The organism is Paenibacillus sp. FSL P4-0081 (assembly GCF_000758565.1).
GTDB classification, from domain to species: domain Bacteria; phylum Bacillota; class Bacilli; order Paenibacillales; family Paenibacillaceae; genus Paenibacillus_AQ; species Paenibacillus_AQ phytohabitans.
The window spans coordinates 6,110,504-6,168,174 of record NZ_CP009280.1; the positions used below are offsets into that span (position 1 = coordinate 6,110,504).

38 protein-coding genes (2 of these 38 running past the window's edge) are annotated in these 57,671 nt (G+C 42.8%); 12 read left to right on the forward strand and 26 right to left on the reverse strand.

Translation table 11 applies throughout. The annotated features are described in order from the left end of the window. The 16 genes from P40081_RS25995 to P40081_RS26070 form a co-directional block, all read right to left on the reverse strand. Positions 1-1,206, reverse strand: the 5' portion of a protein-coding gene (locus tag P40081_RS25995) for a GH32 C-terminal domain-containing protein (RefSeq protein ID WP_042139102.1). The gene continues 1,071 nt to the left of window position 1, outside the view; 1,206 of the gene's 2,277 nt are visible here — the first part of the coding sequence; its start codon is at positions 1,204-1,206; its stop codon lies beyond the left edge, outside the window. Continuing rightward, positions 1,203-3,671: a PfkB family carbohydrate kinase gene (locus P40081_RS26000; RefSeq protein ID WP_042139103.1), complete on the reverse strand. Its 2,469-nt coding sequence runs from the start codon at positions 3,669-3,671 to the stop codon at positions 1,203-1,205. Before P40081_RS26000 ends, P40081_RS25995 begins: the two co-directional genes overlap by 4 nt. Positions 3,672-3,699: 28 nt before the next feature. Further along, positions 3,700-5,328 (reverse strand): ABC transporter substrate-binding protein, encoded by a 1,629-nt coding sequence (locus P40081_RS26005; protein WP_042139104.1) that lies wholly within the window; start codon positions 5,326-5,328, stop codon positions 3,700-3,702. A 106-nt stretch (positions 5,329-5,434) separates the two neighbouring features. Next, positions 5,435-6,331 (reverse strand): carbohydrate ABC transporter permease, encoded by an 897-nt coding sequence (locus P40081_RS26010; protein WP_042139105.1) that lies wholly within the window; start codon positions 6,329-6,331, stop codon positions 5,435-5,437. A 13-nt stretch (positions 6,332-6,344) separates the two neighbouring features. Beyond that, positions 6,345-7,298, reverse strand: coding sequence for an ABC transporter permease (locus P40081_RS26015; protein ID WP_371916269.1), 954 nt, complete (start codon positions 7,296-7,298; stop codon positions 6,345-6,347). A gap of 229 nt (positions 7,299-7,527) precedes the next feature. Next, positions 7,528-8,496 (reverse strand): LacI family DNA-binding transcriptional regulator, encoded by a 969-nt coding sequence (locus tag P40081_RS26020; protein WP_042139107.1) that lies wholly within the window; start codon positions 8,494-8,496, stop codon positions 7,528-7,530. A 231-nt stretch (positions 8,497-8,727) separates the two neighbouring features. After that, positions 8,728-13,254, reverse strand: a complete 4,527-nt coding sequence (locus tag P40081_RS26025; protein ID WP_081970542.1) for a GH32 C-terminal domain-containing protein — start codon at positions 13,252-13,254, stop codon at positions 8,728-8,730. 274 nt (positions 13,255-13,528) lie between these two features. After that, positions 13,529-14,533: a LacI family DNA-binding transcriptional regulator gene (locus P40081_RS26030; RefSeq protein WP_042141479.1), complete on the reverse strand. Its 1,005-nt coding sequence runs from the start codon at positions 14,531-14,533 to the stop codon at positions 13,529-13,531. Between the two features lie 299 nt (positions 14,534-14,832). After that, positions 14,833-17,088 carry a GH32 C-terminal domain-containing protein gene (locus tag P40081_RS26035; RefSeq protein ID WP_042139109.1) on the reverse strand — a complete coding sequence of 752 codons (2,256 nt, stop codon included), beginning with the start codon at positions 17,086-17,088 and terminating at the stop codon, positions 14,833-14,835. A 39-nt stretch (positions 17,089-17,127) separates the two neighbouring features. After that, positions 17,128-18,360: an MFS transporter gene (locus P40081_RS26040; protein WP_042139110.1), complete on the reverse strand. Its 1,233-nt coding sequence runs from the start codon at positions 18,358-18,360 to the stop codon at positions 17,128-17,130. Then, positions 18,357-20,141, reverse strand: a complete 1,785-nt coding sequence (locus tag P40081_RS26045) for a non-ribosomal peptide synthetase (protein WP_042139111.1) — start codon at positions 20,139-20,141, stop codon at positions 18,357-18,359. The genes P40081_RS26040 and P40081_RS26045 overlap by 4 nt, the downstream gene beginning before the upstream one ends. Before the next feature lie 28 nt (positions 20,142-20,169). Further along, complete coding sequence (locus P40081_RS26050) at positions 20,170-21,417, reverse strand: ATP-grasp domain-containing protein (RefSeq protein WP_042139112.1); 1,248 nt, start codon at positions 21,415-21,417, stop codon at positions 20,170-20,172. Beyond that, positions 21,414-21,662 carry an acyl carrier protein gene (locus tag P40081_RS26055; RefSeq protein ID WP_042139113.1) on the reverse strand — a complete coding sequence of 83 codons (249 nt, stop codon included), beginning with the start codon at positions 21,660-21,662 and terminating at the stop codon, positions 21,414-21,416. Before P40081_RS26055 ends, P40081_RS26050 begins: the two co-directional genes overlap by 4 nt. A 14-nt stretch (positions 21,663-21,676) precedes the next feature. Continuing rightward, complete coding sequence (gene lysA, locus P40081_RS26060) at positions 21,677-22,942, reverse strand: diaminopimelate decarboxylase (protein WP_042139114.1); 1,266 nt, start codon at positions 22,940-22,942, stop codon at positions 21,677-21,679. Beyond that, positions 22,932-24,041 carry a hypothetical protein gene (locus P40081_RS26065; RefSeq protein ID WP_042139115.1) on the reverse strand — a complete coding sequence of 370 codons (1,110 nt, stop codon included), beginning with the start codon at positions 24,039-24,041 and terminating at the stop codon, positions 22,932-22,934. The genes lysA and P40081_RS26065 overlap by 11 nt, the downstream gene beginning before the upstream one ends. 23 nt (positions 24,042-24,064) lie before the next feature. Further along, the gene (locus P40081_RS26070) at positions 24,065-25,648 is read right to left on the reverse strand and encodes a hypothetical protein (protein WP_042139116.1); all 1,584 of its coding nucleotides are present in this window, start codon (positions 25,646-25,648) and stop codon (positions 24,065-24,067) included. A 463-nt stretch (positions 25,649-26,111) separates the two neighbouring features. On the opposite strand from P40081_RS26070, the gene P40081_RS37825 reads away from it, so the two are divergent. Further along, a complete protein-coding gene (locus tag P40081_RS37825; RefSeq protein ID WP_231575437.1) occupies positions 26,112-26,282 on the forward strand; it encodes a tyrosine-type recombinase/integrase in 171 nt (56 codons plus the stop codon). Positions 26,283-26,550: 268 nt separating this feature from the next. Here P40081_RS37825 and P40081_RS26075 read toward each other — a convergent pair whose 3' ends face one another. Both P40081_RS26075 and P40081_RS26080 read right to left on the reverse strand, forming a co-directional pair. Continuing rightward, a complete protein-coding gene (locus tag P40081_RS26075; RefSeq protein ID WP_042139118.1) occupies positions 26,551-28,389 on the reverse strand; it encodes a beta-glucoside-specific PTS transporter subunit IIABC in 1,839 nt (612 codons plus the stop codon). A 59-nt stretch (positions 28,390-28,448) separates the two neighbouring features. Further along, positions 28,449-30,041, reverse strand: a complete 1,593-nt coding sequence (locus tag P40081_RS26080; RefSeq protein WP_052422008.1) for a GH35 family beta-galactosidase — start codon at positions 30,039-30,041, stop codon at positions 28,449-28,451. 137 nt (positions 30,042-30,178) lie between these two features. Between P40081_RS26080 and P40081_RS26085 the strand changes: the two genes are divergently transcribed. Together P40081_RS26085 and P40081_RS39115 are read left to right on the forward strand one after the other, a co-directional pair. Beyond that, positions 30,179-31,009 carry a helix-turn-helix transcriptional regulator gene (locus tag P40081_RS26085; RefSeq protein WP_042139120.1) on the forward strand — a complete coding sequence of 277 codons (831 nt, stop codon included), beginning with the start codon at positions 30,179-30,181 and terminating at the stop codon, positions 31,007-31,009. Further along, positions 31,010-31,441: a hypothetical protein gene (locus P40081_RS39115; RefSeq protein ID WP_197074274.1), complete on the forward strand. Its 432-nt coding sequence runs from the start codon at positions 31,010-31,012 to the stop codon at positions 31,439-31,441. Positions 31,442-32,259: 818 nt separating this feature from the next. Here P40081_RS39115 and P40081_RS26095 read toward each other — a convergent pair. Together P40081_RS26095 and P40081_RS26100 are read right to left on the reverse strand one after the other, a co-directional pair. Beyond that, positions 32,260-33,153, reverse strand: a complete 894-nt coding sequence (locus tag P40081_RS26095) for an ROK family protein (RefSeq protein WP_042139122.1) — start codon at positions 33,151-33,153, stop codon at positions 32,260-32,262. Then, positions 33,134-34,684, reverse strand: a complete 1,551-nt coding sequence (locus tag P40081_RS26100; RefSeq protein ID WP_231575198.1) for a glycoside hydrolase family 32 protein — start codon at positions 34,682-34,684, stop codon at positions 33,134-33,136. Before P40081_RS26100 ends, P40081_RS26095 begins: the two co-directional genes overlap by 20 nt. Positions 34,685-35,317: 633 nt before the next feature. On the opposite strand from P40081_RS26100, the gene P40081_RS26105 reads away from it, so the two are divergent. From P40081_RS26105 to P40081_RS39930, 6 genes are all read left to right on the forward strand, one after another. Continuing rightward, the gene (locus P40081_RS26105; RefSeq protein ID WP_042139124.1) at positions 35,318-36,355 is read left to right on the forward strand and encodes a LacI family DNA-binding transcriptional regulator; all 1,038 of its coding nucleotides are present in this window, start codon (positions 35,318-35,320) and stop codon (positions 36,353-36,355) included. 555 nt (positions 36,356-36,910) lie between these two features. Then, entirely contained in the window at positions 36,911-37,702 is a 792-nt protein-coding gene (locus P40081_RS26110) for a ParA family protein (protein ID WP_042139126.1), read from the forward strand. After that, entirely contained in the window at positions 37,692-38,732 is a 1,041-nt protein-coding gene (locus P40081_RS26115) for a ParB N-terminal domain-containing protein (RefSeq protein WP_042139127.1), read from the forward strand. The genes P40081_RS26110 and P40081_RS26115 overlap by 11 nt, the downstream gene beginning before the upstream one ends. Further along, positions 38,732-39,160 (forward strand): DUF6075 family protein, encoded by a 429-nt coding sequence (locus P40081_RS26120; protein WP_042139129.1) that lies wholly within the window; start codon positions 38,732-38,734, stop codon positions 39,158-39,160. The genes P40081_RS26115 and P40081_RS26120 overlap by 1 nt, the downstream gene beginning before the upstream one ends. A gap of 763 nt (positions 39,161-39,923) precedes the next feature. After that, positions 39,924-40,298: a TnpV protein gene (locus tag P40081_RS39120; RefSeq protein ID WP_052422009.1), complete on the forward strand. Its 375-nt coding sequence runs from the start codon at positions 39,924-39,926 to the stop codon at positions 40,296-40,298. A 3,032-nt stretch (positions 40,299-43,330) separates the two neighbouring features. After that, on the forward strand, positions 43,331-45,805 hold the full coding sequence (locus tag P40081_RS39930; RefSeq protein ID WP_331281732.1) for a helicase-related protein: 2,475 nt from the start codon (positions 43,331-43,333) through the stop codon (positions 45,803-45,805). Between the two features lie 349 nt (positions 45,806-46,154). Here P40081_RS39930 and P40081_RS26130 read toward each other — a convergent pair whose 3' ends face one another. The 4 genes from P40081_RS26130 to P40081_RS26145 all read right to left on the reverse strand — a co-directional run bounded on the left by P40081_RS26130 (position 46,155) and on the right by P40081_RS26145 (position 52,611). Further along, entirely contained in the window at positions 46,155-47,114 is a 960-nt protein-coding gene (locus P40081_RS26130; RefSeq protein ID WP_042139133.1) for a restriction endonuclease, read from the reverse strand. A gap of 88 nt (positions 47,115-47,202) precedes the next feature. Then, positions 47,203-50,787: a DEAD/DEAH box helicase gene (locus P40081_RS26135; RefSeq protein WP_042139134.1), complete on the reverse strand. Its 3,585-nt coding sequence runs from the start codon at positions 50,785-50,787 to the stop codon at positions 47,203-47,205. A 3-nt stretch (positions 50,788-50,790) separates the two neighbouring features. Continuing rightward, the gene (locus P40081_RS26140; protein WP_042139136.1) at positions 50,791-51,678 is read right to left on the reverse strand and encodes a hypothetical protein; all 888 of its coding nucleotides are present in this window, start codon (positions 51,676-51,678) and stop codon (positions 50,791-50,793) included. 276 nt (positions 51,679-51,954) lie between these two features. Next, a complete protein-coding gene (locus tag P40081_RS26145; protein WP_052422012.1) occupies positions 51,955-52,611 on the reverse strand; it encodes a hypothetical protein in 657 nt (218 codons plus the stop codon). A 181-nt stretch (positions 52,612-52,792) separates the two neighbouring features. Between P40081_RS26145 and P40081_RS26150 the strand changes: the two genes are divergently transcribed. Beyond that, a complete protein-coding gene (locus P40081_RS26150) occupies positions 52,793-53,791 on the forward strand; it encodes a toprim domain-containing protein (protein WP_052422013.1) in 999 nt (332 codons plus the stop codon). Between the two features lie 173 nt (positions 53,792-53,964). Here P40081_RS26150 and P40081_RS36670 read toward each other — a convergent pair whose 3' ends face one another. Then, positions 53,965-54,723: an STM2766 family helicase-associated protein gene (locus tag P40081_RS36670; protein WP_156118692.1), complete on the reverse strand. Its 759-nt coding sequence runs from the start codon at positions 54,721-54,723 to the stop codon at positions 53,965-53,967. After that, complete coding sequence (locus tag P40081_RS26160; protein ID WP_042139137.1) at positions 54,662-56,677, reverse strand: STM2767 family DEAD/DEAH box helicase; 2,016 nt, start codon at positions 56,675-56,677, stop codon at positions 54,662-54,664. The genes P40081_RS36670 and P40081_RS26160 overlap by 62 nt, the downstream gene beginning before the upstream one ends. A gap of 223 nt (positions 56,678-56,900) precedes the next feature. Here P40081_RS26160 and P40081_RS26165 point away from each other — a divergent pair, with 223 nt between their 5' ends. After that, on the forward strand, positions 56,901-57,593 hold the full coding sequence (locus P40081_RS26165) for a hypothetical protein (protein WP_156118693.1): 693 nt from the start codon (positions 56,901-56,903) through the stop codon (positions 57,591-57,593). After that, a protein-coding gene (mobP3, locus tag P40081_RS26170) for a MobP3 family relaxase (protein ID WP_042139139.1) crosses the window boundary here: on the forward strand, positions 57,574-57,671 show its beginning. The gene runs 1,138 nt beyond the window's last position; only the first 98 of its 1,236 coding nucleotides appear in the window; its start codon is at positions 57,574-57,576; its stop codon lies beyond the right edge, outside the window. Before P40081_RS26165 ends, mobP3 begins: the two co-directional genes overlap by 20 nt.

The following is a 57,671-nucleotide window of genomic DNA, read 5'->3' on the forward strand; positions in this document are numbered from 1 at the left end:
CGGATGTTTAATCCACGTTATCAGCTCCGGGTCTCCATCCTGCGGGTAAGTGCTACGGGCAAGCGCCACACTCTGATTCGGCGAAGCACTGTCATTACCTGCTGTAAAGAACAAGGCAGGAAGTCCGTCCGCGTCATAGGCCGCGCTTCCCGACCAGATTCCGTCCGGTGCAAGCTGATCCTTCTCTGGTGACAGGGCCACGGGAAGATCACGCCAATGTACCAGATCTTCACTTACCCAATGTCCCCAATGGATATGGTGAAAGTACGGTCCTTGCGGGTTGTGCTGATAGAACAAATGATACTGCCCTTCAAAATATATTGGCGCATGAGGCTCGTTCATCCAATGTGCCGGCGGGCTGACATGATACTGCGGTCTGTGCCGGTCCGTCAGCAGAGGTGTACGATCCAGCTTGATGTCTTCATAGTTCAACTGCGGCCGGACGCCTCCATGTGCGGAATCCAACACTTCCTGATAAGAAGCGGCAGCCTCCTCATTGCTCAAGGCCCGGTTATAAATCTTCAACTCATCCATGATCCCGCCGAACATATGAAGGTTGAACACTTCGATAAGCTTACTGCTGTGATTGTTCTTGCCAATAAGCAGATCCGTGTCCGCTGCGGCTATACGGGAACCGCGGGGCACAGCAGACGAAGCGATTACTCTACCGTTGAGAAACAGCTTCATTTCCCCATCGTCGCCATTGAATACAGCATTTAGATAAGACCACTCATTCTTCGGCAATTCACAGCCGTCCGGAGACCAGATCTCTGCCCACTCTCCTCCCTCAAGTCCGATTTGGAAGGACCAGGAGCCGTGACGGAACATGCCAAGCAGGAAGCCCTGTTTAGTATCCATATTGTGCTGGTTCACGATAGCTGCGAGCTTGCTTTCATATCCCCATTCATACGTCCGCGGGGCAACCCAAACCCCAATGCTGAGAGCTGATAGAAATTCCGGCTCTCCGTTATGCTCTTCCCCGTGGACAGGATGGGCGATATATGTTGAGTAACCATCGAAGAAGAGGCCATTTCCCAACACTCCCTGTCTCCACGGCGGAGTACAAGGGTCGGTAAACTCCGCATTGTTAAATACGTAGTGTACATCATGCAGAGTTCCGGTTACGCTCTCCAGAGCACTTGCTCCGGTTCCCTCATCAAAGGCCCAATACCTCATTAGTCCCCGGTTGCCAGCTTGGCTGCTCATGCCTCATTCCTCCCTGAAGTCTGCCGTGTTCTAACACTCGGAATTTGAATGGACTTCAGCGTATGGATTTGAAGCGAATTCAGGACAACCTGTCCTGCTCCTGTGCTTACCTGAATATTCTCAATTGGAGCGTCCGGGAAAATCTGATCGGTCAGCACCACCAGGCCATTATCCGCATAAACTTCAACTGCATTACGATCCAGCCAGATGTGCAGATTAAGCTTCCCATTCGTAGCGGCCAAGCTGGCACCGTGACGGCTTGCGAATGCCGGGTGGAAATCAGTCTGACCGCTTTTGGAACGGTCGGTGAACAGCCATTCCTTAGCAGGATCATATCCGATTATAATTCCGCTCTGTCCGCCAGATTGCAGATGGATAGATACCTCATTCCCGGATTGGATATTAATCTCTACTTCAATCTCTATCAGTTCACTCTTCATCTGCTGTATAAAAGGAGTCTCCGACGTAACCGTGACATTGTTCCAGCTCATTGATTCATTACGCAGCTGTTCTATTTCCCGGACAGGCATTTGGCACAGCACGATACTTCCATCCTTACTGGTCAAGGACAAGGTGCGGGGCAAAGTCATTGCCCCTCTCCAGGAGCCGGTAGGTGTCTCGTTAGCATATTTCCAGTTACTCATCCATCCGATGATTACGCGGCGTCCATCCTGCTCCGGAATATCGGACCAGGTAACTCCCGCATAATTATCTCTTCCATAGTCCAACCACAGTATATGATCTGCAGGATTGTCATTGATGAACGTCTTTCCATCGAACTCTCCAATAAAATATTGCGTACGCGATCCTTCTGGACAATTGGGATTATCTCCGATGCTGATGATCAGCACCCATTTCGAACGCCCGGTATCATCCACCGGTAATTGAAACAAGTCAGGGCATTCCCAGACACCGTCATGTGACCCTTCTTCTCTGCCGAATTCACCAGTCAGCGACCATTCACGTAAATTCTCGGATGCGTAGAACAGGGCATGATCTCCAGCGACAATCACCATAATCCACCGCTTACTTTGCGGATGCCAGAACACCTTAGGGTCCCGGAAGTCCACTATCCCCTCCTCGGAAAGCACTGGATTACCCGCGTATTTCTCCCAGGTTACTCCTTTATCACTGCTGTAAGCCAGGCTCTGCCGCTGGCGCGGCTGCCCCGTCTCCGGATGGGTATCTGCATGGGTAAAGATGGCAACGAGTCCGTGCGAATCTTCGAATAAACCGCTGCTATTATTCCAATCCACTACACAGCAGCCAGAAAATATGGCCCCATGCTCATCCGGGAATAGAGCCACAGGTGCGTGTACCCAGTGAACCAGGTCTTCACTAATAGCATGCCCCCAGTGCATGGGTCCCCATTTACTACTGTAAGGATGATATTGATAGAATAGATGATAGCTTCCCTCAAAGTAGACTAATCCGTTTGGATCATTCGCCCAATTGGAAGGAGGTGAGAAATGAAAGCCCGGTCTGAAGCGATCGGCATTACTCTCTTTACTGGACTCTATCATCTGGTTAATTTCTTCTGTCGTAGGCATAGACCCAAGAGCCCCTTTCCGTGTTGTAACTAACGCTCCGCCGGCATTAGCAAAAGTCAGCATGCTGGTGATTTGTTGGCTGGTCAGATCCTGCAGAGAACTTCCGCTCTCCAGAAGTCTGTATAACAAACAGCCTAGAAAAGCATCGCCTGCTCCAGTCGTATCGATAGCCTTTACCTTAAAGCCCGGCACATAACCATCCAGACTAGCCAACCGGTAATAGCAGCCCTTTTCCGCTAAAGTGACGACGAGGAGTCCGATGTCATATTGCTGCTGGAGCTCTTGTGCGCCTTTTTCAAGATCGCTGTTGCCTGTTACAAAAGCAAGCTCTTCTTCCGAGATTTTCAGGATATCGGCATAATTCATACCCCAAAGAATATTCTGTCTGGCTTCCTCCTTACTCTCCCATAATGCAAACCGGATATTCGGATCGAATGAGAGCAGCACCCCAGCTTCCTTGGCCTTGCGGACTGCCGTTCGGGTTGCCGTACGGGCAGGTTCATGGGTCATGGACAACGAACCAAAATGTAGCGCCTGACAGGCTTTGATCCTTTCTAATGGGATATCCTCCGAGCGCAGAAAGGTGTCTGCTCCCGGTTTCCGGAAGAAACTGAAGGATCTGTCACCTTGGTCATCCAGATGTACAAAAGCCAGCGTTGTACTTGCTTCATTCGTAACTGAAACGCCGGCTACATCAACACCATTGTCAAGCAGCGTGCTATACAGTAATGAACCGAATTGATCTTCCCCAACTTTGCTGATCAGTGCAGACTTGGCGCCCAGGCGGGACAATGCAGCAGCTACGTTAGCCGGAGCGCCTCCTGGGTTGCATTCAAACTGTTCTTTTCCCCCAGTTGAACGGCCTGCTGGCGTAAAATCTATCAATACTTCGCCTATAGCGATAACATCAAGCACAGTTTCTCCCCACCTAACTTCTATATATTTATTTTTTTAGATTTGCATTATAACGATCTAATCCCTTTTGATAGATCTCCATAAGTTCATTCAGGCCCATCTTGTCCAGCGTCTTAAGATAGTTGTCCCAAGCCTCATCCGCACCGCCGTCCACAATGAATCTTCCTCTTTGGGTATTTACATACTTAATCAGTTCAGGCTCAATTTTATTGATTTTATCCAATTCCTCTGGCTCAAAGAAGATACTCGGATAGTTTTCCTTTTCCATATAAGGATTGTAGTATTGCTCCAAATCCTTAGCACGCTGCTGAGCACGAGGCTCCATATCTACAATTTTTCCGAATTCATCAAATGTAATGACACCAGGTGCGCCCGATCCAGGAGCAACTTGTTGACGGAATTCACCTGCAGAGGTTCCTTCAGGAAGTGGCAAGTTCACCAATTTCCCGGTTTCATCCTTCTTGTAGACGACATCCAGTGGGCCCCAGTGAATTTGAGCAGTCATGTAGGGCTCAAATTGCTGATCTACCCAACGCATAGTGATTTCCGGATTGCTGTTCGCTTTAGTGATTACAAAAGATCCGCGTCCCGGGCCTCCGCCATTGGAACGACCAATACTTTGATCACCATTCGGTCCTTTCAACGGGGACAGTAAAACATAATCCTTGGCCCGCTCGGTTCCGACAACTTCTTCAACTTCCCACCAGACATAAGATCCCAGCGTTTCATCCGTTGTTTTACCTTTGGCCAGATACTGTGCATCATCCTGAGTGAAGGACTCAGGATCGATCAGTCCCTGTTTATACCATTTTTCATGGAAATAATTCAGTGCTTCCTTGTATTCAGGCTGTGTAGCTGTGAAAATTACCTTGCCGTCACGGACAATCCGATGCTCCAGGTTATCAGGAAGTCCGAAAGCGGCGAACAATCCGGCAATATCCGAGCACCATTGCATGTGTCTGAAGCTTAGCGGAATTTCATCCTGCTTTCCATTACCATTCGGATCCTGTGTTTTGAAGGCCAGCAGAGCTTCTGTATATTCATCCAATGTCTGTGGTACCTTCAGTCCCAGCTTATCAAGCCAGGCTTTATTGATGACGTGGAAGAATGGATTGGTCCCCAGGTTATTCTCTTCAAAGGATGGCAGCCCATAGATATGTCCATCTGGTGCTGTAATCGAGGATTTGATATCAGGGCGTCGTTCCAGAAGCGCTTTCAAATTAGGCGCATACTGATCAATTAAATCCTCAAGCGGAATAAGCGTTCCATCTTTACCATAATTAATTAACTCGTAATCAGTGAATCCGGCTGTATAAAAGGCATCGGGTAAATCGCCGCTCGCGAGCAGCAGATTTTTCTTTTCTGTATAATCTGTGTCAGGAATGTTTTCCCAGTTAATTTTAACGTTAGTTTCCTTTTCCAGACGTTTAAAAATTTCCATTTCTGAGAACTCCGGTGCCAATGAAGCTTTTGGAGACACCATCCTTAAAGACACTGTTTTGTTAACAATCGGAAGACCCGTTTGATTGAAATTCGTCTCCTGATTCTGATTATTACCTGCTTGATTGTTTGCCCCGTTACCATTTCCTGAGCATCCGCTTATTGCGAACGCACCAGCCAACATTACAATTCCCGCACCTTTGAATACAGATTTCATTAGTACATAACCTCCCCTTATTTTGTTTACAAGCGTTAATCATATAATGTTTTCGTTAAGCTTCATCCGATTTCGGACATCCCCCCTTTCAAGACCCTGCCCTGTATTATCCCTTAATTGAGCCGATCATCACGCCTTTAACAAAGTACTTCTGCAGGAACGGATACAAAATCAGCAACGGCAGACTGGATACCATGATGACACCATATTTAATCAGTTCTGTAACGCGCATCTTGGCTGCATAAGATTCCACATCGATCATCATGCCCGAACTGACCTGATTCTGAACAAGGATGTTGCGAAGCACTAATTGTAATGGATATTTGTTCCCATCATTCAGGTAAATCAATGCGTCGAAGAATCCGTTCCAGAATCCGACCACATGGTACAGTACCATTACTGCTAGAATGGATTTGGATAAAGGCAGTACGATACTCCAGAAAAATCTGGTGTTGGAGCATCCGTCAATGGAAGCCGCTTCCCACATCTCATCTGGTATGGAGGACTGAAAGAAGGTTCTTACGATGATGACGTTGAATACTCCGCCAGCCCCGGGAATGACCAGTGCCCACATCGAATTCAGCATGTGAAGATCCTTGATCAGCAAGTAGGTTGGGATTAGCCCCCCGCTAAAGAACATCGTGACCAGCAAAAACCACATAATTATAGACTTTCCAGCCAGATCCTTACGAGCTAACGGATAAGCAGCGAATACCGTCACAGCTACTCCAATTAACGTTCCTACTGTTGCATAAAGTATTGAATTCCCATATCCGATCCATATGGAGGAATCACTGAAGATTCGCTCATAACCATCCAGAGTAAAGCCTTTCGGGAACAGCCAGACCTCACCCGAGTAGATATAATTGGGGTCACTGAATGATGCTACCAGAACAAAATACAACGGGTATAATATAAGCAACATAATGATGGTCAACAAAATGTAGTTGATAATGTCAAACCATACATCCCCACTGCTCTTTCTCTTTGTTAATTGGTTCAAACTAAACTCCCCCTTACCACAAACTGGTTTCTGTCATTTTTTTGGCAATCCTGTTAACTGTGAAGATCAAAATAATATTAATAAGGGAATTGAACAGGCCGACCGCTGTAGAAAAGCTATATTGAGCCTTCTGAATCCCCATTTCATACACATAGGTAGGAATGATATTGGAAGTGGCATAATTTAAATCACTCTGCATCAGGAACGCTTTCTCAAAACCGATGCTCATTATATTGCCTAGTGCCAGGATCAGCAGGATAACAATTGTCGGTAAAATGCTTGGGATATCCACATACCAAACGCGCTTCCATTTGCTCGCTCCATCCACAATGGCCGCCTCATGAAGTTCAGGATTAACACCGGCCAGGGCAGCAAGGTAAATAATGGTGGCGAAGCCTGTCTCCTGCCATATCCCAGATAAAATATACAGAGGACGGAACCAGCCTGCATCGGCCATAAACAGAATGGGATCTCCACCGAGCCAGGTGATGAAGTGATTTACAATCCCACTATTTGGAGACAGAAAAACATTTAGCATACCGACCAGCACAACGGTAGAAATAAAGTGCGGAGCATAAATCACGGTCTGTACAAATTTCTTGTATGTCTTACCCAGCATCTGATTCAACATAATGGCGATGATGATTGGAGCCGGGAAACCAAACAACAACGAAAGGAAACTAAGTGAGAGCGTATTCGTGATGATAGTCCAGAAGTTATAGGAATTGAAAAAATCTTTAAAGTGCTGAAAGCCTACCCATTCACTACCCCAGATCCCTTGACTTGGTGAGAAGTCCTTAAAAGCAATTTGCACCCCGTACATCGGATAATACTTAAAAACGAGGTAAAGAATAATGATCGGCAATAAAAACAGATACAGTTCGTAGTCTCGTTTGAACCTGCTCCATGTTTTGCGTTTTGGTTTGATGATGGAATGATCCACCCCGCTGGTTGTAGAATTCACGATTATTCTCCCTTTCAAAAAAAGTAATCATATTTGAAACGTTTCCAATTTATCTTGAAAAACATCGTTTGGAAGACCTGTAGCCCGGATTAACCGGATGTGTGATGTTATTCGTTGTCTAATCTTAAATAAAATTTACATTGTCGTTTTGAAACGTTTCCAATTTATCTTGAAAAACATCAGTTTGTAGATAATTACACAGGATGCGCTGAAGTTTTCCGATCCTCATGGATCATGTTGTTTCTCCTTGCTTGAATATAACTGGTATGCGATACACTTGGCTTTCTAAAGGTAAGCCTTCAATCTTGTTATAGAGAAGTCTGATTGTCATCCGTGCCATCTCTTCTACCGGCTGCCGGATCGTTGATAAGATCGGATGAAAATAGGGATTATCCTGAATCCCGTCATAACCGATAACCTTCACATCTTCTGGAATACGAATCCCCTGCCTGCGTGCGCTGTCTATATAGTGGGCAGCCAACATATCAGTAATGGCAAAAATGCCATCAACATCGCCATGCTTGTTGATGAACTCGTTAATATAGGCATTCTTATCCACGATGGGATCCGGCTTTTCGTAGATTACATAATCGATTCCTAAAGCCTCAGCCTCATGAATGAATCCTTGCCTCCGGTTCATGGTTTCGCTGAATACGGAAGTGACACTTCCCATAAAAGCCGGTTTCCGGGCTCCCGCTTTCACAAGCTCCCTTAACGCCAATCGGCCACCTTCATAATTATCCGATGTTACACAGGTGATCTTCTTGTTGAAGTGCCGGTCAATGCTCACAATAGGAATGTCATTGCTGACATTATTCTCGATATCGTTATAAGTTATGCCAACAATACCAGCCACTTTGTTCTGCCGGAGCATATCCAGATAATACAGCTCCTTCTCAGGTTTGCCACCGCTGTTGCACAGCATAAGCTTGAAGCCTTCCCGGTCCAGTTCATCCTCAATGTAATAAGCCAATTCTGAGAAGAATGGGTTCCAGATGCTCGGGAGCAGCAACGCTACCATCTTGGATTTTTGCATCTTGAAATTCCGGGCCACTTCATTAGGAAAATAATTCAGTTCTTGTATGGCTTCCTCTACTTTTTTACGTGTCTTGGGTTTTACAGCGCCGGAGTTATTAATGACTCTGGACACGGTACCTACAGCAACGCCGGCTAAGTTAGCTACATCTTTAATACTTGTCATTTAACACCCCCAAACTCTCTATGAAAATTATAATAGCACCAAATTGGAAACGTTTCAATATTTATTTTGAAACGTTTCCAATTTGGTGAACTTCATACAGAACAGAACACATCTCCAATAACCGAAGATGTGTTCTGTTTAATATATCTGCTTATGGAACACCCTTACACGTTAAAAACTCTAGTAGTTTATCGTTGCATAGAAATTAACCCATGAGCTGCTTTTTTAATTCTAATTCACAAGTACCGGCACGTTCACATCATCCACATTAATATGGCCGAAACCTCCAGTAGCATTGTCGACAATTTTAATATAGCAATCAGTCCCTACAAAAGAAGCAGCCTCCCAAGTAATGCGGCTATAAGCCTCATCGCTATTGCCTGTCGCTTTTAGCAGCTCAGTGCCATCCGACGCCCGGACCAAAGCAATGTATAAATTATTGATATCGTTCCCTCCGCCGATCAGAAAATCAATCGTTCCATTACCGCCAAGGGTAAATGACGCAGATTTCAGCACTCCTACCTGAGAATCACCCCCATCCTTAAACCCCCAGAGATGATACGCACCACTTTGATTAAAGGGCCCTCCCCATCCCCAGCTCGTATCCGCTGCAACATCCGCATCACTGAACGCATTACCACTTACAATAATCCATCCGCTCAGATTTCCGCCCTCAAAGTCGTGGTTAGTCAAACTGCCAGTCTCCTGTGCAGCTTGGGTGGTTGCTGTGACACTGTTGCTTGCTGCCGAGATATTTCCCGCAGCATCCTTTGCTTTGACAGTATAGACATAGGGTGTATTGGTTGTCAGTCCGCTATCTGTATAGGTTGCTGTTGTACTAGTAGCTACCTGTACTCCATTCCGGTAAACCAAGTATCCAGTTACTCCTATATTATCTGTTGAAATCGTCCACCCCAGGGATACAGAATCCTTAGTTGTGCCGGTTGCTGCCAGATTCATCGGAGCTGCCGGAGCTTCGGTGTCAGCAGCTCCACTGCTGACCGGAACGTTCACATCGTCCACATTGATATGGCCGAAACCTCCAGTAGCACTGTCGACAATCTTGATATAGCATTCCTTTCCAATATAAGCAGCTGCATTCCAAGTAATACGACTGTAAGCCTCATTGCTGTTGCCTGTCGCTTTTATCAGTTCAGTGCCGTCCGATGCCTGAACCAAAGCGACATATAAATGATTGATATCATTCCCTCCGCCGATCAGAAAATCGATAGATCCGCTGCCACCGAGGGTAAATGTAGCAGACTTCAGTACACCTACCTGAGAATCTCCCCCATCCTTGAACCCCCAAAGATGGTACTTGCCACTTTGATTAAACGGTCCTCCCCATCCCCAGCTCGTATCCTCCGCAACATCCGCATCGCTGAACGCATTACCACTTACAATTGTCCAGCCGTTAAGGTTACCGCTCTCAAAGTCATGGTTTGTCAAACTGCCAGTTACCACCGCAGCCTGGGTGGTTGCTGTCACGCTGTTGCTTGCTGCGGAGAGATTTCCCGCCTCATCCTTTGCTTTGACCGTATAGAGATAAGCCGTAGCTGCTTCCAGCCCGCTATCTGTAAAAGCGGCTGTCGTACTCGTCCCTGCCTGAACTCCATTCCGATAAATTACGTAGCCGGTTACCCCTACGTTATCTGTGGATGCCGTCCAGCTAAGGGATATGGAATTCGATGTGGTCCCGGTCGCTGCAAGGTTCTTAGGTGCTGTCGGTGCTTCTGCATCAACAGTTCCACCTTGAACCGGGACATTAAAATCATCAATATTAATATGGCCCCACTCATCCGTTCGTTCATCGACTATTTTGATATACATGGATGTACCTATATATTGGGTAGCATCCCAGTATCTCTTGGTGTACCCTTCCGTAACGCCCTTGGTGCTCGGCCAGTTCCAATAGCTTCCCGGTCCGCTTGACCTGAAGAGCTCTTTCCCGTCTGAAGCACGTACAAAGGACACATATAATTTATCAATATCAGACCCTCCGCCGATCAGGAAGCTAACCTGGCCGTTGCCTCCGAGTGTAAAATCCTTAGACTTTAATACTCCGGTGGCAGCATTCCCACCGCTTAATTGCCCGGATAGGTGGTAATTACCCTCATGATTATACGGTTGGTTGTTTCCGAATACCGCTGCATTTGTAACCCCCGCATTAGTAAAGGCTGTACCGCTTTCTATGATCCAACCCTCTAAGTTACCGTTTTCAAAGCCGCTGTTTGAAACTTTCCCAGCTGGCGCCGCAATAACAGTAACTAAGCGTGAAGCTGTTTTGGCGCCGTCTCTTGTTTGGGCCGTAATGGTTGCAGTCCCGACGGATTTACCAGTAACCACTCCGTTAACTACCGGCGCGACTGAGGTGTTGCTGGAAGTCCATATTACATCTTTGTTCGTAGCGCTTGCCGGTGCAATTGTAGCATTAAGCGTTTTTTTGCCGCCTACGGCTACCTCCAGATTTGCAGGACTCAAGCTCACACCACTGACTGCCACTGGGTTATATGCAGAATTCATTGCCCAAACCTTAAGTGACTTAACAACGATTGAGCTGGTGTTTGCATCTCCCCACAATTGAAGACCTTTGGCATCCGCTCTGGTAGAATAAGTACGCGTAGTAATAGATTTAAGTCCATTCAAGTAAGATTCAACCATGGATTTATCCAAATATACGTGTAGTTTGACATTCTCACTGCCGATATCTATAGTACCTTTTTGGATACCCTTATTTTGACCGGCAATCGTCTTTGTTCGGTCGACACCATATTCTTTAGTACTGTTTTTGTAATAAATTAATGTCTCTTCTTCGTTGTTAGGAGATTTTCGAACTTTGATTCCTACACTATCAGCAGAACCGCGGCTCAATTCCATTTCAATCTCCACCGTATCGCTTTGAATGGAAGAAAGGGCAGCATTGGCTGAAGCAAAACTCGTATCTGTTGTAATATTTACAAGTTGCTGGCCTCTTAAGGACTGCAGCTCGGAGATGGGATTAATCCCCAATTTGCCATCCGGGCGAAGCGAAAGTTCTACCGGCAGACCGGCATTATGTGCCCAACCTGCATCGGACTCTTCCTGAGAGTTCCTTTCCCCTTGAGCAATGGTGAACATAATATTACGTCCTGACTGCGGATCTTTAAAGCCGCTTGGACCTGTAAAATGAAAATCTCCAAAATCCATTAATTGAGGCTTGGGATCATCAGGTGTGAACTTCGCCGTAGAAGCATTCCAAGTACCAATCCAATAATACACCTCCACATTCGCTCCGCTTCCGACCGGGCTAATAGCCAATAAATGCTTGCCGTTTCCCAGAGACATCATAACCGGCATTTCCCATACGCCGCCTAACTCCGGATATGTTGACGGATTGGTTTGATAGATTGGGCCGCGATAGGTCCAATTCATCAGATTAGAGTCTGTTGTGGAATAGACTGCTGCAGATCCACCCTGCCCATCATAACCCGTTCCTACCAGCATAAACCAGGTTGAACCCTCTTTGAACACATACGGGTCTCTGAATTCTCCGAATTTCCCGTATTGCTGGGCAACAGCCAGCTTCGGCTCTTTTACCCATTTCTTCAAATCGTTATCGCCATCCGTCTGAACCGTACTACGGGCAACTCCTACGTTCTGGTTGCTGTTAAGGTACGCTCTTGAATCATTGCCGGCAGTGAAGAAAAGAGTAGGATTCCCTGCATCATCAATAACTGCGCTTCCACTCCAGTCACCATCGGGATCTACCTGGAACAATTCAGGTGACAAGGCAGGCTGCAAGTTTCTCCAGTGTACCATGTCTTCGCTGACCCAGTGGCCCCACTGTATATTATGCCAATAGGGTCCATGCTGGTTATTCTGATAGAATAAATGGTATTGTCCATTATAATATAGCGGTGCGTGGGGTTCATTCATCCAATGCCCTGGTGCAATAGCATGATAAATAGGGCGATAGCGGTCTCCATCGTAGACATTTCTGTCAAAACTAAGGTTTGGTGTCGGCAGGTTTCCTCCAAGGGCTGACATGTAGCTCTGATAGGAGTTTTCCGCTTCAGCATTTGTAAAGGCTCCGTTGTATATTTTCACTTCATCAATGAGTCCGTTAAACATATGCAAAGGAAATACAGCAAGTTGAGTGCTTTGGTTGTTTTTTCCGATGAATAGCTGATTCCCTGACGATGTGATTGTGGAATTTGCAGGAATACTGCTCTTACCCACTTGACGACCGTTAAGGAACAACTTCATAGTACCCGCAGCTCCGTCAACAGTAGCTACGAGATGAGACCATTCATATCTGGGTAGAGGTTCATAAGACCAAACCTCATACCATTGCCCACCCGAGCCAATTTGAAAAGACCAGGTTCCATGCCGGAACATTCCAAGGACAAAACCTTGTTTACCTGGTTTATCGTGCTGATTAACGATTGCTGAGAGAGTACCATTGTCACCCCATTCATAGGCTCTGGGAGCAACCCAGGCTTCAATCGTCATACTCTGAGAAGGAGTGGTGATCGGTGAGTGTGTCACCCAATTCGAGTACCCGTCAAATAGCAGGGCTTTGTCAGATATCCCGTCATTACGCCATAACGGGTCATTGGAAGGTTTGTAAACCGCATTATTGAAAATATAATTAATAGAATCATTTGAATTGCTGATGTTTTCTTTTGTCGTTTTCCCGCTTCCTTCATTAAAGCTCCATTCTGCAATTTTAGAAGTTGCAGCTTCGGCTTTTGGTATAGTGATCCCATATGGCATCATTAACAAAGCGGCAAGCACAATAACCAATATCCTAATTGATTTTACTTTTTTCCCCACATAATTACCTCCTTATTTTTTCATTTCATTCTTCTTCCTACTTGGTAATATACTTTGAATCCCCTCCCTTAAGGCACTGTAAATCTATAAATACAATGCGGCAGGCATCACCACCTCTCAGCTTGGATTCAAGCAAATAAATATAATGATACCGCTTACAAAATATTAAAAATAAAGAAATCGTTTGCGTAATCGTTTACTTAACTTATAAAAAAAGTCAGAGCGATTGTCTGACTATTAAATTCGCTTTTAAGCGATGTTCTTTCTTTACTAAAGTGTCATCTTCAATTCTCTGCAGTATGACCTCAGCTGTTTTCACACCAAGTTGAAATGACGGTTGTTGAATAACGGTTAACGGAGGATGAGTGACTTTGGTCCATTGAACATCATCGAATCCAACAACGGCCAACTCGTCCGGTATACGAATTGAATGTTCTTGCAAATACGCCATTGCTCCCATTGCCATCACATTATCCGTTATAAAAATTGCTGTTGGATTCTTCTCTAACAAATCCCCCACCTTGCTATACCCATTCTCAAAACTCACATCGTCAAAACAAATCAATGAATCATCCAGTTCCAGACCTGCGTTTATTAGTGTTTCAGAATAACCTTCATACCGTTCAATCGTTGTCGTTACTGAAAGTGGACCGGATAAAAAGGCAATTCTTTGGTGCCCTTTGTCTAGAATCTTTTGTATTGCGTTCATACTTGCAATCTTGTTGTCAATAAGTACGGAATCTCTTTCACAATGATCAGGGACCCTATCAATATAAACTACAGGATAATCACCAAACAATTTTTCGTAATCGCATTCTCTACTGGCTGGAGCTAGAATCAGTCCGTCAATCATTTGTGAATCAAACATACCGATCTCTTTGTCTTCCACTTCAATATTGTCACTGGAATCACTCAAGATAAGATGATAGCCCCTTTGTTTCAATACGCTTTGAACTCCGGCTGCTACGGACATGAAATAAAAATTTGAAGTTTCAGAAGCAAGGAGTGGAGCAAGAAATGCGATAATATACGACCTGCGGCTGCGTAATGATCGAGCTACCGAATTGATTCGGAAGTTCAACTCATTCATTGCAAAATGCACCTTTTGTTTCGTCTCATTGGACACAAAGCGTGTCCCGTTAATGACGTGTGAAACCGTAGCCGTTGATACATTAGCCCTGAGAGCTACATCTTTAATGCTGACATTCTTTTTCTCAGTCATCTGAATTACACCTATCTTATTTCGCATTAAGCATCCCGATACTTCAATCGTAATTCCTTAGCGTCATTGAAGTAAACGATTACTTACTATATAATATATTTTCACTACAAGGTTTTGTCAAATATTATGACCCTCGAGTGATTTTTCGATAAGTCTTGAAAAAGTCCCCTTACAGTAGCAGATATATTTCAACTGTCTACTGTAAGAGAAATAAATCAAACTGTATTTTCTTGCCCCTTGCTGCCGCAGTTTCTATTCTAGGATTGTTGTAAGCTTGTAAAATTCAGCCCTTAAAGTGTCTAGCTCTCAAACGCAGGTTTCATTTCCCAGACCTCCAGCGATTTTACCGTTAGGGTACCGGCGCCCCAGATCTGTATACCAAGAGCATCCTTACGGCTCGGATAAACGCGAGTCGTCAAGCTTTTCAATTCGTTGGCGTAAGCCTCTACCATAGAACGGTCCAAATAAATTTGCAGCTTCAGATTCTCGCCGTCCAGCTCCAGAGTTCCGCCTTGAACACCTCTATCCCAATCAGCCAATGGGTCAAGCGATGATTTGTTTCTGTCCACGATCAAAGCCGCTTCCTTCCTGTCATAATAGAGTAACGTTTCTTCTTCACCACCGGGGGAGCGGCGAAGTTTTATTCCCAACTGTGTGCACGCTCCCGCCTCTAATTCTACCCGTATCTCCAGCATATCGCCTTTGATATCTTTTAATAGATTATTGGCTTCGTCTAATGGTTTATCTTCAATTAATATGAGTTGTCTTCTGCGAAGCAGTTCCAGTTCTTCGATAGGCATTATTCCAAGCCGCCCGTCCTCGCGAAGGAAGATGCTAAGGGGGATTCCTGCATTGTGGGCATATCCGGAATAATAATTAATCTCTGAAGTTCTGACTCCCTGGGCAATGGTAAATATGAGCTTACGTCCCGTCTTTGGATCAACCATACCGCTAGGACCCGTGAAATGGAAATCACCCAGATCGATCAACTGCGGTTCTTCATGATCTGGAGTAAATCGCATGGCAACTTTATTGAAAGTACCTATCCAGTAAAAAACTTCAACGTCTGCTTCAGGTCCCAGAGGGCTAATAAGCAAAATATGTTTTTCTATTCCAGTTTTGTCCTGACCAAGCGGAAGAAATACAGGCAATTCCCACATACTACCGAGAAATGGGTATTTCTTAGGATCGCTTATATAAAAGGGGCCTTTGTACTTCCATTGAATCATGTCCTTTGACGTATAAGCGAGTAGCGATCCACCCTGGCCGTCGGTGCCTGAACCGATCAGCAAATACCAAGTGTCTCCGTCTTTCCAGACGAAAGGATCTCGGAAGTCGCCATAATAGCCCTGTCCTTTCTCTTGAACGATGACAGGAACGGGGTGTTTCTCCCAACGGACCAGATCGTTATCACCGTCTTTTATAAAAGTACTTCGCGCCAGCCCTACCCGTTGGTTCGGAGTGGCGCTGTCGTCACCGGCAGTATAGAACAGCGCCGGAACACCGTTCTCGTCATAAGCGGAACTCCCAGACCAAACGCCATCTGGGTCCAGGCCATTCTCCTCCGGAGCAAGTGCCCATGGAAGATCCCGCCAATGCGCCAAGTCATTGCTAACCCAATGTCCCCAATGGATAGTATGCAAATATGGCCCATGCGGATCATGCTGATAGAACAAATGATATTGCCCATTAAAATAGATAGGTGCGTGCGGCTCATTCATCCAATGCTGCGGTGGACTGAGATGGTATTGCGGACGGTGCCTGTCGTTGGCAAGCAAGCAGCGGTCCAGTTTAATATCATCGTACGGAATCGCTGGAATCGCACCTCCGTAAGGAGTCACATATTCCTGGTAAGACTGTCTCACTTCCTCTGCCGCAAGAGCTCTATTGTACATTTTCAATTCGTCAATCATGCCACTGTACATGTTGAGCACATATGGTGTATCGCCTAATAGGAAGCCCTTGTTATTCTTGGCAATCATTAAATCCCTGTTGCATGGTGTAATTATGGTGTTAGCAACAATTGATTTGGTCGCTACCTCTTCACCATTCAGATATAGCTTCATCACGGCATTCCTGCTGTCAAAGGTTGCAACAATATGAGACCATTGATTCAGGGGAAGTTCATGTCCATCCGCCCAAATCTCAACCCATTCATTATTTAATCCTACTTGCATAGACCATTGTCCATAACGTAAGATTCCCAAGATAAACCCTTCATTCTTCTCGCGGTCATGTTGATTAACGATGGGCGAAAGCCTTGATTCTATGCCTCTTTCATAAGTACGGGGCGCCACCCATGCCTCTATGGTAAGAGCGTCCTGCAGGATAACCATTTTCTCCGCCGGACGAGCGATCCAATTGGAATAACCGTCAAACATCAGCGCATTTCCGCTGATTCCTTTTCTCCTCTGAGGGTCATGCGAATCGTTATAGCGCGCTTCGTTTAACACATACTCAATCTTATCACTGATTCCGGTAACGTGATCTAACGCTTCCTTTCCACTTGCTTCGTCAAAAGACCAATGGCTGATTAATCCTTGTTTGTTTTCCATCCGCAAAATTCCCTTCACTGTATATTCGTAGAGGACACCTTAGAGGATATTCATCCCTTTCGCCTCTGCCAAGGTTGTCTTCCGGAACAAAGGTGCAGTAATCAAAAGTCCAACTCCAAAAAATGCACCGGCTAACAGGTACATCACCATAACTGACAACTGATCCTTAAGCCATCCTGACATGCTCATCGTTATCAGCATCGAACCCATAAAGAGAGGAGACAGTAGGCCATTTACTCGACCGATATAAGCTTGCTCTGTATTTTTCAATATCAAAGTTTGAACCGCTACCTGAAAGCCAGGTGTAACCATACCTATGAAAAATTGAGCTAAGAGTGTAAGCCACATAAACGTCGATAGACCTGAAATCACCATACACAGCGCATTGACCGCCAAACCGACAGCAAGTAGAGAGCGGGCCTGCATGAATTTGCTCAACACTACCGTTAAGGCTCCTCCGAGAATCATTCCCATACCGTTCAAAGAGAGCATCCACTGTAAATATTCCTTCGGCAATCCGAGTCTATCCGTAATGAGAAAGATGCCCAAAGGCTGGATAAACCCGATGCCAAGTCCGGTAAAACAAAAGCACGTTCCTAATATAAGTAATATTTGTCTATCCTTAATATAATGCAAGCCTTGAGCCATTTCAGTCCTGATGCTATTCGAATGTTTCATATTGTCGATATTAACGTCTGCTGGCAGCAAAGATAAGACCGTAGCCGATAGAAGGAAACAAACTGAAACCAGACCGATAGAAACCGATATGCCGAATTGATAATAACATAGCGTTCCCAGTACCGGTCCGAGTAACGTAAAGACAGCAATCACAGACTGGAACATGGACATTCCAGATTGAAGTTGATCCTCCGGCACATGCTTCTTAAACAATTTCATACTCGATGGCTGAGAGAATTGTGACAAAATTGATGAGACCAGCGTTGCTAAAAAAATGACCTTCCATGTACCAAGCAGCAAGGCCAGCAGAACAAACGCAACCGAAATCGCACTGCCTATATCGCACCAGACCATCGTTTTTTTGGGTTTCCATCGGTCTGCCCATACGCCTCCTATAAAGGAAAAAATAAATATAGGCGCAAATTCAGCAACAGATATTAAGGATACGGCTAATGCGCTTCCATTCGTCTTCTCCATAACAAACATCAAAACCGCAAAGTTTCTGACCCAAATCCCAAGCTGCAAAAAAGTTATTGATAACAAAATCCCAATCATAAATCGATTTCGCAGCAGCTTGCCCATCCCTGTCTTCATAAGTTCACCCTACCGAGACTACGATTGGCCACATACTCGGAAAACTGTCCTACCGTCGAGGATTTCATTTTTTCCCAATCTGCGCTTTCTATTTCAAGTCCGAACTCGGTCTCGACTCTGACTAAAAGACGCATGAAATCAAGCGAATCGAGTCCTAACTCGGCCAAGGCACCCATGCCTACCGTATGCTCTGAATATCCAGCGCCTTGATCCTGTATTTCATTAAGAATTTCAAAAATCCGGTTAGCAACGGGCTGACTACCTGCTTCAAGGTACATTGTATTGTCTTTGTCAGCTACCTGTATGGGATTCGGGAGCGCAGCGAAGTCCGTTTTACCATTGAATGTTAGAGGGATCCGCTCGATCCTTATCAGAAATGCAGGGACCATATATTCGGGTAATGTACTGGATAGATGCGAATGAATTGCCCCTTCATCAATCGTCCCGTCAGAAACGTAGTACACACACAGTGAGGGTTTTTCCCGGATATGAACGAGGTTCGCCACCGCATCGTACACACCACTCACTTGTGTTAGTTGGTACTCAATTTCACCTAATTCGACCCGATGCCCTCTCAACTTTACCTGCCTATCGATTCGGCCCAGATAAACAAGCTGGCCGTCTATATCAACATTCACAAGATCACCCGTTCGATAAAGCCTTTTCCCTGGGTACGCCGGATGCCTGATAAATTTTTGTGCTGTCAGTTCAGCCTGATGCAAATAACCTCGGGCCAAGCCTGCACCGGACACCAAGAGTTCTCCTTCGTAGCCTGTAGGACAAGGTTCCATAGTATCAGTGACGATATGTACCTCGACGTTAGGGATGGGAAGACCTATTTTCACTTCATTATCCGAACCGCTAAATTTGTATACCGTTGTACATACGCTATTTTCCGTAGGCCCGTATTCATTGAATAGATCGGCTTGAGGCACAACTTGATAATGCTTCTTCACAAGCGACCTGGAAAAACCTTCTCCTGCAACTGTCACCTTCTTCAAGCTTTGTACAGCATCCGGGCATTCCTCCAACAGTACCTTGTATAAGCTGGGTACCACAAGCAAGTGAGTAATCTGGCGACTTGTCAATACGTTCCGGACATAATGCAGATCGTTCCTCATGCTCTGCCGGAGAAGAACCAAGACTGCTCCGGATGCCAGCCCCGTGAATAGGTCTTCCACAGAGCTGTCGAAAGATAGCGATGCAAACTGAAGAACGTAATCTGATTCGTTGAGCTTGTAATATTCTTTTCTCCAGGCTATCGTATTGGAAATAGCCCTATGCTCGATCATCACGCCCTTCGGCTTCCCCGTAGACCCAGACGTATAAATAACGTATGCTAAATTTTCAGGTTTGCATAAAAACCTTGACTGCATTTCTTCTGAGGACCAATCGATTGAATCCGTCATAAGAATTCCCAGCGTTCCGCGTAACTGGTTCAATACTATACTGGAAGACAAATTCGCCATTACAATACTTGCACCACTATCCCGAATCATGAAGATTGCCCTTTCCTCCGGGATTGCCTTGTCAACGGGCAAATAAGCACCTCCAGATTTCAGTATGCCAAGGATACAAACAATCGCCTCTATGGAGCGCTCCATATAAATGGCAACGATGTCTTCCGGCCCGATGCCTTTGTCCCGAAGGAGAACGGCAACTTTATTGGCTCTATTGTTTAATTCCCCATAGGTAAGCTCTTGTTCCTCATCAATTAAAGCGACTGACTCTGGCGTTCTGAGCGCCTGCTCTTCAAAAAACTCGTGTAAACATTTCTCCAAGGTTTTCTCTCCCTATATCCGTATAGTCTTAAGAGAACGAAAATCGCTCCAATCCGTTCATTGTCCGTTCGACCGTTTCAAGGTCATTACCGTATACTAAAAAGAAAATGCGGTAAACGGTTTTGTTTGCATCAGCGGTTTTGGAAAAATTGTAAATCAGAAAGGAATCGCGGCTTGCAATTCGGGTCATGGCTGCGCAAATCTCATCGAACCCGTAAGTTACCGTGCTTTCCCCGCGGATGAAACGACTTATAATATAGCGATGCTGTTGCCGAAGCCTCCAAACCAGAGGCAACAAGTACGTCACTTGGGTGAACCTTGCATTGATCTCGATTACAGGAATGAGTTCGTCTTTATCGTCTATGATGGAGTCAACACCGGCAATGCCCGAATAACCCATTTCCATCAGATGGTTTCCCAGCTTCAGCATGCTGTCAGTATAGCTCTCCAGCACAGCGTTTTCGTAGATTGGTGCATAATCGCTCCCCAAATAAATACCGTACTCATCTATTTTCTGCTCAGTTATGCCCAGTAATGTGACATGTCCAGCTTCAATCAAAAGCTGGCAGTTCATTGATCTTTTTATCGGATGCCACCCTTCCAGCAAAAGCTCAAAATCTTTCCTGCGCCTTCCAATAAATTGGAGCATATGGGTGAATGAGGTTTCATCTTTGATGATCCGCATTCCTTTGCCAGACGATCCGAACGGGACCTTCAATACCGTTTTCTCAAATCCTTGCTTTCGCAGCATGCGGTATTTCTGAATTAATTCCTCCTCGCTTGTACAAAAATCCCCTTTAGTCAAGTTAAAACCAATTTCTGCAGCTAAACGCCTCGTCTGGAATTTGTCGTTAATATGCTTGACCAGCAAAGGATCGGAACCATATATGCTAATATCATTACGGTATGCTTCCGCGCAGATAGCCTCATTTACAATATAGGGAACAAGTAACGACTCTCTCCCATATCGCATGTCAGACCAAGGTAGTGAACTGGTGCCGCTGATTTGGCGAATCACGGGAATCTCAATGCCGTGCCCTTCCAGATATGAGATGAAACGTTCATCCGGATTATGGCGAAACAAGAGGGTGTCGTCGCGCCTCGACAAGAAAATCATCTGTTGCTCCTGTTGAATGACCAACTCCATCTGACTATGATCCTGCATAGATGGAAACACGCGGCTGTCGTTCCATTCCTGCTCCTGATTAATGTTATAGAGCCAGTGCACATCCTTCTGCTCTTCGTGAAAACGAAATATGCTGAATGGCGACTTCATTCTGCAAGCGCTCTCTTTTCTTCCACCTTAGCAACTATTTTTCTGACCGTGTCAAAGTGCTTCAATAATAGTTCCTCATCTTCGAATGCAATATTAAATATCGCTTCCAATTCAACAACTAAGCCGACAGCGCTCATAGAGTCGAGGCCTATTGATGCAAGATCCGCATCTGGATCAACGACTTCAGTAATTTTCAACAAACTGCCCACAATTGCTGTAATGTTTTCTTCTAATTTCACGTCCACAATATATCGCTCCCTTATATATCCTTCGGTAAATATTGATGGCGAAGCAGATCTGAGACATCCCCCCGCTCTCGGATGACAGAAAGTTTTCCATTAGCCACTAATGCCTCTAGGGGTGTAGGATGGCCTAAAAATTGCAAGGGACTATAAGACAATCCGTACGCGCCTGACTTCAACAGCATAATATAATCCCCTGCGTTAGCTTCTGGCAATTCGATATCCTTAGCCAAGCAATCCTCCGGTGTACATAGAGGTCCGACAAGGTTTACTCTTTCCAGGTTTCCTTGTGCAGGGGTACCATTACTTCTCACGAGCCGGACCGGAAAGTTGTTTCTCATAGTCCTTCCTCTGAAGGTTGAGCTGACATGATGGTGCATTCCGCCGTCGAGGATGAGGAACTTTTCGCCCTTAGATTCCTTTACGTACAACACACGCGCTACATAAGCTCCTGACTCTGCAAGCAGAAACCGTCCGGTTTCAATCATAAAACGTGTTTTGGGAGAATGTTGGAGGTACTCCGCTACCAATTTATTTGTTTCTCTGCAGACATGCTCAATGTCCAATTCTTTCTCATGTGAGAAGTAGGGAACTCCGAATCCTCCTCCCAGATCAATGAACTCGAAGTCCAAACCGTGCTCTATCTGTAATTCCTTAGCAAGGTTTATTGTATAATTAAATGCTTTGATGATCTGATTGCTGTCTAAAATTTGGGTTCCTGAGTATATATGAATACCCTTGAAGCTAATGTTAGGCATGCATTTAAGCTTCTTGACCATTGCAGTAAGCGAAGATTCATCAATCCCAAACTGTCTGGGTAGGCCTCCCATTCGAATCGCCGTATTCACAATACTCATATTGGGATTGATCCGAATTCCAATGCCGGCGGTAAACTTCCTCTCCGCTGCCAGCGCTGCGATCCGATCAACCTCGTCAAACGATTCTGCATTGATGCAATAAATTCCGTATTCCAAGGCATTTTCGAGCTCTTCTGTCGTCTTTCCCGGACCGGAGAAAATGATCCGCTCCGGCGGAAATCCAGCCAAACGCGCCAAATGCAGTTCTCCCATAGAGGCAACCTCAACGCAGCTCCCCCACCTGCGAAGCCGCGCAGCCAAACTTATGTTGTTGTTTGCTTTCAGTGAAAGTCCAATATCTACGGATGGATGTAAAGACATCCTCAATTGATGGTAACGATCGTGTAGGACTTCTTCGTCGTATAAATAAAGAGGAGTACCAAGCTCCTGCGCCCATTTTGCAATTTTGCAATCCTCAACCCTCATATAATGAACCTGCCGTTTCCCCAAATTGTGAATCCAGTCCGATTCCCACCACTTCAAGCGCTTCTTGCAGCACTTGGACATCTAAAGCTTCTGCCCTAAGCAGCATCTCAATCATACGATCCAGATGATGTTTCAAGCCTGAAAAATTATATTTCGACATCCAGAAGTAGGCCTCGTTCAGGTAATCGACTACCAAAGCCGCTTGTTCAAGCAAACGATCGTTCGTCTCAATAAGAGTTAGGTTCTGCAAATAACGAAGCCGAATCAAGAAACCGCTTTTATTCTCAACAAATTTTTTCATACCGAGAAGGATATGCTTGTCCATCAATAAGGATGGATGCTCGTAAAGAATCGTCCGGGCAAGTTCGGCAAACCCTTTATAAATAGAAATCCCAGTCCATTCCAGACACTGGAGTTCTCCTCCGGCCAGTGTTCTTTCCTTGATTTTCCTCTCTGCACCAACTAGACTGTTTTCTATCGATTCATAGATTTTGTATAAGCGCACAGGCTGTGCAGATGGTGATTTTAAACGAATAAGAGTATAAGGCATTTCAAATCTTCCCAGCCATCTATAAGCTTTGCGATCATCCCGAACCTGCTTAAGGGCAAACTCAAAGCTGGTTTCCAGCTGTTCAAAAGGAATCTCGAGTATCGACCAATTATCATTAAGCAGAATCAGTACGTGCCATACGCGGCGCAAGCTGTCATAACCGCATATCAAAAACTCATGGATCACATGTTCTCTCAGATAATACGGCGTTTGCTTCAGATAAAAATGATCGCAGGCGATCAACACATAGTTGTTTCTGTCGATAGCATCCTTTGTAAACGAACAAAACTCGCCTTTACCGGGCATCACCGTAACTGTATCCAGCATACGACCGTAAAACCAATTCATATCGTAATATTCCAGTCGGTAGTATTGGACCCAGAATTGATCAATCGGAGCGCCGAGACTAAAACCCATTTCAAGTTCAATAAACCTTTCCATAAACCATGGCTTGAAATGCTCTTTCGTCATTAAAGGGGCAAGCCGATAGACATGCCAGCAATCATTAGTTATACCTGTAGATAAATGTAGCGGCAGTATTTTTCTCATCTTCTTAACTTCCTTTAAAAGAGTTAATAGCCTGCTGAAAGAGCGAATAGATGCAAATTCGAACAATCAGGCAGTTCGATGTACTGAATTTTCTTAAGTTTGGTCAATTTGAAATGGTAATCATAAATGAATACCTTATGATTAAGTGGCTGGATAACACCATTTTCGTTTTTAGCGCAACGGCCTGAATAAATAGAGGACTCGCCGAACATCGGTTTTGTCGCTTCCCAGTCGGTAACTTTAACGGAAATCTGTTCAGAATCCATATCCTCGTAATGAACGATTAAGCTTTCAAAAGGACATCCCCACTCTCCGCACCCCAGAATTGACAAAAAACCCACGATTGGCTTTTCAAAATGAACAGGAATCATTTGTCCGCGACAGGAGATGTTGTCGGGCTTAAACCCGTCTGCTTCCGGAAATAAAAATTCCACTACTCCCGCTTGGATACATCTATCACCCGGTATGTCTTCGCTCAAAAAAAAATCTCCGGTACCCGTAAAATCTGCCTGATGGCCGCCGATTATGGAGCCGAATGCTGTATTATTGAACCACGGTGCCAGTTCGAACGTTTCACAATTATTGAGAGTTGGTCTCTGCTGAGGCTTTTGCCGTGTAACGTCTGGAGCGTACTGAAGCACTCCTGTAATCAGATTGTATAATCGCTCTTCCAGATCGGCAGTCTCTTGCACTTTCAGGCTGATGCGTTTCAACAGACCAGATTCTTCCGCACCAGTGAAAAAAGCTTTATAGAACACACCAGTTATTATTTTCCATTTTTCAGCCAAAACTTTGAAATCACTTGCAATTTCTTTAAGCGCGTTTCTACCATGCCATTCTTGTTCAGACAAGTAGCCAAGATATACGCTGAATTTCTTCCGATTGTTGCTTATCGTATAAAGATGATTAGAGATAGGCGGACCATAGGGTGGCAGCAACGGACGATAACCGTTAAATTCTGCTTTCAAATCCAAACTGCGAATATCCTCGGCTAATTTTTTCATAGCTGAAAAAGGATGGTTTTCTCCACTTCCCCTCTCAAAGTGGTTGAGCGATTTGTTGAGCAAATCACGAACATCCGGAACAGCTTCTTTTCCGCTAATCATAAAGGTCGTAACCGGAATACGCTCCCCGACCCATTCTTTAACTGATATCTTCTCCCTCTCACATCCATACCAACTGTCTGTGCAAATAAAGCTTTGAGTCAAGGAATCCCAGCCTGTTGCAATGATAGCGTGTTCATAGGGAGTTTCATGGCGAGTGTAATTCGTATCCCAAGGTATACAGCTAGATTTCAACTCTATAACCGACGGTTTTCCAGCACGAAGCTCCTCCTGAAGCAAAGTTACTGCATCGTTTATGGGGCACGAATGAACGTGAGCACGCACACCATGGTATTGCTCAAGCATGGAAAAGCTGAAATTATTCTCGGTTTGAAGGCACTCTCCGATAGATTGGCCAGGATGACGCTCGTACCGGAAAGACCAAGAATTTGCCAGAGCGCATTCGTAGCCCCTTCCGTAGTATCTGCCAATAGAAGCATAAGAGTTTTCCAGACAATCCAGATTATCGTTTCGTTGGAACGGCACGGAAAGAATCAATAGCATCTGACCTTTCTACTAATAAATTGGTTCAAGCAAACGATTACGTAAACGTTTATATGTCTCGACGTTTTTTATTATAAATAGATCATTTAATAAAGTCTATTAAAAATTTTCAAAAATTAGGAAATTGAATTTCTATACGCCGATACCTCCTTGATTTTCCCAAGTGCGAAGTATACCATTATTTTGTGCGAAGAAGTTACTCAGCTTCCTTTTCTTATGTAAGCAACTGCTGAATTGGAGTTTATTATGGTTTTGCGTCTTGTACCAGCCTTCGAGGAATTACTGCTGCGTATTCGTGAGCTTCAAGCTCTCATTAAAGCCATATGTGGTAAATACTACTGCACTGATTACGAGAAGTATATCTATCTGGACAAGTTGGGACAACGAGTTAACCGGGCTTTATCACACAAAACTTAACTAGATCTCTTAAAAAAATGGTTTACGTCACATTCGCTATCACGATCTGCGTCATAGTTGTGCAAGCCTCTTACTCGCTAATGGAGTCAGTATGAAAGTAATTCAGGAATGGCTGGGATACAGCAACTATTCTACAACAGCCAACATTTATTCTCACTTGGAATACAGTTCCAAAGTATCTTCAGCATCAACAATGAGTGGTGTTTTGGTCTTTTAACTAAAAAAGATCGCACTGCCCTCCATATTTCATGAGAGTCATGCGATCTCCTCCTCGTTCTCTCCTCCGGAAAAAGGAGAGAACTCGTTAAAAAGTTCTCTCCCAAGCTGTTTCAAAAACCAAGATTTTTCGAAAAAACCCTTATAAACCCTCCACTTGGAGCATGATCATTGAAGGTGTCCTCTTTATAGGCGGCAACAGCACCTCCCCACAAGAATCCTTCTGGAAATTGAAGACTCATATATCAAACCTCTCTGTTATGAATGTTCTAGCGGCGAACGAAAAGCACTGGTGTTCCTTTGTCAATATGCCCCTCTTCCTTTAAGACTTTTATTTCGCTAAAGTCACCAGAATTCGTAACTACAATCGGAGTGATAACTGAATACCCAGCCTCTTCAATGGCGTTAATATCAAATTCTAACAATAAGTCACCTGAAGCCACTTTCGCCTGTTCTTGCACAGCGGCTTTAAAATGCAGCCCCTTCAACTTGACCGTATTCAAACCTACATGAATTAGCAACTCAGCTCCGGACTCTGTTGTAATCAAAACGGCGTGCAGTGTAGGAAACAATCGGCTGATAACACCTGTTACGGGTGAGTACAGTTTCCCCTCAGTTGGTTGAATAGCAATTCCCTTACCCATTGCTTCCGATGCAAAAGCCTCATCAGGTACTTTAGATAAAGATAAGATGTTCCCATTGAGTGGGCTAAGCATCGGTTCTGCTGTTTTCACTTCAGAAAGGACTTCTTGGTTATCCTGAAGCTTTTCGCTTTTCTCATATCCGAAAACCAATACTAGCGCTGCTGCCAATATAATTGTAATAAGGAACGAGATGACGATTGGAATGATTGGAGAAAATGCAGATAAAGCGAAAATGTTGGTCAGCACGAAACCATGCATACGAGCGCCAAAGAATCCATTGATCGCACCCCCTACAGCGCCAGCGATAATGATATATGGTACGGTTCGCTTGTACCGGAGCATTATCCCGTACACAATTGGTTCCGTTACACCAGCTAAAATGCCCGAAAGTGCAGCGGGTCCTGCAGTTTGTTTCAGATCGCGGTTTTTCGTTTTCAAATAAACTCCAATGGCAAGACCGATTTGTGCCATATTCGCTGCAGCTGACATCGCCAACATGTTATCGTAACCGTTTGCAGCAATGTTTGCAAGAACAATTGGGAATAGCCCCCAATGTAAACCCAAGACAACCATAAATGTAAAGCCTGCACCAATGACTGCACCACTTAGCAGTCCACTTGTATTCATCAAGAAGGTGATAACAGAAGCAATACCATCACCTACGTATACACCAAACGGCCCAAAAACAAGTGCAGTGACTGGTACTAAGATACCGATAGACAACATTGGGACTAAAAACAAACTGAGATTTTTGTGAATAACCTTCTTCAGCCAACGTTCAAGATAAGCGAAAACAAAAATCGAGATAAAGACCGGAAAAACCTGTGAAGAATATGTCACTAGAATGACAGGAATTCCGAAGAAGTCGCTCCGGTCACCAGCTTGGCTTAGTGCCGTAAAATTCGGTTCCATTAAAGCTGCACCGATGGCCGCAGCCACATAAGGATTGGCTTTCAGTTTAATCGCAAGGGTTACAGCTACAAGTATAGGCAAGAAGTAAAAGACAGCGTTTCCTGCAGCGCTTAAAATTGCATAGGCGCCATCTTGTTCCGTTAACCATCCTAGCTTGGTCAAAATGATAATAAGCGCTTTTAGCATACCGGATCCAACGATCACCGGCAGCAGCGGAGTAAAGGTTCCTGAAATCAAATTAAATAAACCATCCAAGGATCTCGTTTTCGTTTTCGTATTCTCAGTAGATTCTTGACCGCTCCGTCCGATTGACGTATTTTCCATAATCTCCTTATAGACCTCTTCGACATGGCTGCCAACCACGACCTGGAACTCACCTCCGCTTTCGACAACGCTCATAATTCCTTGCAACTTTTTAATTTCTTCTTTATTTGTGTTTTTTTCATCTTTCAAGCGAAAACGAAGACGAGTTGCACAGTGGGTAAGGTCAATTACATTATTTTCACCACCAACTTTTTCAACAATGTGACTGGCTAACGTTTTTTTGTCCATTTTAACCTCTCCTTAAACGATCTTATAAAGCGCGCCCGGGAGGGCGCGGCGTAAATTTCTCAATGAGAATACAATGATACTTTTAACACTTGTGGCTCGCTGCCTAAAGATACGCGATATTCATCACCATTAAGTCTTCTTCCAGGTACCCAGTTTCCGTCTTCATACCAGCCCTCATCGATAGAGATAAATTCTGCACTCTTTCCCGGCTCCATGGATGTAAATTCCACGGAAAATCCATGCCCCGCAATGATGTAATCATGATCAGAAACCGCGATAATTAAACCGCCAGCTGGTGCAGATTCACTGTTCAAACGGTTCTTAAACCGCAGTTGAAAACGGTATCCACCAAGGCGAACCGCTGACGGATAGGCTGTATCCTGCAGGATACCCCGCATTTGCCGGGTACCGTAATACTGTGTAATCACAGGCGTCATATGATGCAGTAATTCATAACTCTTAGACAATAACGGCCCCACTCCAGTGCTCTCCATGACCATAAAATGATTTGGGGGTAAAAATCCCGCGCTCCATGGATCAACTCCGTTATCCATTGTTTCAATACCAAAAGGTGTATATCCCAACGCCTGATGCTCCCCAATAGCATAAAAGACGTTTGCTGCTGTTACACTATCCCGGCGTGTCTCAGGTATAAATAATGGATTGTCAGGGCGGTCATAGATTTCACAGACTTGTGCAAACTCGTTAAGATATATGTCCGGAGCGATAATATCGATATGCGGGCCACCGGCCTTCCAAATATCGATTACATTCTGGTTTGGCCCTCCGGTAGGGTATTGCCCCGGATCCTGCTCTTCGTATTGCTTCAGCCATACATTGACGAACATTGGAAGATGATATTCTGCCTTTCCTGCCGCAGCAACCTGATCAATAAAACGGGACATATGCCAAGCAGTGAAGATTTCCTCAGCAGCAGATCCAAAAAGCTGTGTCCACCCAAGCAGATCAGTCCCCTCGCTGTCCCAATGCTTTTTAAGGAAAGCATTTAAATGCTCGGCGTGATCCTTAAGATACTGAATCAGCTCAGCAGGCACGTTTTCTTCAAACAATTTGTCTGCCTGAGGCGAACAATCACGTGCTGTACCGAGAAATCCAACTTCATTTTCTACTTGGATCATGATTACCGTTTGTTCCGTACTGTCAATTTGACGTATGAACCGCATTAATTCGGCAAAAGCTTTACTGTCGGCTTGGAGTGCCTCTTCGGAATGACAAGATACAATCGGCAATTTTTTTCCATTCGCCGACTGAACCCTTGGAAAGCGGAGTGTGTCGCGCTTGACCCAAGCTGGCACATACGTCGAATGAGAGTTCTTCCACATTCCGAACCAAATGAAAACAAGCTTCAGATTATGTTTCCTGGCGCCTTCAATTAAACCTTGAACCAGTGTGAAATCAAATGTTCCTTCTAACGGCTCGATGAGCTCCCAACTAACCGGTATCACAGCAGTGTTACAATTAAAATAAACTAGGCGCTCCCAGACATTTTTGTTCATATATTCGAGACTGGACGAGCTTGAATTGTGAACTTCTCCAGCCAGGGATATAAAGGGTCTTTCGTTAACGATCAGTCTGTAAGCGTCGCCACACTTATCCAGACGAGGCATTCCATTGTTGTTTATATGCGTCATACAATCCTCCTGTTTTTATTAAATAAAAATTATTTGCTAAATACATTTCATATACTCATTCTATTCACTCTTTAATTAATTGTAAATAATACATCTTTGCTTTATAATATATAAAAAAATTGCGAAAGAGGCCACTTATGAAAAGAAATGTTTTTATTCCACCACCTACGTTCAAACATCATTTGATGTATCCGGTAGTCATTGGGCATTATTACGAATTCCCCACCCATCGCGAGAACCGGGAAAGTGGTTTTTTGGCTCAATATAACCTTCATCTCGTGCTTAGGGGGAAGGGATTTGTTATTCATGAAGGAGAGCGACTTGAATTAACTGGAGGGTGTGGGTTTTTGTATCCTCCGCGAGCGGAGCAACAATACGGAACTGATGAAGACGATCCTTGGGAAATTTGTTTTGTGCATTTCAATGCTGTGGATCCGCTACTATCCATGTGGAAACTCGATAGCACAACAATCTTTAGATTCGCAGGCATTCAACAAGTACAACGGATATTCTCATCAATGTTTGAATTAATGGACACGTTCAGAACAGGTAATGAACCACACCTGTCGGCACTGGTCTACGAGCTGTTGTTATTTCTGTTAAAAAATTCGGAGTCGCTAAAACAGAACAATACCCTTGATCAAAAAGAAGTTATTCACGGAATAGCAGATAAAATTCACGACAAACCTGGTTTCCATTGGACTTCGGAACATATGGCGGAACTGTCTGGATACAGTCTGTATTATTTCATACGGCTTTTTCAGAAAATTATGGGGATGAAACCAAATGAGTATATTAAAATGAGCAGGATATCAGCCGCAAAGAACCTTTTGGTTGCCACTGACTTACCTATCTATGAAATAGCGGAGAATGTTGGATTTTCAAGCACTAGTTATTTTATTAAGGTCTTTAGAGAAGCTATCGAAACCTCCCCGCAAGTTTACCGGAATATATACAAGCAATCTTAAATGAGAAATGTCTCTTTAAAAATCGCCTTTTATGATTCTTATTTCGCTGCTTCGCATGCCGGTTATGATCTGTTAAAATTCATGCAGGAAAGCAGGCAAACGCTTAGAGTTATTTCTAAGTGTTTGCCTGCTTTTTATATGAAGACAGACGAAAGTGAGCGAAATGATGACAGCTCCTACAAAGAAAAAGCGCCGAATAGGCGCTTGAGGAATGTTTTTATAAAGAATGAAATGGTTGGCGTTGTTCTTCATCCTGGTGCTTTTTTTTTCGTAAAATTATGTCACGGCATCGTTGGTGCTTCGCTTCGCTGCCGTCACTTACAAAAACCAGATAGAATACAATTAATAACGAAGCAGAAAATGGTCTTTCTCCATATATTATTTTCTGATTTTGCTGATGAAAAACGGATATTCAGGAAAGGCTTCGTATAAATCGTTTTGCATAATTTGATATTTAGTATGACTTATATATTCTTCCAACATTTCAAAGGGCGTATATTTTAAACCTGCCATAAACATCAAATGTCCTCCAGGCTTAATTAAACAAAAGCATGAATCCAAGCATTTCTCGAAGTCCCCGGTTTCATTAATTGCGGACCCAATTAGGGTTACAATATCGAAGGCCTCCCTTAAGCCAATATCCAAGGTAGTCGTCCCAACCTCCAGTTCCAATCCCAATATTACATACCTGAATTTCATCAAAAACATCAAATTTCTTTTTTACATAATCCCTTGATGCCAATAGGGTGTGAATGCATGTTGGAGAGGAGTTCTATTCTCTGGAATTTGGACCATTTAGTTCCAAATAATACCGATGTAATTTATCATCATCCATTTTCATTGATAAATGCTCCCATCCTTTAATTATATTTGGTTTCTTCATTTCCGTCCGCATTCAGAGCAGCCGTTCATTGACCTCATCGATCTTCTTTTCATTGTATTTGAATTCTATATCGTTTATTGGATATTCTGTCGTATAGCTTTAATCCGCTTTCAATAAGCTCTAGTCTGTCATGTTATAAATGCTTCCTTTCATTAAAAGATGCATTACCGTTGACAGAAGTTATGTATTGTCCATCAATCTGATTCTTAACTCCGTAACAAAGAATTTTTAATCGAAACAACGTGCGCACTACTATCTATGCACACGTTGTGTGAAATGACCTTTGATAATGGATTTCTAATTATTGCTTGGTTTGATCGAATGTACTGACTTTGGGATTGAGCCTTTAAATACTCTAAACTCCCGCTTATTTTTGTACCGTTGTGTGTGATCCTAACGCTCTTATCCCAAGTGCTAATGCCCCACACAAGCCGGCATTATCGCCGAGCATAGGGGCGACAATATAATGTTCGATATCCGATACAATAGGCTTGGCACTCACGTATCCATTGAGAATGCTGCCCACCTGCGCTCGGATCATCGGGAATAACTGGACTTGCTTCATCACGCCCCCGCCGAGAATGACTTTCTTAGGGGATAACGTCAGGATGACATTCGATATGGCCTGCGCAATGTAGAACGCCTCCATCTCCCATGCCGGGTGGTCTTCCGGCAGTGTATCGCCCTTAGCCTTCCACCTTGCTTCCAGCGCCGGGCCTGCCGCCATTCCTTCCAGACAATCGCCATGATAGGGACAATTGCCACCAAAATCATCGTTCGGATGCCGCCTTGTGAGGATATGTCCACCCTCTGGATGAACAAGTCCATGTACCAGGTTACCTTCGGTATAAACGCCGACTCCTACGCCAGTCCCGATCGTATAGTAGACACAACTGTTCAATCCTTGTGCTGCACCCCATGTGGCTTCGCCCAACGCGGCAGCATTGACGTCCGTATCCCAACCGACCGGAACATCGAAGACCGATTTTAGCGTACCCACGAAATTATATCCGGACCAGCCAGGTTTTGGCGTTGTCGTCACATAACCGTAAGTCGGACTGGAGTGTTCGAGGTCGATCGGACCAAACGATCCGATCCCTATGCTATCGACTCTCTTATCCCGGAAGTAGGCGATGACATTCTCCATCGTCTCTTCGGGTCGCCGCGTTGGAAAATGAACCCGATCCTCAATCTCCCCTAATTCATTCCCGACACCACATACAAACTTTGTTCCGCCTGCTTCAATTGCCCCGATACGCATGTGCTTCCTCCTTGATCTCATCTCTCCATATGCTTCCCAGCTCATTGATTTGAAGCGACACCAGCTTTGCGTTTCCGCCTACCGTGTAAAGCTCAAGTCCGTTGCTTGCGGAAGCGGGGAAAATCATGTCCGAGATGACCGCTGTACCCTCACCACCGAACACTTCAATCGACGACCAATCCATGAAGATTGACATGCGTACACGGTTATCAACAGGCAGCAGCGGTGCCTGGTGCTTAGCTGCGAAGTCCGGATGGAAATTCGTAGTGCCTGATTTCGTGCGATCGACAAACAACTCCATGTTTAGGGTATCGTACCCGACCACCGTTTCTTCATCTGCAGACTTTCTAACCTTCATTCCGAACTCCGTTGCGGTTCCAATTTCGAATTCCGCGATCAATTCCGCTTTATCAATAGTGATGTCAGCCAGCGGATTCGTATCCGGAACCAAGGTTACATTCTCCAGAGCCATAAGCGGTGAACCTATCCTTCTCAATTCTTCTACCGGTTCTTGCACCAGACGAAGGCCTTCCCGATAGGTTCTCAACTTCAACTCTCGTGGAATGGATGCATTTCCCCGCCACTTGTCAGTCGGAAGCGTCCCGGCATACCGCCAGTTGTTCATCCAACCGATCCAGAGTTTACGTCCGTCTCCTTCCGGTATATCGCTCCAGGTGACGGCTGCATAGAAATCAGACCCGAAATCAATCCATTTCACATCATGAATCGAAAGAATAGGCTCGTCCGGTGTAAATGTCTTACCATCGAAGCTACCGACGAAGTACATCATACCGGAGCCCCCTGCCGGTGGTTCAGGCTCATTCGGGTTCACTCCATTACAATCGCCCACACTTAGAATGAGCACCCACTTCTTCTGATTGGGATCACCATCGACATGAAGCGAGAATAGATCCGGACATTCATAAACGCCACGATGTGTTCCGATGACGTCAGCGCCAAATGCACTAGCAAATGTCCATTCCTTCAAATTTGGAGAAGTGTAGAATTCCACACGGTCTTGAACAGCCAGAGTCATAATCCAATTGGATGTATCCTCATGCCAGAATACCTTCGGATCGCGGAAATCAAGCGTCGTCTCCGGAAACAAGACCGGGTTCCCTTCATATTTCGTCCAAGTCCGTCCCTTGTCTCTGCTGTAGGCGATGCTTTGAACCTGCGGCTTACCTGGTTGCACCTTGTTGTCGTTATTCGTATAGATCGCCACAAGCCCTGACCCGTCCTCATCAAAAAAACCACTTGTGTTCTGTGTATCGACTATCGCGCTTCCAGAGAAAATTGCACCGTCCTCACCTGGCGGCAAGGATGGTTCAAGCTCCTCCCAATGGACCAGATCGGAGCTTACCGCATGCCCCCAATGCATTCTCCCGAAATCGGGTTGGCTTGCGAACGGAGTGTGCTGATAAAAGAGGTGGTACTCATTCTCGTAATACACCAGTCCGTTCGGATCATTCATCCAGTTTTTTTGTGGCGAATAATGATACTGCGGACGGAACTTCTCTGTATAATTCATGTTTCTCCCACTCCTCCAGAATAATAATAATAATAATAGTAGTCGGAGCATGGCCTGCTACAGCATGAACTCACGCTCCGACGGTATGCATTATAATGTAAGTTTCTCCATAAGTCCTGTACGATTCCGGGCTTCCGGTCTTTTATTTTGTGTGATTCCAGAAGTTTGTTGCAAGGTCTCCTTCCTTTAATACTCATTTGTAAAAAATAAATGTGATTTTGGATACTTATTGCACGAAAGTAAGTGCTTCCATTAAGTACTGCCAACGGCTTAATAAATTTAACTTACAACATCACGATTACTTCGTCAAGAATTTTTATGACTATAAAAGTAAACATATGCACACCAACAAAAACACAATTTCATTTTAATAACGATTATTCATTGATTTTTCAGCTTTCAACAACGAAATGATAGTTTTCTCTTACGAAAAATCCATAACAAAGTGAATGAACACCGTCCATTCCTCTTGTTCATTTGTTTACTTTTGCACAAAATAAAAACCTTATTAATCTTTCTTTTTACTTTTAATCCAATTGTTCATTTGTAACAATTAAGTTGACAATTACATTAATTTGTACTACGATTATTTTGGTCGAGAACGCATTACTTCTGCTAAAGGAGCCATTATCTTTGAACAAAGAAAAAGTAACCATTCAAGATATAGCCGATTCGCTTGGACTTTCTAGGAATACGGTATCCAAAGCATTAAATAATAATCCCTCTATACCGGATGAGACACGCAGCAAAGTGGTTAGGAAAGCTATCGATATGAATTACAAGCAGTTCGCCTTGTTCGAACAAGAAGTCACACCTGCAAAAAGAACCGGTAATATTGCCCTGCTTACAGCAAATATGCCGAACAATTCACATTTTGGCACATCACTGCTAAGCGGCCTCGAACAAAAAATCAGCTCCGAAGGCTTTAATTTGTCGATACATATCGTTCGAGAGAATGAACTCGATTCGTCGGCTCTTCCTGTCAATTTCGACAAAAGTAAAGTAGATGGCATTGTCTGTATCGAATTGTTCGACAAGAGCTACTCGGAGTTTATTACGTCATTCGGGATCCCGACCTTATTCATTGACGCTTCAGCAGAACTGACGTTTTCTGAGATGAAGGCAGATCTACTGCTGATGGAGAACATTCACAGTACTTTCAGTCTAACGAAGAAGCTCATTGATGAAGGAATTACGGAGATCGGGTTTATCGGCGATTCCCGCCATTGCATGAGCTTCAACGAGCGTTGGGACGGGTTCACCAAAGCCATGTATGCCGCCCGGATTGATCTTGATGAATCCTTCTGCATTCTCGAAGACGACCGGCATATCGATGACTATAAGTGGCTTAAGCAGCGACTAGCAAGCATGACTAATCTTCCACCCGCGTTCGTATGCGCCAATGACTTCATCGCTATTAATGTCATTCGTATCTTAAAGGACCTAAATATTCAAATTCCTGGTGAGGTTAGGGTCTGCGGATTCGATAATTCCCCGGAGTCACGAATCGTCGAACCCCACTTGACCACCGTTCATATCCACCGATCCGAAATGGGCTTCCTTGCCGCCGAGATGCTCCTTTCCAAAATCGAAAATCCCGGCAGACCTCCACTGGTTACGCATGTTAAGACGATGCCGGTTTTCCGTCAATCGACGGGTCATGTGGAGTAGGCAGTTGAGGAGTATTGAACGTGTCGGAAGCTTAAACCAAGGAACCCTTTCAGCAAACGCTATGCTGAAAGGGTTCCTTGGTTTTTGCTGTAAATAACCATTTTTAATAAGGAAAGCAGGTCATTTCAAGACATATTCTTTGCTAATTACGGCGAGGAACCTGTTGTTCCACGATCTTTGGTTTGTAAAACAAACAAGGGTTCCAGCTCTAATGAGCTGAAACCCTTGTTGTTGTAGTGCCGAGGACGGGGGTCGAACCCGTACGGTACTCACGTACCGCAGGATTTTAAGTCCCAGAAGTCATTTGGACTTTATCCCCCTGCAGTGGAATATAAGGGAACCTACAATCCGCAAAAAACCTTGTAGAATCAAGGAATTTTACGGTTTTTCGTGTTTTCCTTAGAGCCACAAGGGCTTCCGGCAACAAGCAACAGAAAGAGCAAATTTAGCCTTTGGAGAGAACTGCGAGAGAACTCGGAGAGAAAAATGAGAGAACCAGCCCGCTCCCTACCATTGACAATATGTTCGGAGCAAACCTCCGGGGAGGTTTTCGTAATGAGACAAACAACCGTTATCACCATTGCCAATCAAAAAGGTGGCACAGGCAAGACTACCACCGCCTACAATCTGGCGTGCGCCTTGTCCCATGAAGATAAGAAAGTGCTGCTGGTTGATTTCGACCCACAAGGCAATCTGAGCATGTGCTTTGGAATCGAGAATCCAGATCAGCTTAAGTTTTCAATGTTCAATATTATGAACGCCCTCATGAGCGACGAACCACTGCCGGCTCCTGAAGAATACATTCATAATCATGGCAATATAGACCTTATCCCAAGCAACATTGAACTATCCGTTGCTGAGATTAATTTAAGAGATGAAATGGGTGGTGAAAAGACTCTCACCACATTGCTGGAATCCATGAAGCAAAGATATGACTATATCATTATAGACACAAATCCCTCTCTCGGTCTACTAACGATAAATGCCCTTGCTGCCAGTGACAGTGTGTTAATTCCGGTAAACCCTCAACTGTGGTCAGCAACAGGCCTAACTCAGCTTCTGAAAATTATCATTAAGGTGAAGAAACGAATTAATCCGCGGATTAACATTGCGGGAATTTTAATGACTATGTGTGATACCAGAACCAATTTATATAAAGAAGCCTTTCGGTTAGTAAAAGCTTATTACCAGAAAACCGTCCGCATCTTTGATGTTCAGATCCCTCTTTCCGTAAAAGTCGGAGAGGCGAATTTCTACAGTCAAAGTATTATTGAATTCAATCCTAAGTCGAAGGTAGCCACAGCTTATTGCAGTTTAGCAAAGGAGCTGATGCAAGTTGAGCAATAAGCGACCTACGCCTAAACTTTCAAGCATTGATGAGCTTTTACTTTTGTCTCAAGGACCCAACCTTACAACATCATCCCCTGAAAATTCAGGAGTCACTTCTCTTCTACTCTCCAGCCTTATTCCCTTTCATAAACATCCATTTAAGCTCTATGAGGGCAAAAAACTGGATGACCTAATCGAAAGCGTCTTGGAGAACGGTGTCCTAATTCCGGTTATAGTCCGTCCATTGGAACAAGATTCCTTTGAAATCCTCTCTGGGCATAATCGCGTCAATGCCGCTAAAGCCGCAGGGTTACTTCATATCCCTTCCATTGTTAAAGAACATTTGACGGAAGCGGAAGCAGTAATTATCGTGGTGGACACCAATTTCCACCAACGTTCCATTCAGGACATGTTGCCCAGTGAACTTGCTCGTGCCCTTCAGATGCAGCTTGAAGCTTGTAAAGAGGCTAAGCAGAAGCAGAGTAAAATGAGCGAAATTGAAAAAGCTCAATTCACCAGTAATGACAAAGAAAATGGTGAAGGTGTCCCAGTGGGGCACCCAGGAAAAAGTGTGGATGAAGTTTCCGAAAAAAACGATATGAGCCCAACCAATATTAAACGATATCTGCGCTTGAACCACCTTCTACCAGAACTCATGGAAAGAGTAGATCAAGGTGAAATCAAGCTTCGCCCGGCCGTCGATCTCTCTTATCTGAAGCGGGAAGAACAACAAACCGTGGAATCGTTAATACATGGACAGGGTTACAAAGTAGATATGAAAAAATCCGAGCTGCTTCGAGCGAAATCAGAAAACCGTAATTTAACTGAGCAAGCCGCATCAGCGATCCTTTCCGGTGAGTCTAGCCGGAAGCCAAAAAATAAGGTTCCTGCTCCATTCAAGCTAAAGCATAAAGTATATGCCAAATATTTCTCTCCTGAGAGTAAAGCCACAGAAGTTGAGGAAATCATCGATAAAGCTTTAACCCTATATTTTTCGCTCCAGTCAGAGCCTGAACAACATCCCTTAATTGAAGAGGAGGAAATTTAGTGATATTCAAAGATCTGGCTCATGAACAGTTTTATGAAGGCAATGTAATTCGTGCTGAGCGTCAACACGATCCTTACCGATCCGCTCTGTTTTATCTGTTAGGCCTTACAGAAGATACTCGCCGTCACATTAATGATCTTTATGATTTCAGAGAAGACAGCATTAGGCTAGAGGGCTTAAACAACGGCTGGCAGACAGGAACAACGGTCCGTCTTTCCCGTCTCGCATTTAACCTCTATTCGGGTTATACGGGAGAACATGAAGAAGAGACCCACTCTTTCAGTCCTTATTATCTGTTCGATAATGGACTCATGCCATATTTCTTTGAAGGGATCAAGCTTCGCTACCCAGCCTATGCCGTGGATATCAAACGAGATTGGCTTCCTTTTGTACCAGACAAAGATATCTATGATGAGCTGGAACAATAAAAGTAACACGATCCACAGGAAGGGAGGATAACCATCGTGGCTAGTGTTGATATTCTCCATGCAATCTATAAATCTGCTGTATCACAAATTTCACACTCACCGAAAAATTGGATGGATTATTTGGAATTCGCTGCCGGAATCTATAAATACTCCTTTGATAATAGTCTGCTGATCTATGCTCAGAACCCAACTGCCACCATGCTGGCTCCTCTCCCCCTTTGGAATCAGTTAGGTCGTTATGTGAATAAGGGTGAAAAGAGCATTGCCGTTTGTGATTTTCACCTGGGGAGTCCTGTGCTGAATCACCTGTTTGATATCACTCAAACTACAGGGAAATCGGCTCCTGCACTCTGGAACCTGGAACAAATTGACCAAGTTGAATTAGCGGGACGCTTGACTTCCTATGACACCCTGGACCTTTCCAATGCCATCTCCGATCTGACCAAAGCATCTATTGGTTCTGCTTGGGATGAGCTGCTGCAAGACTTCGAGCACGATGTCGAGAATCACTTTCTCGGTACACTCCCCCTGCATGGCTTAGAACAACATATGGCTGATCTAATTATGGACAGCGTTCGCTATCTTATCCACCGCCGCTGCGGGCTGTCAGAACCTAATGGTATTGAATTCGCTACCATTATGCATTTGGATACTCTTCCTCTTGTCGCTCGTTTGGGCTATCAGGTGAATACCATCGCCTGCAGCTTGCTTAACGATATTGCCCGCTATATTAAAATCATGGAAAACGAAAGGAGTACCTTTTATGAACAAGAAGGAACATCCGAGCCTAACCTATCACGAGATCGACGGTCTGCTGTATCCGGACCTGCAAATCTCGGGCAATCCGGAAGCGGAACAGCAACCGCTGGGCAAGTACGGGCGGATGGCGCTGAACCATCTGCGCAACCATCACCCACAGCGCTTCCTAATTCTTCAAATGCAAGGCGATCTGATGGAGAAAATACACCAAGTCGAACAGGAAGCGCTGGAACGGTTGGAGCAGTTGAGCGAGCAACTGCTTCGGCTCCAGCCGATGCCGGAGACCGAGGATACCCTACTGCGGACGCGCCATCTGAATCAGATCAAATCGACAGCAGAAGAACTGGTGCTGAACGAAATCGTGCTGAGACCGAGATAACCGCACCTTCACCTCCCGCTATCCATAAGCAACCCCCTTCCCCGGAGCCGCCTGCAAGCGGTTCTTTTTTTATGCCTGAAATTGACGACGGTGCAGAAAAACATACTGCCGAGGAAATGCTCGAGTACTTGTTGCGTAGTGATCAGGGAAAATCAGTGATTAAACCACGGATTTACCAATTCGTGACTGAGCAGCATCCCGTTAAACCCGCCGCTCTTGTCCCACTGCTCAAAGTAGTCTATGGAATTGGAGGCGCATGGGGCAGCTTTGCCAATGACCTGAAGGGATATATGACGAATAGCAAAGGAATGGAATTGGAATGGAAGGAAGCCGATGGAACCCATCGAGAAGGGCTTACCTGGAATAGGGTAGCAGCTATGATACTACAGCTAATTCAGGAAGGGCGATATGATGCACAATTCGCCCCCTTCCCGCTGGAAGAACCGGAGTGGACTTTATTCGACTTTGCCGAACAACAATCCCATGAAGAAAAACAGGAATTAGACATCCACTCTATGGAGTCTGTTGAAATCTTACCTAAACTGCCTGAAGAAGATACAGCTACTTTTCCAACACCTCCTAGCGTGGCTAAGAAAGACGCTTTTGAGGAAGGTACGTTCAACTCAGAGCCGTCTTCTATCGCCGATCCTATCCATGCCGTCAACTATCGCTTTAATCCTGAAGCCTCTCCCTATGTGTCCGGCCCCAAAAGCAAGTATAAGCGAAATGTAGAAGCAATCCGCCTGCTTAAACATCTAGAAGCCGCCCAGCGTCAGGCTACAGCGGAAGAACAACAGATCCTGGCCGGTTATGTGGGTTGGGGCGGATTAGCGAATGCTTTCCACCCTACGGCATCTGGTTGGGAGGGTGAATATACCGAGTTGAAACAATTACTTGATAATGAAGAGTACGACGCAGCACGTAATTCTACAATTACTGCCTTTTACACCGAACAATCGGTTATTCAACCGATTTATACTACCTTACAGCGGTTTGGGCTAACAGATGGAATTGGACGCAAGCTGTTAGAGCCGTCCATGGGTACAGGCAATTTCTTCTCTGTACTGCCGCCGGAATGGAATCAAGCCGAGCTTCACGGGGTGGAATTGGATCAACTGACCGGCAGAATTTCTCGACAGTTGTACCCTCAAGCCACAGTTCACCTTCAGGGCTTTGAAACAGTAGATTGGAGAAATACTCATTTTGATGCGGTGTTTTCTAATATTCCGTTCAACAATATTCGCATCTTTGACCAGCACTATCAAAGCAATCATTTAATACACGATTACTTTTTCATTAAAGCTCTAGACCTGTTGAAACCCGGTGGTATTCTCGCCTTCATCGTCAGCAAGGGAACGATGGACAAACAGGATTCTTCGGTTCGAGAAATTCTGGCCCAAAAAGCGGACCTTATAGGTGCTGCTCGCCTGCCTAATACGACCTTTCAAGTTCTGGCTGGAGCTACCGTGACCACGGATATTGTCTTTTTGCAAAAACGGGAGCAGCCGCTTTCACTGAATAAAGAAGACATGCCAGAATGGGTGTTCATCGGGACAACGTCAGACGGAATTCCTATAAATCGCTATTACCTCAGTAACCCCGACCATTTGTTGGGTCGGATGATTTGGGATCGTGGAATGCACGGGGTCGAGCAAACCGCTTGCGTGCCGGATGAAAACCAACAATTATACGACGTACTGGAGCAGGCGCTGGAAAGATTGCAGGCTGTCATCCCTTCTCTTCCACCTTCAGAGAGTGAGTCAAAACCATCGGTGCTGATAGACACGGATGAACCGAAGCGCTTAGAAGCACCAGCGGGCACCAAAAACTTCACCTATATCATCGAACAAGGACAGATCTATTATTGCGAATTGGGTGAGTTGTTACCCCAAAACATTAAAGGAAAAAAGGCAGAACGCATTAAAGGATTATGCGAAATCCGAACTGCGCTGCTGGAAGTAATTTCACTTCAGTCCCGTGAATATGGTTATGAAGAAACTGAACTGATAGCAGCTCAGCATACATTAAACAGTGCATATGACCGCTTTGTCCATTCCTGCGGTTATATTAATGATCGAGCCAATACAGCCGCTTTTGCCGACGACGATCAACTGCCGCTACTCCGTTCCATCGAAGACCTGAATACAGAGAAAACATGGAGTAAAGCAGCTATTTTTTTTCGCCCTACCATCCGTCCCAACAATCTCCCCGATCACGCAGAGTCTGCGATCGAAGCATTGCAAATCTGTCTGAATCAGCGGCTGCGCATTGACTTGCCCTACATGGCTCATTTGTGCCGTACAACGACAGCCGAAATCCGTGAGGAATTGGGCGAGCGTATCTTTTTAAATCCACAGAACTATACAGGTGATGAAGAAGAAGGTTGGGAGCTGGATGAGGATTACCTATCCAGTAACGTTAAGGACAAATTAGCCTACGCCATCCTAAAAGCGAAAGAGTTCCCAGATCTGTTTCAGCGCAACGTATCTGCACTAACCGCTGTTCAGCCCGCCCCTCTGCTTCCCGGCGAAATTGATTTTCGCATTGGCAGTCCATGGATTCCGGTACGGTATTACCGGGAATTTATGTATGAAACCTTCGGCACCGCTAAGGTGCTGCAGACCACGCAAACTGTCGACCTAGATTATCTAGAATTCACTAACCTATGGCGTGTATCAGGCAAATCACTGGAGCGTGATTCCATAAAAGTGAACCAAACCTATGGAACACGTCGTGCCAGCGCTTATGAGATTTACGAATCCAGCCTGAACCTGCAAAGTATCACCATCCGCGATCCTTTTAGCTTTGTGGACTCTAGTGGCAACGAACAAATCAAGTATGTCGTGAATGCTAAGGAAACGATGATTGCCCGTGCTAAGCAGCAGCAGATGAAGGAAGCCTTTGCTTCCTGGTTATTCCGCGATAAGGACCGCACTGACAATCTGCTAGCGATTTATAACGATAAGTTCAACAATATTCGTCCTCGCCATTACAACGGTGATCATCTCATATTCGCAGGGATGAATGAGGAAATGCATCTCCGAAAGCATCAAAAAGATGTGGTGGCCCGAATTCTCTACTCCGGTACGGCGCTTATGGCCCATGAAGTCGGCGCAGGCAAAACTGCAGCAATGATTACTGCCGGCATGCTGTTAAAGCGCATCGGAGCAATTCAAAAACCAATGTACTGTGTACCTAATCACCTCACGGAGCAATGGGCAAATGAGTTTTTGCGTTTCTTCCCTGCGGCAAACATTCTCGTGACTACGAAAAAGGATTTTGCCATGCCTAATCGTCAACGCTTTGTCTCACGCATTGCCATGGGAAACTACGATGCAGTTATTATCGGACATAGCCAGTTTGAGAAGATCCCTATTTCCAGTGAACGCCAGGAGCAGCTCCTGCAAGATGAAATTCGCAATGTGACTCAAGCCATTGACCAGGTGAAAAAGGAAAAGGGAGACAACTGGAGCATCAAGCAGATGGTAGTGTTTGAGAACAATTTAAAATCCCGTTTGGAGCGTCTAGCGAATGAAGGCAAAAAAGATGATCTGCTCACCTTTGAACAATTAGGTGTAGATATGCTATTTGTGGATGAGGCTCATGCCTACAAAAACTGTTTTACATTCACGAAAATGAGAAATGTCGCCGGAATCGGCAAAACCAGTAGCCAGCGGGCCACCGATATGCTGCTCAAATGCCAGTATCTGCAGGAAATGAACAGTGGACGTGGCGTAGTCTTTGCAACAGGTACACCGATCAGCAACAGCATGTCGGAAATGTACGTGATGCAGCGTTTTCTTCAGCCTCATTTGCTGCAAAAACTGGGACTTAACTTTTTTGACAATTGGGCGGCGACCTTTGGTGAAGTGGTTTCCTCACTGGAAATCACACCAGAAGGCAGCGGCTACCGTATGAAATCCCGATTTGCCAAATTTCACAACCTGCCGGAACTAATGAATCTATTTCGCCTAGTGGCAGATATTCAAACCGCTGATATGCTGCAATTGCCTACGCCAAAACTCGAAGGTGATAAAGCCACCGTTATTATCAGTGAGTGTTCTCCGTTTCAGCAACAGCTAATGGACGAGTTTGTGGTGCGTGCAGAGCAGATCCGCAACAATGATGTGGACGCTTCCGAGGATAACATGCTCAAGCTGACACATGAAGCCAAACTGATGTCCATTGATCCCAGGCTAGTTCATGAAGACGCTCCCGTTGATCCCGACTCTAAATTAAATCGCTGCATCCATAACCTCTACGAAATTTGGCAGCAAACAGAGGCTGAAAAACTAACCCAGGTCGTCTTCTGCGATAGCGGCACACCCAAGCCGGGAATCTTTAACGTGTACAATGAGGTAAAAAGTCAATTGATCCTTCGCGGCATACCGGAGGACGAAATCGCCTTTATCCATGATGCCAAGGCGGGTGCTCAGCGAGAGGAATTGTTCGAACGAGTGCGCCGCGGCGAAGTCCGAGTTCTGCTCGGTTCCACCTCCAAACTTGGGACCGGAACCAATATTCAGGATCGTCTCATTGCCGCGCATCATACCGATTGTCCCTGGCGACCCTCTGACATTATTCAGCGTGACGGCCGCATCCTGCGACAGGGCAATCGCAATCCAGTAGTGCAGATTTTCCGTTATGTTACAAAGGGAACCTTCGACTCGTACTTGTGGCAAATTCAGGAGCAGAAGTTACGCTATATCTCCCAAGTAATGACCGGCAAAAGCATCTCCCGCTCCTTTGAAGATACGGATGAAACGGTCCTGTCTGCTGCGGAAGTCAAGGCCGTGGCTACCGGTAATCCTATGCTTGCCGAAAAGATGCAGGTGGATAATGATGTCGCCCGTCTCAAGCTTCTGAAGGCCAATTGGCAAAATGAACAGGTGATGTTGGAGCAGCGTATCCATAAGCAGTATCCTCTAATGCTCGAGGTATGTAAGGAGAAAATGGAGAAGCTTCAGGCCGATATTCAATTAGCTGAGCAAAATCGCCAACTGGATTTCTTGATTCAACTAGATGGAATCAACTATGAAGAAAGAACGCAAGCCGGGGAAGTACTTTTTCTGTTAGCCAAACTAACCGAGAGGGATCAACCATCTAAAGTTATTGGCCAGTATCGTGGTTTTCCGCTCTCCTTGTTCCGTTCAATTTATGATAATGTCCATATACGAGCCCAAGGAACAGAAACACACTCCGCAGAACTTGGAGGTTCAGCACTGGGAAATATCTCTCGCCTCGAAAACCTGATCGAGAAGTTGCCTTCATTGCTTCAAGCTACAATACAGAATCAGGAAGAGACGCTGGAGCAGCTTGCTGCATCAGAAAAAGAATTAGGTAGGCCATTTGAGGATGAGCAGAAGCTGCAACAACTGGTCACGCGGCAGTCCGAGATCAATTCGGCGCTGGAGTTTAAAGAACTCCAAGGACAGGAGATCGTTATGGAGGAACAAGCGGTGGTAATAGAGCAGGGACAGGAGAAAGACTTGGAGCCTGAAATATAGATCATCTGATAAAAGGCCCCACTTATCAGGCAATTCAAACAAAGATTACTTTATGGAAGATCCTCTTTAAATAAGAGACGATAATAAAGTTTTGAGCCTGCTTATTTTTCGCTTATGGCCTGTATACTTCGGAATTTTATAATCAGTCTGAATCACCTGTTATGTAACTTAAATGATTAAAGGAATGAAGCAAAAACGGCTGAAACGCCGGTTGTACAACTGCAGCATGCAATCAGTAGAATCAAAGAGAAGAATATTGTTGATCATTCGATACGACAAAAACGAGGATGGAGTATTCCGTTACAGGAGTCGCTGAAGTTACAACAACTCCCCACAGGAAAATCTGAGATCAATATTCTCTTTTATAGTACGGATTTCTATCTATAATTGCTGCTTGAATTTTATCCTTAAGAAATCTTTTCAAATCGCCATCATTATCAAGCATGGTTATAAATTCATAGAGATCTCCTAAAACTATAACAACTTTATCTAATGACTGCTTACACATGGTCAGAGCACCTTCCGTGAACCCACTTACTGAAAAAAATATACCTCGTGCTTGCCCTCGTGTAAATACTCTCACTAAATGTTTAGCAACTTCATCGGGGCCAACAGCCTGGTTCCACCATTTCATTTCAACAAGATAATAGTCACCGTCTAGTTCGATCACACCATCTATTTGCTCTATTATCCCTTCGTTACTATCCCCAGTTAAGGTAAAGGCCTCTTTAATCAGAATACCAAATGAACTAAACAACCTATTTAAAACATCCTCAAATAATTTCCCGCGTTTATGTGGATCTTTCATAACAAACAGTGTACTTATTTCATTCTTAAATAATTCTTTAGCTTGAGCGAGTTTTTGAGCTTCAGCAGCTTTTTTAAGATATTCTTTTCTTATCTCCAGCTCAGCCTCTTCTTTTGCATTTTTCATTCTGGTGAATGAATCTTTTACATTAATTAATTGCCTAACTTCATAAACTAGTCCTTTTGCTTTTAATCTATCTGTATCCCAACAACTTTCATAACTCTCAAACTCTACTACTCTTTTTACCACCTCTCTCCTCTCTCTTAACGTATTTTCACCTGACTCATTGAGTCGTGCGAGTATTGTACGAACCATATCATATTTATTTATTGAAGCTCTATTTGTAAGAATAGTATTTTCAATATCCAATAATAATGAGTTCTTTACTCCAGCTCCTTTAAAAAATAAAAGCACATCATTCTTTGAACGATTTAATAAAGGGATTGTATCAACTAATAAATTAAATAATTCGGGAGGGTAATGAAACGTTAATTTATCCATCAATTTATCATCCTTATTTAATTATTCTTATTTACATGCCTATAATAATTCTTGATTATTGTTAATGAAAATTTTAGTGTTTTATTTTTTATAAAAATGTGGAGGTGTCAATCATCTTTGTATCAACATCTAATATAAAATCATATCTGGATTCCATATTATTACCCCATTGCAATGATATATCACTCGTAGCCAATTCATATCCCGCTGGATCAATCCAAGATATATTGTTCTCTAATATAATCGGGAGAACTCTCCATTTTCTATTATTCGCATTGCTAAAATCTCGAGTAAGGTTCGCATTAATTGGTTTTATAGAAAAATCCAGGATATTAATATCTTTTCTAGAATATATGTCTACCCACTCTTTAATCTTTAAAGGGTTTAATATCTCTTCCTCGGAAAGATCACTACTTGAATAATACTCTTCTGCTTTTGCTTCTGCTGTTTTACGAGTAAATTCTATACCGTGGGCAAGTAACAATGCAGCTACAGGATCTAGAGTTCCCCAAGTAATTAGCTCCTTTAGCCAAAACACAACCCATGGAAGGCCCGTATTGGGCCAATCTTCAATTTTGGTTTCTACCAAGACCCCGTTATTAAGATCATCTAAAATCAACGCCATAATTGTACCTAGTCCCCAACTGAATTTATACTCAAAGTTTCCTTTAACGAATTTGATCCATTCGGACACTTCATTTTTTACTGGCTTTTTCGATACTTTAATTGGGTGCAACCACCATGTTAACACTTCGTCCCATTTACCAGCATTCTTGCCCCTTTTCACGCTTTCCTTTACTTTGAATTTCCCTAAATCTCCTACTACTTTTACAGCTTCAACAATATAATTTATTTTTTCATCTGAAGTCCAGCTGGCATAATTAAATCCTATAGCCAAATGAGCTTTTACCAAATGATACTCACTGATAATTTTTTTACCAAAACGCGGCGCTACGCTTGTCCGATAAAGACGTCTTCTTATTTCAGGATCTGGATATACATTTTCACGTATTGATATGCCTCGCTTTAAAAAGACTTTTTCCCATGTTTCTTTATTCTGCATCACTTGCCAAGCATAAGTTTTTTTCCATACATCGCGAAGATATTCTTCTAGTTCTATTAGATTCAGACTTTGGTTGGTTACTTCTTCCTGTTCGACAATTACAGAGAGTAAATAACCATCCAATGAATCCAATGCCTCTTCAGCATAATGAGGTTCTAAATCCTCTTCATTTACACTATTACAAGGAATTGTTTTTTCAAGCCAATTCAACAATTCCTTTAAAGAATTTGATCCGGTAATTTTTCGCCATTCATCAGCAATATGCTGAATTAATGCACCTAAAGGGCTAAGTGTGCTCCTAACTTCCATAAGCTGTTCTTTTCTCATTGTATCGATAAGTAAATCATAGTTCTGACGAGCATTTAGACTACTGTATACTCTAGTTCCTGTTTCCAAAAACACTAGTGTTCTACCCTCTGTTCCAGATCCTGGTCTTCCTGCCCTACCTGCTAGATTTTTAAACTCTGATAATGGAATAACATCACCACCACGAGTTAAAGTTGGAACTATTACTGTCTCAAAAGGTAAATTCACTCCTTCTGATAACGTTGATGTAGCTAGAGCAATATGAACAATATGCTTCTGTAGAAGCTCTACCATTAGCCGAGCCATTACTCCTGGCATGTTTCCATGGTGAACAGCAATACCTTTTAATAATAACTGATATTCATTTGACTCAATACCAAAATAATCCTCGCAAGCCAGTAAGCATTTTTCAAACAATTTAATATGCTCTGTTTCAGAGGGGGGGATGAAGAATGGGGGTAGTTCTATTCCTTTTAATACTTTATTTAAGACAATCAAAAAATCTTCAGCATAACCACCGATATGTTGTGTAATTGATATTAATACTGAATGTTGATTTCCTTGTTCGTCTGGCTGTGCTAACTGCATTGCAGCCCAAAATAAATGTGGCCTTTGCCGCTTACTAACACCATTTTTCTCATTTGTAAAGCTTTTGGGTATCACTTTATATGGTATAGGAAAAGGATCAAAAGGTCTTTGAATAAATGGTACATTTTCCGAACCATTAGTATCATTAAACAGTAAATCACTTCCATCGAGGATATCAAAGCGCATTTCATACTCACCTGTCTGAATCCACTCAAGTCGTCCTATGAGCTGACGAGTGCTACGATAGCTAGAAATTACTGGTTCTGCATTTTCATTTCTAGATATCCATTTAGCAAGAAATTCATTTTCTTCGGCAACCGCAGATAAGGCTATAGTTCTTTTACCCTCAGTGTAACGTAATAATCGATTTGTTAACGTTTCAAGTCTCAGGTTCCTATTGTCGCCACTTCTTAGGTCCTCATGATTAATGCTATTGTATTGAACTGAATGAACTTCATCAATAACAATTAGTGAAACACGATTTAAAAAAAGTGGACCCAAAAATCTAATTAGTGCCTCTGCTTTTTCGTAAGTGCATATTAAAACAGTTGGATCATTTGAAGTAATCCAAGCATCTGTGGGACCCCAATCTATACCGCCATATAGTCCTGTTACTCTAACCGAAGAACTTCCTAAGTCTCCTAAAACTTTGCCAAGCTTTGATTCAACTTCCGTTGCAAGCGCTCTTGAAGGAACCAAATACATTGTAATAGGAGCAACGTTTAACAAATTTAAAGAACCTTCCTTTATTTTAAGAAACATACTTTGAATTATGGCCAGCTCAGCAATTGTTGTTTTTCCAGAACCGGTAGGTGTACAGAGTGTAAAGGATTCATCTTTTATTAGTCTTTCAATACCCTTAATTTGTGAATACCAAGCTAAAGATTTCTGAATTCGATAGTTGTTTCTTAAATATCTTTCAAATGCTTTCTTACCGTCAGCAGATACACCATCCAAAAGATACTGTACATTTGATCGTAATGAATTAGTAACAAATTCCTTTACAACTTCAGAGACAATTTTAGAAAGCAACCACGAGTAACTATCATTACCATAAATCATAAGTTTTGATAAGTCATGCAGCTTTTTCTGTGCAATTGACAAACGTTTTGCATCACCCCAACGCATGTATGTACAGAATATCCCAAGAGCTCGTACCACTTCATCTACAATCCGATTATTTATAATGCTATCTATTGAATCAGGTTCCACATCATTTTGCTTGTTTTTGAGGCTTCTCTCTTTTGTCCAATAACTTATATTCAAACTTAAAAGATGAGGAAAATCCCCTTTCAGTAGCATGGTCAACATTTGAGAATCATTCGAATCTAATATTTCATTATTTAATAAACCCAAAGAAAGTGCTGGATACCCAGCTAACTGGTATACAGCAGCTGCCAGTAAACGTAGCGGAAGTTGATTGTCATTTAAATCTGGAAGTGACAACCACTCCAAAAGTTCACCAGCGCGTCTTAATGCATTACGCCAGTTTGCTAGTCCATGCTCTTTCTCAAAGAGTCCAATATCAATTAATGTAACCGCTTCTTCTAATCTTTCAGAAAACTCGTCAGTCCTCCAACCAAGAAGTCCAGGCTGTTTCATTTTAATACGAGTATAATGACTGTATAATTTTGCTATTGAAGGGGACAACGTATCGCCCGCTAATTCTAAATAAATGTTTTCAAACTCTTCTGATGTAAAATCATTTTCATTCACTTGCTATTCTTCCTTTCCATAAACGAAGCTAACAAGTTTGTTAACGTCATTAATATGAATCTCAGCAACTTCTAACATTCTTTCCCCTTTATAACTTGGATGTGGTTCAAAACGTGGCATCCAGCAAACTCTTTCCGTTGGCCTTTTTGGAAATTGACCACAAATGTAACTTACACAATCATATCTATCTACATTTTTATATTCCCTATATAGTCCTCTAAGAGCTTGGATCCATACTCCCGCATCAGGATTAGATTCATAATCTTGCAAGATTTCGATTAATCGCCTTATCTCCAATGGTGCCAAATTTTTAGTACTGATTTTAACATGGGCGTCATTAATCATACCCATATCATATGCAGCTGAGCATTTTGCCTCTAGGAAAAGGATCTTTTTAATTATTCCTTTCTCCATAACAAAAGCAACACAGTCATCTCCAGTACGGCCAAATATAGCACCTTTCATATTTCCGGTTTGGCGCATCATTTCAAGCTGGTCAAAAGCGGTGTCGTGCCATCTAAAGGAGAAAACTGGTACTTTCCAATGCGCTTCGTCAAAAAGCGTCAGATTCTCAGCAATCAATCCAGAAAAAAATTCTCCAAAATACCCTTTGAGCGTTGTCAAATCAAAAAAATGAGGATATCCCTCAGCTGGATCAATTTCATCTTTCCATTCATCGAGTGGGTCTAGATTATCCTCTAAGAAACTTCGAAGCCTATATCTTGCATCATCGTGAGATTTTTGAACAAGAGTTTTTAAATCTTCGAGTACAGTTGGCCTAACTTCAGGATTCTCTCTTAGTAAATTGTGTTTATACCTTCCATTTTCACTAGAAGATACATCATTTTCCAACCATAAAGGTAAAGATGACAAATTTAATTTTGGAAGCATTTGTGTCCCACCGTTCAGATATATTAAAATTCCACACAATTTAAATTTGAAAAGTCAACATCATTCTATAAAAAGTTCAACAATACTACTGGAATACACAATGTAATTATATCCTAATTTTACATTGAATTCGTACAATTTGTTATCTAGATGTTCAAGAGCAACAAATTTACCCATTAATATAAGAAAGCAAGAAATTAGGATAATAGTAAACAAAAAAAGACAGAGGATATAAGCCTCCATCTATTCATTAATTTGTTTAAATTGCAATACTAATTAAGTGAATTTATTTCTAATATATTCGTCTGTGAATTCATACCATTTCGGTAAAAGTGCGCTGTCTATAGAATATTCAGTTACATTATTATCTTTACAATCAACTTTCCAAAGCTTTTGTTTTTTTCCTGATTGATTCCAAAGCTCGTCCACATTCTTAATGTTGGGATCAAATACAAAATAAAAATCACTTTTCCTATAATTCCTCTCCCCTTTTGTGAATTTTTCCCTGCAGGTTAAAAGAATGTATGGAACATAAGTAAACGTAAGTCCCTTATAATTCCAGACTTCTTTTTGCGTCGCAAAATCGATTAAATCTCTAAATTCTTTAGCATTCAAATTCTCGGCCATTCCTTTACATTTCTCAAATATTAGAAATGAATGTTCAGCAACCTTACCTTTAATTATTTTCCCATTTTCAAGATCAAGTTCACTGGCATTTAAATGAGCGAAGGGTCTATGATTCTTTTCTATTGTTGGACATTTCGATTCCCTATAATGAGAAAAATGAGTTTTTGTATTTTCTGATTTATCAGCTCGAATATAAATTTTCTCACCACAAACACGGCATAAACCTTCTTTTCTATTTTCGCAATTCTTTAACCAATCATCAATTCCATAAAGCTCATTAGTGACTATATCTATGGCTTCATACATTAACATCCACTCCCTTCGAATTATTATTATGCACTGTAAATTAGCAGTTTTTATCTAATGTTAATTATCTACTATTTAGATATTTTGTTCTCAAATAAAACACATGATTTCAAGGCTTTAAATGACGTTTATGTGAAATCTCTTTTTTATAGTTAAATACTATTTTCTAAGAAAAGGAGTTTTGATCATTAGAGAACTCAAATCTCTTAATCAATTACAAATCTCCCAAGCAAACAAAATCACGCTTATTGGATTTGCCAAATCCCACGGCTACATTCTTGAAAATGGCGGCCGCCGCGCTCTTCATGCAAAACACAGTGGTGGTCTTTATTTTTTCAAAGACAGCAACAAATACTATCACTTCTCCACCGATACTCATGGCGGTCCAATCGACTTTGTAATGCAATTCTGGAATATGAATTTCAAAGAAGCTGTAGCTTTTCTACTGGAGAGTGAAACCCCACGCTTCACTCCTCTCCCCCATTCTCCTCAAACAGCCGGCCAGCTCATCCTTCCAGACAAGGCATCCAACTATAGGCGAGTCGCTTGGTATCTCGTAAACGTTCGAGGAATTGACTCCGAAATAATGTCCCACCTCATGCACGAAAAAAAGCTTTATCAGCAATCCAAAACCGGAAACTGTGTTTTCATCGGATACGATCCTGATGGAATTCCTAAGTACTGTTCGATGAGAGGTTGCAACCCTAATCGCCCTTTTAAGCAGGATCGAATACATTCAGACAAAAGCTACCCATTTCTCATTCCTGGTAGTAACAACTGTAAGCGAGTCTATGTATTTGAAAGCCCCATCGACGCCATGAGCCATGCCACACTCACCAAGCTGAACGGGCTGGACTGGCGAACAGATCATCGAATCTCCCTTGGTTGCTTATCAGATAATGCCTTAGAGCGCTTCCTAACCAAATACAGTATGCATGAAATCATCTTCTGTTTAGACAACGACTATAACGCCACTTATCAAGATGGCAGCCCAGCTCCCAATTGGGGACAAGAGGCTGCCTTTAAATTTTCGGAAAAATATAAAACCTTAAGTTATCAAGTAAGCATTGAGAAACCTCAAAAAAAGGATGTAAACGAAGATTTAGCATTTTATATAACACTAGAGAAAGAAAATGAGAAGAAGAATACAAAGGATATGGAGCATGAATATGAAAGATAAAGCTGTAGGAAATGTCAATAATAATGACATTAAAAATTCAGAGGGGTTAGAGAACATAAAAAAAAACCTCGGCGATACTTTCGCACGAGGAATCTTACCGATACTTTCGGATTAATAATAATTTATCATACCAGTAGGAATTTATCAATTATAATATATTTTTTGTATTTCTATCAGTGAGAAACATAATGACAATTGGTTCTTAAATCTAATAAGTCCATAAAAGTGTTCTGTTCAAATGCTGAACTTAATCCTAATTTAAATGTAATATGATTTGTATAGTTAACATCTAGATGGTGCAAAGGGTGCAATCTACCGTTTTGATGTTCTTGATCATAATCATATCTTAAGTAACCAGGTTCGCTAAGCATTAACTCCTTCATTACTAACCAAACATTATCAATATATTTATCATTAGTCCCTTCTAATTCCTTTAAAATTTCCTCTAATACTTCGTAATGTCCTAGTAAACAATTAAAAGACATTTCTCCATCCGTACTAAACCACCCTGAGGCTGATGCACTTTTCAAGACCGAAAGTAACACGGTATCAATTTCAATTCTATTTTTTGATGAGATAAGCCTAATTGATTCCAAGCTAGGCAAATCTTCTTGTTGAATAATGAATGGAAAATTAAATGAATAATGTTTTAATAATTGTCCCTCTTCTAAGAGTGTAATAAATACTCTACTCATTTTATCGACTTTTATAATGAATTCACCAAATCCTTTATTTATTGGTTTATCTTCAATAAGTAAATAAGATGATATTTCAAACAGAACTTTTAGAACATCATCTTTATCTCTCAATGGTTTTGATAACAATTCTCTTAGGTTTTCTGTTATATAATACTGATAGAATTTGCTCATATCAAAGTAGTCCTTTATTAGACTCAATGATCTTTCTGATGCGCTCTTCATCATTGCTATCATGAAGTACTACTCCAACTATTTGTTTTAAGCTATCCCTTTTCTCTTGAGGAATTTTGAGATCATCAAAAATTTCCGTGATAATCTCATTTTGAGATTTATATTTTCTGTCTTGCAAAATAATCGGTTCTTCGCTAGTCATAATTTCATTAGCTTTAGGTTTGAACACTTTCAAGGTGTTGGTTTTTAAAATAGCATCCAATCCAGTCTCGATATTAATAATTTCCGGAGAGTTGTGTTCGTTAACTACTAAGTAAGATGTTATAAAAGATCTTGTTAAAGTCATATACAAGGTATTTCTAAATGTAGTACTTTTCGTCATTGACATATTTGCGATGCAAATTAAGAACGGAAACTCTAGACCTTTAATATTATATCTATTACTCACAAACACATGATCTTTTACTATTTCTTTTTGTTGATACGCTATATTTGTCGCCCATCCAAACTCATTACTTATCCTAACTGCTAAAGAATCAATATAAGTATAATTTACATCTTCTTGATTTAAAAACACTATTGCTATATCATCTGGCTTCACTGTATTATGATTAGTTTTGATCTCTTTAATGATGTTCATAACATCAGATCTAAAATCCATATTAGCTATTTTCACAATTTTTGTCGCAGCAACTTCATATACTTCCGCATCTTCAAATCTTCTAACTGGCTCTCTAGTTAGATTATATTCTTCATTATTCCCTACTGTTTTTGATTCGAATTTGTATCCACAAGCTTCCCATTCTTCATCATTTAACCATCTTATAGCAGGTCTTTCAAACAATCCCATGCCGACGGCATGTGCGAACATTAAAGTCTTAGGGTCTGTACGATAACATCTATTGAGCAAATAATCTGGATGAACTTCTTTTAAATCATTATCTGTTATATTTTGAAAAATATCTCCAGCAATAAATACAGCATTTTCGACTACTAACTCACATAATTCAAAAAACTCATCAGGGAAATCTTGACTTTCATCGATTAGAATATAGTTGAAACAAGGAGGAATACTCCCTAATGCTTTTAAATCTTTAACTGCTTGTCTGCATACATTTTTAAAGCTACTTCCATTCCTTGAAAATCTGTAAAATGGAATACTGTAGGTATTACAAATATAAGAATATAAGCCCGTAGTTTTGTTAGCTTCCGAACCCCAACTAGGAAATACCCATAGTCTCTTATTCCATTCAATCTGTTCCTCTACTTTCATAAAATCAAAAAACTTAGGAATTCTATTTTTCAAACTAGAATTCAAAGTTTTACTATGACAAGTAAATGCAATTTTATTTTCTTCACCATTTGTGTATAACTCTTTCAATTTGTGCAGTAACAGCTCAGTTTTTCCCGTTCCAGCTAATCCCTGAATTGTAATTCTGTTTTTATTGACTTTTTCAAAAATAAATCTTGTTTGATCACCATCAAACAAGACAATCTTCTGTCTAACTTTATCTAACAAATTTTCAGGGGTTTCAAGGCCAACCTGCTCTATTGAGTTGATACTATTGATAATTAAAGAAATAATTAAATCTGATTTTCTTTGACCTTCAGTTTCTTCAAATTTAACACCTCTTAAAAACTCGCCTATATTATCTAGATCAATTTCACTTAAATTTTTAACTTCAGTATAATTTCTTCGCCATTTTCTTGTTGCCCCAAGAATACTATTATATTCAAATCTTAAAGATCTATAGGTTAATTCCTCAATAAAATCCTCTATGTAATCATCTAATTCATCGCTGGTTGGATCTCCAAAATTCAAGAAAACAATTTTATGCCCAGGAATTAATAATACAACCGCTCTATCATAGGCATAGTCAAATTTACTAACGCCTAATGGCCGGTCTACAACATACGTCTGTATACAGTTATCGTTAGCATATCCCTTAATGGCGTTAAACCATTTTTTATCCTCCCAATTATTTGATAACTGTTTAAAAAAATAGCTGTTTTCCATTTTCTCCTCCTATTAAACCCTAAAATCAAACATTGATTCCACATCACTGGATGCTTGAGTTTCTTATCAAAGATTAAGCTTATACACTTTGCTTAAATAACTTTTGATCATTTTATTATCCCTAACTACATTCTATTATAATCAAAAAAATTCAATTACATAACACAAATTATCTAGCATGGTTTGAGAAATCTCTGAAAAAATAATAGGAGAGAAAATGAACATGACCCTCAATTATTTTCCTCATTGGATAAGAGAACTACCGTCCCACCACCAAAGGGCACCGCCCGATGGTGGTGGTGTAAAGGCAGGAATAGCAAAATGTCATTTTGCTAGAAAACAGCGTGGAAGCAGAGCTTCCACCGACATTTCTAGTGATTTTCACCCGGTAAACGAATGTCGCATAAGAGTATCCCAAAGGGAAGGAGATGCCATGGCACAAGCTGAGAAAACCGTACAGATCACCGTCAAGCTCCCAAAGAAACAATATGAAGCGTTGAAAAAATACGCGGCTACTAAGCATCTCAGTATGGCAGATATCGTACGGGCCTTTATTCAAAAGGGGATGTCTGTTGATGCCTATACCGAAGAGATTGATTTCATCACCACCATTATCCGTCAGGAGATCACTATTGCCATCAATGGTTTGAGCAACCGGTTAGCCGGATTGGCTAGCAAAGACCTCATCATGTCAGCCGCTTCTTATTATTCCACCATTGCTATCATTGCGGATTTAATCGATGTGAATCGTTACACTACTTTCCGGGAGATTGAGAAGAAGGCTCGGCAGCTTGCGGTGGAATACATGAAGATGAAGCTCACTGATGTGGAGAAGCTATTCCTCTCCGGTGATGGTTTCGAGCAGGATGCTGAGCGACTGCGCGGAGGCGATATCGATGTCGGCTCTGATCTATAAGCAACGCTTCTTCCATCCCAATAAGCCCAAAACTGCAGTCAGCAATTACTGTCATATTGGTTATATCGCCACCCGCCC

Coding starts and splice junctions, on each gene's coding strand:
- P40081_RS26005 (WP_042139104.1), bottom strand. CDS start 5,328: ATGAAATCTGTATTCAAAGGTGCGGGAATTGTAATGTTGGCTGGTGCG.
- P40081_RS26020 (WP_042139107.1), bottom strand. CDS start 8,496: ATGACAAGTATTAAAGATGTAGCTAACTTAGCCGGCGTTGCTGTAGGT.
- P40081_RS26025 (WP_081970542.1), bottom strand. CDS start 13,254: ATGATGCCATATGGGATCACTATACCAAAAGCCGAAGCTGCAACTTCT.
- P40081_RS26030 (WP_042141479.1), bottom strand. CDS start 14,533: ATGACTGAGAAAAAGAATGTCAGCATTAAAGATGTAGCTCTCAGGGCT.
- P40081_RS26035 (WP_042139109.1), bottom strand. CDS start 17,088: ATGGAAAACAAACAAGGATTAATCAGCCATTGGTCTTTTGACGAAGCA.
- P40081_RS26040 (WP_042139110.1), bottom strand. CDS start 18,360: ATGAAGACAGGGATGGGCAAGCTGCTGCGAAATCGATTTATGATTGGG.
- P40081_RS26050 (WP_042139112.1), bottom strand. CDS start 21,417: ATGAAGTCGCCATTCAGCATATTTCGTTTTCACGAAGAGCAGAAGGAT.
- lysA (WP_042139114.1), bottom strand. CDS start 22,942: ATGAGGGTTGAGGATTGCAAAATTGCAAAATGGGCGCAGGAGCTTGGT.
- P40081_RS26065 (WP_042139115.1), bottom strand. CDS start 24,041: ATGAGAAAAATACTGCCGCTACATTTATCTACAGGTATAACTAATGAT.
- P40081_RS26070 (WP_042139116.1), bottom strand. CDS start 25,648: ATGCTATTGATTCTTTCCGTGCCGTTCCAACGAAACGATAATCTGGAT.
- P40081_RS26075 (WP_042139118.1), bottom strand. CDS start 28,389: ATGGACAAAAAAACGTTAGCCAGTCACATTGTTGAAAAAGTTGGTGGT.
- P40081_RS26080 (WP_052422008.1), bottom strand. CDS start 30,041: ATGACGCATATAAACAACAATGGAATGCCTCGTCTGGATAAGTGTGGC.
- P40081_RS26085 (WP_042139120.1), top strand. CDS start 30,179: ATGAAAAGAAATGTTTTTATTCCACCACCTACGTTCAAACATCATTTG.
- P40081_RS39115 (WP_197074274.1), top strand. CDS start 31,010: ATGAGAAATGTCTCTTTAAAAATCGCCTTTTATGATTCTTATTTCGCT.
- P40081_RS26095 (WP_042139122.1), bottom strand. CDS start 33,153: ATGCGTATCGGGGCAATTGAAGCAGGCGGAACAAAGTTTGTATGTGGT.
- P40081_RS26100 (WP_231575198.1), bottom strand. CDS start 34,684: ATGAATTATACAGAGAAGTTCCGTCCGCAGTATCATTATTCGCCACAA.
- P40081_RS26110 (WP_042139126.1), top strand. CDS start 36,911: ATGAGACAAACAACCGTTATCACCATTGCCAATCAAAAAGGTGGCACA.
- P40081_RS39120 (WP_052422009.1), top strand. CDS start 39,924: ATGAACAAGAAGGAACATCCGAGCCTAACCTATCACGAGATCGACGGT.
- P40081_RS39930 (WP_331281732.1), top strand. CDS start 43,331: ATGCATCTCCGAAAGCATCAAAAAGATGTGGTGGCCCGAATTCTCTAC.
- P40081_RS26130 (WP_042139133.1), bottom strand. CDS start 47,114: ATGGATAAATTAACGTTTCATTACCCTCCCGAATTATTTAATTTATTA.
- P40081_RS26140 (WP_042139136.1), bottom strand. CDS start 51,678: ATGCTTCCAAAATTAAATTTGTCATCTTTACCTTTATGGTTGGAAAAT.
- P40081_RS26145 (WP_052422012.1), bottom strand. CDS start 52,611: ATGTATGAAGCCATAGATATAGTCACTAATGAGCTTTATGGAATTGAT.
- P40081_RS36670 (WP_156118692.1), bottom strand. CDS start 54,723: ATGATAGCAATGATGAAGAGCGCATCAGAAAGATCATTGAGTCTAATA.
- P40081_RS26160 (WP_042139137.1), bottom strand. CDS start 56,677: ATGGAAAACAGCTATTTTTTTAAACAGTTATCAAATAATTGGGAGGAT.
- P40081_RS26165 (WP_156118693.1), top strand. CDS start 56,901: ATGACCCTCAATTATTTTCCTCATTGGATAAGAGAACTACCGTCCCAC.